51 protein-coding genes (1 of these 51 running past the window's edge) are annotated in these 57,671 nt (G+C 40.2%); 40 read left to right on the top strand and 11 right to left on the bottom strand.

All coding sequences use genetic code 11. The features are described from left to right. Nucleotides 1–482: 482 nt before the first annotated feature. The 27 genes from L1272_RS13595 (at nt 483) to L1272_RS13725 (ending at nt 28,454) form a co-directional block, all read left to right on the top strand. Nucleotides 483–839: a hypothetical protein gene (locus L1272_RS13595; protein WP_235373660.1), complete on the top strand. Its 357-nt coding sequence runs from the start codon at nt 483–485 to the stop codon at nt 837–839. Nucleotides 840–851: 12 nt separating this feature from the next. Next, the gene (tssB, locus tag L1272_RS13600) at nt 852–1,355 is read left to right on the top strand and encodes a type VI secretion system contractile sheath small subunit (RefSeq protein WP_119853120.1); all 504 of its coding nucleotides are present in this window, start codon (nt 852–854) and stop codon (nt 1,353–1,355) included. Then, on the top strand, nt 1,352–2,845 hold the full coding sequence (gene tssC, locus L1272_RS13605; RefSeq protein ID WP_138618882.1) for a type VI secretion system contractile sheath large subunit: 1,494 nt from the start codon (nt 1,352–1,354) through the stop codon (nt 2,843–2,845). Before tssB ends, tssC (L1272_RS13605) begins: the two co-directional genes overlap by 4 nt. A gap of 27 nt (nt 2,846–2,872) precedes the next feature. After that, nucleotides 2,873–4,399 carry a type VI secretion system contractile sheath large subunit gene (gene tssC / locus L1272_RS13610; RefSeq protein ID WP_235373661.1) on the top strand — a complete coding sequence of 509 codons (1,527 nt, stop codon included), beginning with the start codon at nt 2,873–2,875 and terminating at the stop codon, nt 4,397–4,399. A 2-nt stretch (nt 4,400–4,401) separates the two neighbouring features. Next, a complete protein-coding gene (locus L1272_RS13615) occupies nt 4,402–5,169 on the top strand; it encodes a type VI secretion system accessory protein TagJ (protein ID WP_235373662.1) in 768 nt (255 codons plus the stop codon). Between the two features lie 13 nt (nt 5,170–5,182). Continuing rightward, nucleotides 5,183–5,668: a type VI secretion system baseplate subunit TssE gene (gene tssE / locus L1272_RS13620; protein ID WP_166338540.1), complete on the top strand. Its 486-nt coding sequence runs from the start codon at nt 5,183–5,185 to the stop codon at nt 5,666–5,668. After that, nucleotides 5,665–7,491, top strand: coding sequence for a type VI secretion system baseplate subunit TssF (gene tssF / locus L1272_RS13625; RefSeq protein WP_187489395.1), 1,827 nt, complete (start codon nt 5,665–5,667; stop codon nt 7,489–7,491). Before tssE ends, tssF begins: the two co-directional genes overlap by 4 nt. Continuing rightward, entirely contained in the window at nt 7,488–8,468 is a 981-nt protein-coding gene (gene tssG, locus L1272_RS13630) for a type VI secretion system baseplate subunit TssG (RefSeq protein WP_138618892.1), read from the top strand. The genes tssF and tssG overlap by 4 nt, the downstream gene beginning before the upstream one ends. Nucleotides 8,469–8,487: 19 nt before the next feature. Beyond that, entirely contained in the window at nt 8,488–11,091 is a 2,604-nt protein-coding gene (gene tssH / locus L1272_RS13635; RefSeq protein WP_235373663.1) for a type VI secretion system ATPase TssH, read from the top strand. 224 nt (nt 11,092–11,315) lie between these two features. Beyond that, nucleotides 11,316–11,795 (top strand): Hcp family type VI secretion system effector, encoded by a 480-nt coding sequence (locus L1272_RS13640; RefSeq protein ID WP_235373664.1) that lies wholly within the window; start codon nt 11,316–11,318, stop codon nt 11,793–11,795. Nucleotides 11,796–11,867: 72 nt separating this feature from the next. After that, a complete protein-coding gene (locus L1272_RS13645; protein ID WP_235373665.1) occupies nt 11,868–13,721 on the top strand; it encodes a type VI secretion system Vgr family protein in 1,854 nt (617 codons plus the stop codon). Between the two features lies 1 nt (nt 13,722). Further along, a complete protein-coding gene (locus L1272_RS13650) occupies nt 13,723–14,079 on the top strand; it encodes a hypothetical protein (RefSeq protein ID WP_138618898.1) in 357 nt (118 codons plus the stop codon). A gap of 20 nt (nt 14,080–14,099) precedes the next feature. Then, entirely contained in the window at nt 14,100–14,390 is a 291-nt protein-coding gene (locus L1272_RS13655; protein ID WP_135926857.1) for a PAAR domain-containing protein, read from the top strand. A 1-nt stretch (nt 14,391) separates the two neighbouring features. Continuing rightward, nucleotides 14,392–15,381 carry a hypothetical protein gene (locus L1272_RS13660; RefSeq protein ID WP_235373666.1) on the top strand — a complete coding sequence of 330 codons (990 nt, stop codon included), beginning with the start codon at nt 14,392–14,394 and terminating at the stop codon, nt 15,379–15,381. A gap of 2 nt (nt 15,382–15,383) precedes the next feature. Continuing rightward, nucleotides 15,384–16,226 (top strand): hypothetical protein, encoded by an 843-nt coding sequence (locus L1272_RS13665; RefSeq protein ID WP_187489399.1) that lies wholly within the window; start codon nt 15,384–15,386, stop codon nt 16,224–16,226. Continuing rightward, nucleotides 16,226–20,911 carry an RHS repeat-associated core domain-containing protein gene (locus tag L1272_RS13670; RefSeq protein ID WP_235373667.1) on the top strand — a complete coding sequence of 1,562 codons (4,686 nt, stop codon included), beginning with the start codon at nt 16,226–16,228 and terminating at the stop codon, nt 20,909–20,911. The genes L1272_RS13665 and L1272_RS13670 overlap by 1 nt, the downstream gene beginning before the upstream one ends. Before the next feature lie 10 nt (nt 20,912–20,921). Then, on the top strand, nt 20,922–21,674 hold the full coding sequence (locus L1272_RS13675) for a hypothetical protein (RefSeq protein ID WP_235373668.1): 753 nt from the start codon (nt 20,922–20,924) through the stop codon (nt 21,672–21,674). A 26-nt stretch (nt 21,675–21,700) separates the two neighbouring features. Next, nucleotides 21,701–22,198: a hypothetical protein gene (locus L1272_RS13680; RefSeq protein ID WP_235373669.1), complete on the top strand. Its 498-nt coding sequence runs from the start codon at nt 21,701–21,703 to the stop codon at nt 22,196–22,198. A 66-nt stretch (nt 22,199–22,264) separates the two neighbouring features. Further along, nucleotides 22,265–22,753: a hypothetical protein gene (locus L1272_RS13685; protein ID WP_235373670.1), complete on the top strand. Its 489-nt coding sequence runs from the start codon at nt 22,265–22,267 to the stop codon at nt 22,751–22,753. A gap of 111 nt (nt 22,754–22,864) precedes the next feature. After that, nucleotides 22,865–23,683, top strand: a complete 819-nt coding sequence (locus L1272_RS13690; protein WP_235373671.1) for an NlpC/P60 family protein — start codon at nt 22,865–22,867, stop codon at nt 23,681–23,683. Then, entirely contained in the window at nt 23,683–24,126 is a 444-nt protein-coding gene (locus L1272_RS13695) for a hypothetical protein (RefSeq protein ID WP_235373672.1), read from the top strand. The genes L1272_RS13690 and L1272_RS13695 overlap by 1 nt, the downstream gene beginning before the upstream one ends. 48 nt (nt 24,127–24,174) lie before the next feature. Next, nucleotides 24,175–24,933: a hypothetical protein gene (locus L1272_RS13700; RefSeq protein ID WP_235373673.1), complete on the top strand. Its 759-nt coding sequence runs from the start codon at nt 24,175–24,177 to the stop codon at nt 24,931–24,933. A 1-nt stretch (nt 24,934) separates the two neighbouring features. After that, a complete protein-coding gene (locus L1272_RS13705) occupies nt 24,935–25,510 on the top strand; it encodes a hypothetical protein (RefSeq protein WP_209327440.1) in 576 nt (191 codons plus the stop codon). 23 nt (nt 25,511–25,533) lie between these two features. Continuing rightward, a complete protein-coding gene (locus tag L1272_RS13710; RefSeq protein ID WP_235373674.1) occupies nt 25,534–25,800 on the top strand; it encodes a hypothetical protein in 267 nt (88 codons plus the stop codon). 87 nt (nt 25,801–25,887) lie between these two features. Next, on the top strand, nt 25,888–26,601 hold the full coding sequence (locus L1272_RS13715; protein WP_235373675.1) for a hypothetical protein: 714 nt from the start codon (nt 25,888–25,890) through the stop codon (nt 26,599–26,601). Between the two features lie 140 nt (nt 26,602–26,741). Continuing rightward, the gene (locus L1272_RS13720; RefSeq protein ID WP_235373676.1) at nt 26,742–27,257 is read left to right on the top strand and encodes a DUF4198 domain-containing protein; all 516 of its coding nucleotides are present in this window, start codon (nt 26,742–26,744) and stop codon (nt 27,255–27,257) included. A 30-nt stretch (nt 27,258–27,287) separates the two neighbouring features. After that, nucleotides 27,288–28,454, top strand: coding sequence for a lipase family protein (locus L1272_RS13725; RefSeq protein WP_138618920.1), 1,167 nt, complete (start codon nt 27,288–27,290; stop codon nt 28,452–28,454). Nucleotides 28,455–28,490: 36 nt separating this feature from the next. Here L1272_RS13725 and L1272_RS13730 read toward each other — a convergent pair whose 3' ends face one another. Both L1272_RS13730 and soxR read right to left on the bottom strand, forming a co-directional pair. After that, complete coding sequence (locus L1272_RS13730; RefSeq protein WP_235373677.1) at nt 28,491–29,093, bottom strand: hypothetical protein; 603 nt, start codon at nt 29,091–29,093, stop codon at nt 28,491–28,493. A 57-nt stretch (nt 29,094–29,150) separates the two neighbouring features. After that, a complete protein-coding gene (soxR, locus tag L1272_RS13735; RefSeq protein ID WP_054562542.1) occupies nt 29,151–29,606 on the bottom strand; it encodes a redox-sensitive transcriptional activator SoxR in 456 nt (151 codons plus the stop codon). 76 nt (nt 29,607–29,682) lie between these two features. Here soxR and L1272_RS13740 point away from each other — a divergent pair, with 76 nt between their 5' ends. Genes L1272_RS13740 through L1272_RS13750 form a run of 3 tightly spaced genes read left to right on the top strand, consistent with a single transcriptional unit; the run spans nt 29,683 to nt 31,324 of the window. Beyond that, the gene (locus L1272_RS13740) at nt 29,683–30,147 is read left to right on the top strand and encodes a flavodoxin family protein (RefSeq protein ID WP_054554022.1); all 465 of its coding nucleotides are present in this window, start codon (nt 29,683–29,685) and stop codon (nt 30,145–30,147) included. A gap of 47 nt (nt 30,148–30,194) precedes the next feature. After that, nucleotides 30,195–30,719, top strand: coding sequence for a DsrE family protein (locus L1272_RS13745; RefSeq protein WP_054554021.1), 525 nt, complete (start codon nt 30,195–30,197; stop codon nt 30,717–30,719). Beyond that, entirely contained in the window at nt 30,719–31,324 is a 606-nt protein-coding gene (locus tag L1272_RS13750; protein ID WP_054554020.1) for an SGNH/GDSL hydrolase family protein, read from the top strand. Before L1272_RS13745 ends, L1272_RS13750 begins: the two co-directional genes overlap by 1 nt. Before the next feature lie 71 nt (nt 31,325–31,395). Here the strand turns inward: L1272_RS13750 and L1272_RS13755 are convergent, their stop codons facing one another. Beyond that, nucleotides 31,396–33,654: a TonB-dependent receptor gene (locus tag L1272_RS13755; RefSeq protein ID WP_235373678.1), complete on the bottom strand. Its 2,259-nt coding sequence runs from the start codon at nt 33,652–33,654 to the stop codon at nt 31,396–31,398. Between the two features lie 256 nt (nt 33,655–33,910). Here L1272_RS13755 and L1272_RS13760 point away from each other — a divergent pair, with 256 nt between their 5' ends. The 4 genes from L1272_RS13760 to L1272_RS13775 all read left to right on the top strand — a co-directional run bounded on the left by L1272_RS13760 (nt 33,911) and on the right by L1272_RS13775 (nt 38,649). Then, nucleotides 33,911–34,915: a LacI family DNA-binding transcriptional regulator gene (locus L1272_RS13760; RefSeq protein ID WP_054554018.1), complete on the top strand. Its 1,005-nt coding sequence runs from the start codon at nt 33,911–33,913 to the stop codon at nt 34,913–34,915. Nucleotides 34,916–35,019: 104 nt separating this feature from the next. Then, on the top strand, nt 35,020–36,276 hold the full coding sequence (locus L1272_RS13765) for an MFS transporter (RefSeq protein WP_054554017.1): 1,257 nt from the start codon (nt 35,020–35,022) through the stop codon (nt 36,274–36,276). Between the two features lie 2 nt (nt 36,277–36,278). Further along, nucleotides 36,279–37,787, top strand: a complete 1,509-nt coding sequence (locus tag L1272_RS13770) for a trehalase family glycosidase (RefSeq protein WP_235373679.1) — start codon at nt 36,279–36,281, stop codon at nt 37,785–37,787. A 163-nt stretch (nt 37,788–37,950) separates the two neighbouring features. Beyond that, nucleotides 37,951–38,649 carry a helix-turn-helix transcriptional regulator gene (locus tag L1272_RS13775; RefSeq protein ID WP_054554015.1) on the top strand — a complete coding sequence of 233 codons (699 nt, stop codon included), beginning with the start codon at nt 37,951–37,953 and terminating at the stop codon, nt 38,647–38,649. A gap of 149 nt (nt 38,650–38,798) precedes the next feature. On the opposite strand, the gene L1272_RS13780 is transcribed toward L1272_RS13775, so the two are convergent. From L1272_RS13780 to L1272_RS13795, 4 genes are read right to left on the bottom strand one after another with little or no spacing between them, the layout of a single operon-like run. Then, entirely contained in the window at nt 38,799–39,572 is a 774-nt protein-coding gene (locus L1272_RS13780; RefSeq protein WP_054554014.1) for a CsgG/HfaB family protein, read from the bottom strand. Further along, nucleotides 39,572–39,997: a curli assembly protein CsgF gene (locus tag L1272_RS13785; RefSeq protein ID WP_054554013.1), complete on the bottom strand. Its 426-nt coding sequence runs from the start codon at nt 39,995–39,997 to the stop codon at nt 39,572–39,574. The genes L1272_RS13780 and L1272_RS13785 overlap by 1 nt, the downstream gene beginning before the upstream one ends. Continuing rightward, nucleotides 39,987–40,379: a curli production assembly/transport protein CsgE gene (locus tag L1272_RS13790; RefSeq protein ID WP_138599254.1), complete on the bottom strand. Its 393-nt coding sequence runs from the start codon at nt 40,377–40,379 to the stop codon at nt 39,987–39,989. Before L1272_RS13790 ends, L1272_RS13785 begins: the two co-directional genes overlap by 11 nt. Before the next feature lie 36 nt (nt 40,380–40,415). Beyond that, nucleotides 40,416–41,930, bottom strand: coding sequence for a curlin (locus L1272_RS13795; RefSeq protein ID WP_138599242.1), 1,515 nt, complete (start codon nt 41,928–41,930; stop codon nt 40,416–40,418). A 556-nt stretch (nt 41,931–42,486) separates the two neighbouring features. Between L1272_RS13795 and L1272_RS13800 the strand changes: the two genes are divergently transcribed. Beyond that, on the top strand, nt 42,487–44,985 hold the full coding sequence (locus L1272_RS13800; protein ID WP_194441301.1) for a S8 family serine peptidase: 2,499 nt from the start codon (nt 42,487–42,489) through the stop codon (nt 44,983–44,985). A gap of 134 nt (nt 44,986–45,119) precedes the next feature. Then, entirely contained in the window at nt 45,120–46,337 is a 1,218-nt protein-coding gene (locus tag L1272_RS13805) for a sugar efflux transporter (protein WP_235373680.1), read from the top strand. Between the two features lie 48 nt (nt 46,338–46,385). Here L1272_RS13805 and L1272_RS13810 read toward each other — a convergent pair whose 3' ends face one another. Together L1272_RS13810 and L1272_RS13815 are read right to left on the bottom strand one after the other, a co-directional pair. Further along, nucleotides 46,386–48,785 carry a TonB-dependent siderophore receptor gene (locus L1272_RS13810; RefSeq protein ID WP_235373681.1) on the bottom strand — a complete coding sequence of 800 codons (2,400 nt, stop codon included), beginning with the start codon at nt 48,783–48,785 and terminating at the stop codon, nt 46,386–46,388. A 151-nt stretch (nt 48,786–48,936) separates the two neighbouring features. Further along, a complete protein-coding gene (locus L1272_RS13815; protein ID WP_235373682.1) occupies nt 48,937–50,157 on the bottom strand; it encodes an MFS transporter in 1,221 nt (406 codons plus the stop codon). A gap of 138 nt (nt 50,158–50,295) precedes the next feature. Here L1272_RS13815 and gtfA point away from each other — a divergent pair, with 138 nt between their 5' ends. Further along, the gene (gene gtfA, locus L1272_RS13820; RefSeq protein ID WP_235373683.1) at nt 50,296–51,768 is read left to right on the top strand and encodes a sucrose phosphorylase; all 1,473 of its coding nucleotides are present in this window, start codon (nt 50,296–50,298) and stop codon (nt 51,766–51,768) included. On the opposite strand, the gene L1272_RS13825 is transcribed toward gtfA, so the two are convergent. Beyond that, nucleotides 51,765–52,796: a LacI family DNA-binding transcriptional regulator gene (locus tag L1272_RS13825; protein WP_138599246.1), complete on the bottom strand. Its 1,032-nt coding sequence runs from the start codon at nt 52,794–52,796 to the stop codon at nt 51,765–51,767. The two genes, gtfA and L1272_RS13825, sit on opposite strands and share 4 nt — an antisense overlap. 129 nt (nt 52,797–52,925) lie before the next feature. Here L1272_RS13825 and L1272_RS13830 point away from each other — a divergent pair, with 129 nt between their 5' ends. After that, nucleotides 52,926–53,597: a YoaK family protein gene (locus L1272_RS13830; RefSeq protein ID WP_166338594.1), complete on the top strand. Its 672-nt coding sequence runs from the start codon at nt 52,926–52,928 to the stop codon at nt 53,595–53,597. Here the strand turns inward: L1272_RS13830 and L1272_RS13835 are convergent. Next, complete coding sequence (locus L1272_RS13835; RefSeq protein WP_166338596.1) at nt 53,587–54,495, bottom strand: AraC family transcriptional regulator; 909 nt, start codon at nt 54,493–54,495, stop codon at nt 53,587–53,589. The two genes, L1272_RS13830 and L1272_RS13835, sit on opposite strands and share 11 nt — an antisense overlap. Nucleotides 54,496–54,672: 177 nt before the next feature. Here L1272_RS13835 and exaC point away from each other — a divergent pair, with 177 nt between their 5' ends. Then, nucleotides 54,673–56,193: an acetaldehyde dehydrogenase ExaC gene (exaC, locus tag L1272_RS13840; protein ID WP_166338598.1), complete on the top strand. Its 1,521-nt coding sequence runs from the start codon at nt 54,673–54,675 to the stop codon at nt 56,191–56,193. 656 nt (nt 56,194–56,849) lie between these two features. Beyond that, nucleotides 56,850–57,671, top strand: partial view of a S41 family peptidase gene (locus L1272_RS13845; protein ID WP_235373684.1) — the 5' portion only. Its footprint extends 663 nt past the window's final position; the window shows 822 of its 1,485 coding nt (coding positions 1–822); its start codon is at nt 56,850–56,852; its stop codon lies beyond the right edge, outside the window.

Consider the following 57,671-nt stretch of genomic DNA (forward strand, 5'->3'; position numbering starts at 1 on the left):
GATCAACTGCTTGTAACTCATGGTAAATGCTTCTGTTTGTTTGGCGACGATAGAGTACCACCAACAGGCAGTTGATCTCTTCTCACCGTTTAACCATGAGTGGTGCACTTATTATCTGAATTCGGGCTGCATTAGTTGGTTTAAATGGTGTCGCAAGTGAAGGGGCACTGATCATCCCTATTAAAAGTATCGCATTAACAGATAGCCAAAACTACGAAGCTTTTACTTACTGGGAATACCAGCAGGCCTATGACGTCTCTCGACTCAGTGAAGAAAAGAGAGAAAAAAAAATAGCCCAGGGCGCAATTGACTTTGAATTAATAGTAAAAAGTGCACAAGAGACTCCCGCTGAACTTTTCCTAGCATTAAAAAATGATATCGAAGAGGCGCTTACTGAATTTAGTGCATTAAGCAGTGCGCTTGATACTGCTACAGAGCAATCACAGCCTACCTCTTATATTAAACAAGCACTTGAAGAGTGTTTGAATGCAGTTTTGCATTTAGGTGAAGACAAACTTAAATCCCTTGAAGCGAAGTCGATACAAGAATCGCAAGAAAATGAGCAAGTTGAAGGCGAAACACCTGTCGATGAGAATCCCTCTCGAAATGATACCCAAATCAATAGCCGAGAAAATGCGATAAACAAATTGCAAGAAATTGCGCAGTTTTTTAGAAAGACAGAGCCACATTCACCTATGTCTTACACCATTGAACAAGTTATTCGATGGAGCGAATTATCGCTACCAGAATTATTAAATGAATTAATAACCGATAGTGATGCTAGGACCGGATACTTTAAGCTGTCTGGCATCAAAGTTAGCGAAACAGAAACCGAGTAAAAGGAGTTTTGAATGAGTATCCATGACAAATTAAAACGTGTACGTAAACCAAGAGTACACATTACCTATGACGTTGAAACTGAAGGTGCAATTGTAAAAAAAGAGCTGCCTTTTGTGGTTGGGGTAATGGGGGATTTTTCAGGTCATAACCAAGAAGTATTAAAACCTTTAAAAGACCGACGTTTTATCCAAATTGATAGAGAAAACTTTAACGATGTTTTAAAGAAAATGAGCCCTTCCTTGAAGTTAGATGTCGATAATACTTTAACTGATGATGGCACTAAATTTAGCGTTGATCTCAACTTTAAAAGTATTGATGACTTTGAGCCAGCAGCTGTCGTAAATCAAGTTGAACCATTGCGTAACCTAATGGAGACACGTAATAAACTTCGTGACTTAATGACTAAGATTGACCGCTCAGAAGAGCTAGAGAATGTTTTAGAAGAAGTGTTAAGCAACACAGCGAGTCTTGACTCAATTGCTAAAGAGCTAAAGTTAGAGGAGTCTGAAAAATGAGTACCGAAACACTAGCCCAAGAATTAGACACAGCAACAGCGACTGAATCAGCATCGTTATTAACTCAAGCTATAGGCGCAACTAAGCAAACAGATGCAAGTCGAGCTGAAGAGCTGCTACGCACATTAACTGAAGAAGCTTTAAAAGGCACTGTTCAATGGAATAAAAACATGACAGTGACTTTCAATGAAGCGATTCAGATGATCGATCAAAAAATATCGAAACAACTCAGTGTTATTATGCACCATGAAGACTTTCAAAAATTAGAAGGTTCATGGCGTGGCCTAAATCATTTAGTGATGAATTCAGATACTGGCTCAACTCTAAAAATTCGCGTACTTAATATGAAGAAGAAAGAACTTCATAAAGATTTAAGTAAAGCGGTTGAGTTTGATCAAAGCCAAACATTCAAAAAAATCTACGAGTCAGAATTTGGTACACCGGGTGGTGAACCTTACGGCACTATTGTAGGTGATTTTGAATTTACTAATCACCCTGAAGACGTGGAAACTCTTGGCTTAATGTCAAACGTTGCTGCAGCGGGTTTCTGTCCGTTCATTTCAGCATCATCACCTTCACTCTTTGGTTTTGATAGTTGGGAAGAGCTTACTAAACCAAGAGATCTTGAAAAAGTTTTTGAATCTCTTGAATACACTAAATGGCGCTCATTTAGAGATAGCGATGATTCACGCTTTGTTTCACTCACAATGCCAAGATTTTTATCTCGTTTACCTTACGGTGCAGCATCTAAACCGGTTGAAGAATTCAACTATGAAGAGTTTGAAGTTGATGAACTTGCCGGTCGCTCTGTAAGTACCGATAACGCTGATTATTGTTGGAGTAATGCTGCCTACGCAATGGCAACGAATATGACAAAAGCATTCTCTCAATATGGTTTTTGTACAGCTATTCGCGGCGCTGAAGGCGGCGGTAAAGTAGAAGGTTTGCCGACGCATATATTCACTAGTGATGATGGTGATCCTGATCTTAAATGCCCAACAGAGATTGGTATTACTGATCGACGTGAAGCAGAATTAAGTAAACTTGGTTTCTTACCACTGTGCCATTATAAAAATACTGATTACGCTGTGTTCTTTGGTGGTCAAACTTGCCAGAAACCAGAAGTTTATTCAACGCCTGATGCGACTGCAAATGCTGCAATTTCTGCGCGTTTGCCATATATAATGGCTACATCACGTTTTGCTCATTATTTAAAAGTAATGGCGCGCGATAAAATTGGTAGCTACATGGAAGCTGAAGATGTTGAATCATGGTTAAATCGTTGGATACTATCATATGTCAATGCAACAGAGGGCGGTGGTCAAGATATTAGAGCCCGTTACCCTCTAGCCGATGCAAAAGTTTCTGTGAAGGAAATCTCTGGTCAACCGGGAGCCTACAATGCCGTTGCATGGTTAAGACCATGGTTACAAATGGAAGAGCTTACGTCATCGCTTAGATTGGTTGCCAAAATCCCTGAGATTGGCTAACCCTTTCTGCATTAAGGATGATGCAAAATGAACTGTGAAGAGTTTTCATTCATAGGAGAAGACGCTGTAATTTCAAATAATACAGCGTCTGATATCTTCGAAAATAGCGCTTTATTGGAACGCTTTCTTAATGAGAAAGAAACATTTAAAGCGTTGTTATTATGGCTTGAAGGCTCTTCAGATTCCCCCTTACAGTGGGATAAAGAGTCAATTAGTTCATATTTGCAACTGACCATTGTCAAAATAGATTCGATTATTTCTAAGCAATTAGATCAAATATTACATCACCCCAAGTTACAACAATTAGAAGCCAGCTGGCGCAATTTGTGGTGGTTAACTTTACAAACAGAACTTAATGATAAAGAAAAAAAAGTAAAGTTACGGCTGTTAGATTGTGATTGGAATACGTTATCGAGAGATGTTAATAAAGCAATCGACTTTGATCAAAGTAGCTTCTTTCAATTAATTTATCAAAATGAGTTCGATCGTCCAGGCGGTGAGCCTTTTGGTGTATTGATTGGTGATTACGAAATTACCAATGGCAATGCACCGGGTACAATTTACAACGATATAGACACCTTAAAAGAAATTTCGAAAGTAGCCGCAGCCTCTTTTTCGCCATTTATTACTGCTGTGTCTGCAAGCTTATTTGGTGCAAATAGTTTTACTGATTTAGGCTATCAATTTGATTTGTATACTCAGTTTGAACAGGTCGAATATACGAAATGGCGTAGCTTTAGGAACATGGAAGATGCGCGTTTTGTTGGTCTTGTATTGCCGCATGTATTAGTTAGAGCACCCTATAAAAACGACGGCACACGCCACTTAGATTTTTTATATACAGAAAAAATAACCACGCCTGAAACAGAAATGTTATGGGGAAACGCCGCTTACCAATTTGTGTCGACATTAGTGCGTGCTTATGCAGAAAGTGGTTGGTTTGGTCAAATAAGAGGCATTGAGCCTGGCAAAATATCTAAAGGCATCGTTACCGGATTGACGAAAAATTACTTTTCAACCGATGTTTACAGAAAAGAAGCTAAGCCACCAATAGACTTGATTGTGACAAGTAAATTAGAAAAGCAGTTCTCTGAACTTGGGTTTATCCCAGCATCGTCAGTGACAAATACTGAGCATCTCGTTTTTTATAGTAATGCATCAGCTCAGCAAGCCAAACACTACGATAGTGAGGCTTCTACTGTAAACGCTCGTTTATCGTCTATGCTGCAATATATTTTATGTGTTTCACGCTTTGCTCATTATTTAAAGCTGTTAGCGCGTGATCGAGTTGGCTCTTATAGTACAGCCCAAGCCTGTGAACAAGGTTTGCAAGCATGGGTTAATAACTACACAACAGCATCGGATTCTGCCTCAGAGCAAATCAGAAGTAAGTATCCTTTGGCGAATGCAAAAGTAAAAGTGACTGAAAATAAATCGAGGCCAGGCCATTATTTTTCTGTTTTACAATTACAACCCCATTTTCAGCTTGATCAAATGATATCAAGTATCAAATTAGTGACTGAACTAAGTCCTCATCACCAAATAAAGGAATAGAAATGAAGAAGATCCATGAGTGTATTCGCAATGGAAAATTAGCTGATGCATTAGAGTATTGCGCACAGAAACTAAAAGATGATCCACTTAACTTTGATATTCGCAGTGCTTACACGGAACTATTGTGTGTGAACGGTGAGCTTGAAAAAGCTGATAAACAATTAGATTTTATGGTGACAAAGTCGCCTGAGCTAGCGGTGGGCGCTGTTAATTTAAGGCACCTAATTAGAGCTGAGCAAGCAAGACAGGATTTTTACGAAGGTAAAGCGGCCCCTAAGCTATTTCATGAAGCAGATGAACTCGATGAAGTATTTCTTCAGATGCATATCGATTTACGCGAAGATGATTTTAAATTAGCGACTGAAAAGGCAGCTAAAGTTGAGTCTCTCAGGATAAGTACAGTAAATGAGCAACTTACTGCAATAAGAGATATTGATGATTCATTAAACCCATATTTGGAACTTTTGGGTACCAATGGCGAGTTTTATTTAGCTCGTTTCGATGAAATCGAAAAGTTTGAAGTTCAGCCAATAGAATCAATCGTTGAGCAAATTTGGCTACGCGTTGAAGTAACTATCAAAGATGGACCTGTCGGTACTGCTCATATCCCAGTTGTTTACCCACACTCAAAGAGCGAAATTGAAAAATTAGGTCAAGTGACTGAATGGCATGAAATAAGTGAAGAAATGTATTTAGGCCGAGGGATGAAAATGCTGTTCATAAATGATGAAGCGGTTTTATTGTCTGAACTTGGCTCTTTCATTAATTGAGCGTGAAATTTTCATGATTGCAAGCAAACAGCCGCTCAAAGCATCAATTTTAGACCGCTTGATAGATGACGAGCCTGAAGTACAGGATTCGCCACAGCGAACGGATGGTATCAGCTTATCACTTTTAAAAAGTTACGTTAGGCGAGATATCGAAGCACTGTTAAATGCTCGGATCCAGTGGCATACATGGCCAAGTCAATACAGTGAGCTTGCAACATCGTGTTTATCATATGGATTGCCAGACTTTTCAAGCATGGTTGTAAGTTCCCATGAGGGGCGAGCAGCGTTATGTGAAAAAGTTCGAGATGCAATTTTGCGATTTGAGCCTAGGTTTATTGAAGTTGAAGTGCTAGTTGATGAAGAGCTACCCCTTAACCGCATTTTAAACCTAAGAATTAATGCCTTGTTATATGCCGATCCTGAGCCTGAATACATCAGTTTTAACTCTGAAGTTGAGCCAGTTAGTTTAGGTATGAAAATCTATGAGTCTTCACTATGAATGATGAATTATTAAAGTATTACAATCGTGAATTAGCGTATGTGCGCCACCTTGGGAAAGACTTTGCAGAAAAATACCCAAAAGTGGCAGGCAGGTTAAAACTTACAGACGAAGTGATAGAAGATCCTCATGTTTCAAGGTTAGTCGAATCATTTGCATTTTTAACTGCCAACATTAGGCAAAAACTTGATGATAGCTTTCCTGAGTTAACGGATGCGCTATTAGGTCAGCTTTATCCTGACTACCAAGCACCGATCCCTTCATTATCAATTGTAAAGTTAGAGTCAGAAAACCTATCAACGACTGGGGTCATCATTCCGCGTGGGAGTGAGCTTGAAACTAATGTAGAAGGAATGAAACAGTGTAAATTTCAAAGCTGTTTTGATACCAATTTGTGGCCTGTAGAGATAACAGCTGCCCAGTTTGATAACAGTCCTTTTATTGCGCCTAAACCAAAGTTTAATGAACCAGCTAAAGCGATTTTTAAGTTACAACTGACTGGTGAATATGATGGCGTTTCATTGCATGAAACAGAGCTAAATGATCTAAAAATTTATATTCATGGACAATGGCATTATGCGCTCAAAGTTTACGAGCTATTGTTTAAACATTGCATCGGAATAGCAGTAGACAATGGCGATGAGGGAGTGCATTACCTCTCGAAAACTCATTTAAAATCAGTTGGTTTTGAGGAGCATGAGGCTGTAGTACCTTATTCAATGCGTTCATCATCAGCATATAGGCTATTAGTCGAGAACTTTATTTTTCCTGAAAAATTTAAGTTTTTTGAGTTACAAAATATTCGTTCTGTACTACCACGCAATGCAAGCACTACAACGCTTTATTTTTATTTAGATGTTGAGTCGAGCGAGTTGGAGAAGCAAGTAGATAAAGACATGTTCTTGCTGGGCTGCACGCCAATCATAAATTTATATGAACAAGAACTTGAACCGATCCGCCCAGAGCTAAGCGAATATGAGTATAAGCTTGCACCACGTTATATCGACTCTGAAATATCAGAGGTTATTAGTCTTGAAGAAGTAGTTGCATTTGACCACAAGGGGAATAAACAGCTGGTGACGCCTTTTTATGCGCAAACACACCCTAAATATCAAGAGCATAAAGATCTCTATTGGCATACTCGACGAGAAACAGCCCTTTGGGCCGGTGGTTATGCAGAAGCGGGCACCGAAACTTATTTGTCATTAGTAAATGGTGGCTTTGAAAATAGTGCGCAAGCACTCAGTGAGGGAAATACGGTCGTAACAGCAAGGGCGCAGTGTAGTAACCGCAATCTACCAGCTAGTTTACCATTTGGTGATGATGAGCTTGGTTTTACATTACCAAAGCGTGGCGATGTCATCAAAAAAATCAGGTGCCTAGTTGCACCTACTCATGCGGTAAGACCTGTGTTGGGTAGCAATACTCGTTGGCAACTGATTAATCATCTGACTCTTGATTCATTCAGTGGTGAGCACAGCGTAGAGAAATTGAAAGAAACATTGAGACTATATGATTTTAAAGCAACACCCCAATCAAAAGGGATGATTGATAATATCTATAGCGTCAAAATTGAACCCGCAACTGCACGAGTTGTGCAAAATGGGCGGGTTGCATTTGCAACAGGTACCGATATTGAAATTACGTTTGCAAATGATGATTACGCTGGCAGTGGGGTGTTCTTTTTTGCTTCAGTTCTTGATTGTTTCTTCTCGCAATTTGCATCAATTAATAGCTTTACACGCTTAAGTCTAAAGTTAAAAGAACAAGACCGAGTTTATCATCAGTGGCCAGCTAGAGTCGGTTCAGAGGTGCTACTATGATTGCTCAATTGCTCGAGAACGCGACAGAAATAGATTTTTACAAAGCCGTGTTTGTGATCGAGTCGCAGTTATCGAGTACGGCTCAGCACTACCGGAAAGTTGGCTATGATTGTCAGCCAAAACTAGAGCTGATTAAGTTTAGTTCAACACAAAAGTTTGGCTTTGCGGGTAATGCGATAACTAAATTAAAACCTGCTAAAAGCGTTGCAGGGATCACTCAGTTTGATATGGAAATATCATTTATGGGGATGACCGGTTGCTCAGGCGCATTGCCACACTTTTATAGTGAATTGGTGATGCAAAGATTGCGCTACAAAGACAGCACAATGAGAGATTTTTACGATATGTTTAATCATCGTTTGATTTCGTTGTACTACCGAGCTTGGAAAAAGTATAAACCCGCGCTTAATTTTGCTAACAGCAATCAAGATAATCACACGAAAATTTTGGCACTTTTGAGTGGGGGCAATGCCCCTCATCAGCTTTATTTCAGTGGTCTTTTCAGTCGAAAAACGCGAAATATTGCTGATCTGCGAAATATTTTAACTTTCTATTTAGGTTGTGACGTCAGCATAAATCAGTTTGTGGGTCAGTGGCAGCCACTAAAAAAATCAGAGCAAACCCGCATTAACAGCGGGGGCTTTGCAGGACAACATGCAAGGCTTGGTATTGACGCAATAGCAGGTAAGCAAGTTTGGGACATCTCAACAAAGATAGAAGTTACTATTGAGCCCAAAAATGAGCACCAAACAGCCCGTCTTCTACCACAGCAAGAGCTTTGGAATTTAGCCCATCAAATAGTGAATGATTTTGTTGGTAATCAAATTCAGCATGCACTAATAGTAAAAGCAAACTTCTACAAACTTGGTGCAAAGCAACTATTAAAAGAGCGACTTCAATTAGGCTGTAATAGTTTTCTGTTTTCAGAAAAAGCAACTATAGACGGCAAAGTCTCTGAGCTTTCGTTCAAAGGATAAATAAATACAAGGAAATATTATGTCTACAATGACGCTAAATACACTCGTTGAAAAATTAAGCCCTGAGTGCAAAAAGAGTCTTGAACAAGCTGTTGCAATTTGTAATAGCAGAAGTCACTTCACTGTTGAATTAGAGCACTGGTTATTAGCAATGCTTGAACAACAACTTGATGACTTTAGAATTATTTTGAGCGCTTACGATATTGACAGCGACTCGTTAAAAAATGATTTGAATAAGTCTTTAGAAATGCACAAAACGGGTTGTAACTCATCACCGAGCTTATCGATGCATGTTACCAGTTTGCTTAAGCAAACGTGGCTTAGTACGAGCATTGATTTTACAGATACACAAATCCGTAGTGCTTACTTAATTTACACGCTGGTAAAAGATGACACTTTAGCAAGTTTAGTGAGTCGTTGTAGTAAAGAGTTCAATAAGATAGAAGCAGGGCAATTATTGCATGCTTGGCCTGAAATGGTCTCTAAGTCTCAAGAGCAAAGTCCTGTGGCAAATAGTCAGACTGAAACATCGGTATCTACAAGTTCTAAAACGCCGAGTTTAGATCAATTTACAGTTGATCTAACAGCTCAAGCAAAAGCAGGAAAAATAGATCCAATTTTGGGGCGTGATTTTGAAATTAGACAAATGGTCGATATTCTTACTCGACGTAGACAAAATAACCCCATTCTAACTGGTGAAGCTGGAGTTGGTAAAACGGCCGTTGTTGAAGGGTTAGCGCTTAGGATTGCACAAGGCAGTGTTCCAGATGTTCTAAAAAATGTAAAAATTCACACTCTAGACCTTGCTTTGTTACAAGCAGGTGCTGGTATGAAAGGTGAGTTCGAAAATAGACTTAAGTCTTTAATATCGGAAATTAAAAATACCCCAAATCCTGTTATTTTATTTATCGATGAAGCGCACACTATGATCGGTAGTGGTGGTCAAGCTGGTCAAAATGATGCAGCAAATCTATTAAAACCGGCACTAGCGCGCGGTGAACTCAGAACAATTGCAGCCACAACATGGGCTGAATATAAAAAATTCTTTGAAAAAGACGCAGCACTGGCGCGTCGATTCCAAGTCGTTAAAGTGGAAGAGCCTACACCAGAAAAAGCGATTGCGATGTTACGTGGTTTAGTACCTGTTATGGAAAAGCATCATAATGTGTTCATTTCTGAGCAAGCACTAGAAAGTGCAGTGCATTTATCACACCGCTACATTACCGGCAGACAACTTCCTGATAAAGCGGTTGGTTTACTTGATACAGCCTGCGCTCGGGTTGCAATGAGCCAAGCATCAACACCTAATTCAATTGAAACGCTTGAAAATGAACGCTCAGAAATAGAGTCGCAAATCAATATGTTAACCCGTGAGCAACGCACAGGATTAAATCACAGTGAGGTGCTTGATAGTTTAACAAATAAGTGCCAGCAAATTACTGAGCAGCTTGCACCATTAAAGTCGCAGTTCGAAAATGAAATGTTGCTTATTAAAGATGTAAAAGAAGTCATTAGTGGCCTGAATGATGAAATAGAACAGCCAAGTGAAGAAATTGAAAAGCTACAACAATGCAAAGAAAACTTAGCTAAATATGATTCAAACATGGTGCATTGGCAGGTTGATGATGAGTTAATTGCTCAAGTTATTTCTGACTGGACAGGCATTCCAGTTGGCAAGATGCATGAAGATGATGTGAAGAGTGTTCTTAATTTAGCCAGCACAATGAAAGAGCGTGTTGTGGGTCAAGATCATGCGTTGGAGCTAATTGCAAAAGTTGTACAGACATCTAAAGCGCACTTAGCAGACGAAAGCCGCCCGAATGGAATTTTTATGCTAGCGGGTCCAAGTGGTGTGGGTAAAACTGAAACGGCACTTGCGTTAGCGAATGAAGTGTATGGTAGTGAAGAAAACATCACTGTCATCAATATGTCAGAATACAAAGAAGAGCATAAAGTTTCGTTACTCCTTGGCTCACCTCCAGGTTATGTAGGTTATGGTGAAGGTGGCGTATTAACAGAAGCGATCAGACGTAAGCCATACAGTGTTATTTTATTAGATGAAATTGAAAAAGCGCACCCTGGTGTACATGACATTTTTTATCAAGTGTTTGACAAAGGCACCATTAAAGATGGTGAAGGTAGAGATATCGACTTTAAAAACACAATTATTATCATGACCTCAAATGTGGGTACTGATACAACAATGAGTCTTTTTGAAGATGAAGAAACTGCGCCAAGCGTTCAGGGTCTGCAAAAGGCTATTCAAACTGATTTACTTGAAGTATTTAAAGCTGCATTTCTTGGTCGTATCAACGTCATACCCTATTTGCCACTTAATAAAGAAACTCTTGCAGAAATTACAAAACTGCAATTATGTAAAATAAAAAATAGAGTTAACAAAAATTACAAATCTGATTTTTTATATTCAGATCTTGTTGTAGATTATATAGTTAACAATTGTAATGACTCTGGTTCGGGTGCAAGAAATATTCATGCATTATTGCAAAATAATGTCTTGCCTTTATTATCTGAATCTTTACTTGATAGCCTTGTTAGTGGTAGCAAAATCAATGATATATCATTAGATATAAATGATGGTTCTTTTGTTGTTAATATAAATTGATATATTTAAATTAGTTTCTTGTTTCTTTTTTGGAGTCGGATTATAATTTGTCCGTCTTCATTAATTGATGGAACATTGAGACATTGTCTTCGTCTAGGGAAAGGATATTGAAGACCTTTTCGTTGCGCAGTTAGAGATAATGATTTCAAAGGAATTTTGGGAAACCAAAAGTAAATGATCCAATGTAATGGATGTTATTTATAAATTAAAAGGAGCATTATCAAATGCAATCAAATACATATTTAAAATACGGTTCAATTAAAGGCGAAACTACTGCTGAGTCTTTTAAAGATTTAATCACAGTTTTATCATTAGATTGGAACGTAAGCCGTGAAATTTCAGCACACACTGGTATAGCAATGGACCGTGAATCTAGCTCAACTCGCTTAGGTGATGTAACTATCACTAAACTTCAAGATAAAGCGTCTCCAGACCTTTTCAAAGAAGCGACAATTGGTAAAGGCCTTCCGGCTGTTTTCCACATCACTAAGCAAGGTGATAAAGTTGAAGAAATCATGAAAATCGAACTTACAGATGCAATGATCTCTAGCTACTCTGTATCAGTTCAAAACGACCGTCCAGTTGAAACAATCACTATCAGCTACACAGAAATGATGATGACTGTTACTCCTACAGACGACAAAAATAACATCACTGCACCACTTGTTTATGGTTACAGCGGTGTTAAAGGTCAGCAAATGTAATTTTTTGCAGTACCTAATAGCTCTGAGTTTTACTCAGAGCTTTTTTGATCTTTAGGAAATAGGAAGCATGGAATGCAAAAAGCGACACAAGATAATAATGTAATTCAGATTAACACCCCAGCAGGTAAAGATGCACTTTACTTAACTCGACTGGTGGTGCAAGAGTCTATGTCTGATTTGTTTGTGATGTCAGTGAATATGTTCACTATAGGCACACAAATAGCGCATGAAGATCTGGTGGGAAAACCTGTTTCTATTAAAGTAAAGAATGCCGATAGCGCAGGTGAGCGTTATTTTCATGGCATAGTTAGCCAATTAGTATCTAATGGTAGCCGCACCGCTGATATTGATGAGCAAAAAAATTATATAGATTACCACGCTACAATTGTGCCTTTCGCAGCATCAATGCGAAACCGAAAAAACAGTCGGATCTTTCAAAAGAAAAGTATAAAAGACATTTTTGCCGATTTGTTTGGTCAACACAGTGTCGCTTTTAAAGATAATACAACTAAAACGTATCCTAAGTACGAGTATTGTGTTCAATACCAAGAGTCAGATTTTGACTTTATTCAACGCTTGCTTCAGCAAGAAGGTATTTTTTATTTTTTCGAGCATAGTAACAGTGCACATACGTTAGTACTTGCTGATGATATAACAGCTTACGAAGAATGCGCTGAAGCAAAAGTAGAGTTTACCTCTGGTCACCTCAGTGAGTCACACATAAATAAATGGCAAGGTGGTTTAAGTATTGCGCCTGGCAGCTACAAGCGTATTGGCTATGATTTTAAGCAACCACCACGATACCCTGATGGCGATCACAAAAAAGCTGATTTACCAACCCAGTCAGTCGCTGAAATTTTTGAATATACCGCAGAAGCCGAAACCCATCCAAGAGCTGCAGGTTTGGCAGCCGTTCAACTTGAATCATTACAGCGTAATATGAAGTTAAGTAGCGGTAGAAGTGATTGCCGTTCATTCTCCGTAGGTAAATTATTTAGCTTTAAAAAACATGAAGACCCGCGCCTAGAAGGTAAAACGTTTGCTATCACCTCGTTACTAACGTCTATAACGGTGCCAAATCAGTCAGGTACTCAGCAATCTGGCGCGCAAGAAGTATTTACCAACCACTTTGAATGTGTGCCAAAAGATGTGCCATATCGTGCAGCTCACAGCATGCGCAAACCTGTTATTCATGGTGTGCAAACAGCCATAGTGACAGGCGACAGCGCAGATGAAATTATGGTTGATCAATACGGACGTGTGAAAGTGCAGTTCGATTGGGACCGAGAAGGTAAAAAAGACTCGCAAAGTTCATGTTGGATCAGGGTTGCGCAAAACTGGGCCGGTAAAAAATGGGGTGCATTTTTCTTTCCTCGTGTCGGGCAAGAGGTGTTAGTTGACTTTATTAATGGCGATCCTGATCAGCCAATCATTAGCGGTGCAGTATACAACGCTGATTTAATGCCTCCTTATGCATTGCCTGCAGATAAAACACAAAGCGGTATTAAAACACGCTCAACAAAAGAGGGCGGTGCCGATAATTTTAATGAACTGCGTTTTGAAGATAAAAAAGGCAGTGAGCTTGTATACATGCAAGCTGAAAAAGATAAGCAGCTGTATGTAAAAAATGATCAAAAAGAAAAAATTGATAATGATCGATTCCTTGAAGTGGGCAACAATGATGATGCCAAAGTAAAAGTGAATCGCACCGTCGATATCGGTGAAAATGACACATTGAAAGTGGGTAAATCACTCAATATCGAAGCAGGAAAAGAAATCGTTATTAAGACCGGATCGGCAAAAATTACTATGAGCAGTAGCGGGAATATTTCAATTGAAGGCACAAATATTAATATTAAAGGCAGTAACGTAAAGGTTGATGGGAGTGCAATTACCCTTTCTGCTGGCATGATCAAGTTGAACTAGCATGGAATTACTTAATACGTTTCAACCAGGTGTCGTGCATGGCGCAGCAAGTAATGGCTTTACCGTTTATTGCCGTTATGGGCTTCCTCATTTGGTGTGTCTTTGTGTAAATCGCCCAGATGATCCGTTTTTAAACTTGCCAATAGATTATTTTAAGGGCCTAGATGGTTATTTTGCAGAGCAATTTTTTATAAACCTTCACCCTGTACTCAATAGTAGCAATGTGTTGTCGCATATTTACCAATACGCAACACAAACAAGCTCAATAATAAACGATCTCTCGTATGCAGAAATAGCGCAAGAGTTGGCAAAACTCGTGAGCACAAATAAGTTACAAGTTATTCCTTTAAACGAATAGCTAATAACAAGGAAAGGAATATGGGAAAACCCGCTTCAACGTTAGGGCACATGCATGTTTGCCCAAAAGTAACAGGTACAGTACCTCATGTTGGAGGGCCAATTGTAGTGGGTTCAGCCAATGTGTTGATTGGTAATATGCCTGCCGCAAGAAAAGGCGACATGCTTGTATGTGTTGGCCCACCAGATAGCATTAATAGCGGTTCTGGCACAGTTAAAATAAATGGGAAACCTGCGGCTAGAATGGGAGACAGTACTTCTCATGGCGGTAAAATTGTTTTAGGTAACCCAACAGTTTTAATTGGTGGCTAAGGTGTTATCACTCATTCTAAATGAGCATAAAGCAGCTCTTTTAAATTTAAATATGATGCAGCAAAGTGCTTTTTATAGCATTGGGTTTATTGCTCAAGTTCGTCAGCAGTTAATTTTAAAAGTACAAGCATCTCAGAGCGCTAGCAATGTACAGTTTGAAATGGTGCAGTGCATTATTGAAGAGCTCGAGACGTTAAAACAGCAAGAAACGTCATTAGATGACGTTGCAGAAGCATGCTTGGTTGCGCTGCAATTAATGTCTAACTCTCAAAAGCAGAGGTTTTTGGGGTTATTAAACCGACATGAGTTTACGCTTTTAAAACATAAGCTTTTGCAGAAAAGCTTAACAATAAGTGGGCCAGCCAATAGCGATCTTTTGAATTGGGCAAATGTGTACGGTAAATCAGAGACACAGGCGATTATTTATAAAGCGATAAAACGTGCTGTAAAACAGCTGCCAGATATGCCTGAAATGCAAGAAACAGTAAACGCATTTGAAAAGGCTGCGATGATTAATTCACCGTTAATGTCTGTGTACCTATTATTGTTAGACCCACAAAGGATGAATTTTGTTTGCAACTATGTGAGCCAGCAGTTTACTCGAGAGCAAGCTATTGCGGTGCTATTGCAAACTGGGGCAACAAAATATGTCCCTATGGCTGTTGCGCTGTTGACCGAAGTGAGGTCGGCCAAGAATCTTGTTGCTGGTATTAAACGCTGCTTAGGTAGTCAGCTCGATGAATTAGTTGCATTTGATACTCAAATTCAGGCTGGCGATTGTAAGCAAGCCGCTGTTGATTTTCAGCGCCAATTTGCATTGAGTTGGCCAGAGCAAAAGATCAAATTTAATGATCAAACCCTGGTTTATGGCTTTGCGATGAATAAACCTGTTAGTGTAGCAAGCCTGCAAGGTGTTGATTTTTTTAGTTGGCAGGTGATTACAATTTTAAATGCGCTTAAATATGACTGTCGAAATAGTCAAGCGAGTTAGCATTGAGTGCATTTAAAATTTCAATACAGCAGTTTGATACACCTTATGAAGTAGCCCCAGAAGTATTAGTACTAGAGGGGAGCTCGGGTCATGAGCAAGTGCAAAACTGGCATTCATTTGATGCCTTTATTTATGACTGTATTGTAAAAGCAAAGTCAGTATTGAAAGAGTCAGACGTGCAGCAACCGTTAATTTGGTTATTACCGGCACTGCCTTTTCAAACTGATCATAAAACACTATTTATAAACAGCCTTCAGCAGCGTTATGGCATTGCTGTCGAACAGATGATTTTTGAAGGCGCAAACGCTATGCACAGTGCGATCGCATTAGCTAAAGAGCAAAATTTTAGTGCTTTTGATGTGGTAGCAATTGATGGTGTGTTTAAAGCCTCAAAGCATAACGGCTTTGAATATTTGGGTATTGCGGCTTGTAAGGCATGTGTTGAATTTACTCAGGTAGGCTGGGCGCTGCAATCTACGAGCATGTGTTCTTCTGTAGATATAGCAAAGCATCAGCCTATACATGCAGAGCTTGAACGTATTTTATCGCTAAATGAACAAAAAATAGATTTAGTGTTTGCCCCAGGAAATGGCCTAGAAAGTGATGATTGGGTAAGTTATTTACCTGTTTTAAGTAAAAAAATTAATGAACAAACGATGTTCCAACTTCCTAATTATAAATTAGGCAAAATGGGAGCAATAGAAGGGGTTGTAAACCTCGCAAGCCTGACCAATAGCGCCCTTTATGCTGAGCGTTTTGGGCAGGCGTTAATAATTTCGCAAGAGTACAACAAGTACCAAGCCGTCGCGTCATACTTATGGATAAGTAAGGAAATGTGCAACTAATGGATAGTAAAGCAGTTGTGTTACAGGGAACACGTTATCCCATCTGCCTCGTGTTAGCTAAACAGCCAGCCCCCAGTGGTTTTATTGCTGTCGCAACGAATACGCCGGATAGTGCCTACAAATTTGTAGCTGAGGTTGGTGCGGTATTAAGTGGCGATGCTGCTAAACGATTAGATCTTATTCAATTGTTAAATGTTGCTGGTATTAATTGTCCAAGGCAAGCAACAGCGCGCGAAACTGCATCGGCTTTGATAAAAGCCTTAACTTCAGGTGCCATTACGTGCTACCAGCAGCAAGTAAAAAGCACCATTCAAGTCAGTGATAATACTCGCTCATCGCAAAGTAGCAGTTCAGCGTCTTCGGCTGTGCCAAGTAATGCCAAAAAAGCAACACAAGCTCCTGCTAGCAATAAAGGCAGTGCCAGTAACACAACCGCAAGTGAAACGCCTATAACAGAACAAGAATGCCGTTCAGACCCGGTTTCGATGCTAACAGGCGAAGAAATTCTTCCTTTGACTGACTTCTCATTAGCCGCAAATAGGCCTTTAACGTGGCGTCGGTTATATCGTTCGTCTCACTGTAATCAAAAAACAATACTGGGTAATGGCTGGCGTCACGATTATTTAGTGCAATTAACCGAGCATTACCTACCACCGCCGAAAGTGGGCCCAAAGAAAAAGGGCACCTACTGGCTCGAGTATCACGACGAACATGGTGCGACTCATAAGTTTGAAAAAGTGAAGCCGGGGCAATCGAGTTATCAGCTAAGTAGTAACTTGGTGCTTCATTATAAAGAAAATGGCAAGCAAGTATTAGTAACACCAGATGATAAACACCTGACGTTTATGCCGGGTGCATCAGCATGGTTGCTCGAAAAAATCATCAATGAAAAAGGTCAAAGCACCCGTTTTTATTATGATTCGATGGAGCGTTTACAACGTATTGAAGTAAACAAAGTACGCGGCTGTGTACTGAAATATAATAAGCACGGTTTGCTCAAAACGGTGCACGCTTATCGTACTAATGAACAAGGAAAATTAGTTCTTTTAGATCAGCCGTTAGCCAGTTATGAGTATGATGAACAGTCAAACTTAGTTGCGGCAACAAACCAATTTGCTGAACAAGAGCGTTATGAGTATAACGCTGCAAATTTACTAATAAAGCGAACTAGAGCAAGCGGTTTTAGTCATCACTTTGAGTGGGACTCATATGGTTATGATGCCAAATGTATTAAACAGTGGGGTGATGACAATACCTATTGCTATCAGTTCGAGTATCAAGGCAATAAAACAACCAGTATAGATTCACGCGGCAACCAAGAGCACTTTGTTCACAATGAGCAAGGTAAGCTGATTGAGCACACTGATGCCAATGGTAATATCACACGCTATGATTACAATTCGCTTGGACAAAAAGTAGCGCAAACTGATGCTCTAGGCTATCAAACGCTTTGTACCTATACTGAATACGGCCAACTTGAATCAGTCACCCAAGCTGATGGTAACCGTACTCAATTTGGCTATAACCAACTTGGTCAACAAGTCGTTGTTATTTTGCCAAATGGCGAGAAGATTAAACGCCAATACAGTGCCTCAGGGTTACTACAAAGTGAAACCCAAGCAGATGGGCGAATAGCACTTTACAGTTACGACAAACAAGGTAATTTGACCCAGCATGTCACGCCAAACGGTCATGTATTAAAATACACATGGAATGAACAAGGTGAGCTACTCGCAAAGCAGCACAATGATGAGCTCATTCGTTACAGCTACGATAACCTCGGTCGTGTAAACGCTACCATCAACCAAGCCGGTCTGCTTACTCAATATAAATATAATGAGCAAGGGCAACTAGTTGAAACAACCGCGTTTGAGCAAAGTAACCCTGATAACAAACAACAACAGCTTTTTTCTTATGATGATGCTGGTCGATTAGTTAGTTCGAAAAACGGTAATGGTGATACCACAGAGCAGCACTTTGAGGGACTAAGCCAACCTCACTGCGTGATCCAGCCAGATGGCAGTGCACTGCATTTAACGTATGATAAAGAGCGAAATTTAACCGCAATCGAGCGTAGTGACGGCCATATTTATCGCATTAATTACGATGCAAACGAAAACCCAACACAAATCACGGGTTTTGATGGTACTGAACAGCAATTTAAGTACGACGCATGTAATCGTTTAGCGGCTGTCACGCAAAGCGACAAACGCCATGTAAATATTAAGCGTGATAAGCTAGGCCGCGTTATTTCGCAGCACGCAAGTCTAGCCACAAATAAACACATAGTTAATAACGCTAACCACTACAGTTATACGACAGAGGGCAAAATAGCACGTGCTCATAATGAGCAATCAACGATTAAACAGTCGTTTGATAAAGGCGGACGACTACTCAGTGTTGAGCAAATTCACAACCAGTCTCAAACCCATAAACTCGCATATAGCTACGATGACTTCGGCAGACGACAGTCTCTTACCTTGCCAGACTCAACAACCCTTTATTATAACTACAATAGTTTTGGCCAGTTAAGTTCTATACAGGTAAAGCGAGCGGATGGTGAGTTAGCAAAACTCGTCGAGCTTGGCTACGACAGCCAAAATAATATCAAAACTCAGCGTTTCGGTAATAAAGCCATTCTTAATCAGACGTTTGATGTTTTTGGGCGTTTAACGCAGCAGCAACTATCGCATCCAGAGCACACATTATTTGATAGCTGTAATTATCAATACGATGCGGTTAATCAACTCATTGCGTGTGAAGAACATGGCATTAGCTGCCAAAATACAGAGTTTGAATACAATAGCCTTGGCCAATTAGTTCAGCAAAATCTAGCTGATGCAAAGTCGGGTACACAAGCGCCAGAAACCGCCAAGAAATTTCATTGGGACAGTTTTGGTAACCCGATTAGCCAAACTCAAGTGCAGCATGATGAAGCATTCAATAAACAAGAAGCTAATGATGCTGTTACATATAGCCAAGTCGATGCCGACAGGTTAACCCATTTTGGCGATAGCGATTTTGAATACGATGACTGTGGTAACCAAGTTCGTGAAACGGGCAAAGGTATAAAAACGCACCGTGAATACAATGCGTTCAACCAATTAAGCAGCTTTAACAACAACGGCACGCTAACACATTACGACTACGACCCACTGGGTCGTCGTATTGCTAAGCAGACTGAGCATGGCAAGATTGATTATATTTGGGATAACGACCAGCTAATAGGTGAATACCAACACGGCGAGTATACCTGGTATATCAACCTACCCAATCAATTTCACCCGGTCGCACTTATTAAACAAGGTGAGCTGTATTATTATCACCTAGACCAACTAAACACTCCACGTTTTGTTACAAACAACAATGCAGAAGTTGTATGGCAAAACCATGCTGATGTGTACGGCTATGAAGAACCAGAAACCCATGCTGGCTTTAATAAAGAAAACAGTTTCACTCAGCCAATACGTTTCCAAGGCCAATATTTTGATGAAGAAAGCGGCCTACACTACAACCGCTACCGCTATTACAGCCCCAAACAACAACGCTTTATAAATCAAGACCCGATAGGCTTAGTAGGCGGCATAAACCACTACCAATACGCGCCGAATCCGGTTAATTGGGTAGATCCGTTTGGACTTAGTTGTAAGGAAGGGGCTGCCACAGTTTTAAAAATCGGTCATGGTAGTGACATGCATTTTGCGATTCAGGTCAAAACAAAGTTTGATACGACTAAAACTCACCAACATGGTGGTACTGAGGCTGATGGCACTAGAACCAATACACTTATCATCGGTTACGATGAGGAAGATTTTGCAGGTAAATCGATTGAGAAATCGACGATTAAGTTACCAAATGCGATAGCTGCAAGTGACTTACAAAGGCAACTACTTAGAGAAGGCGACATGGCTCTTGATAGAGCTGATTGGAATCCAGATAACTTGGATACACCACTATATGATCCTGTTAACCAAAGTTGTTTAACCCATGTATTTGATGTGTTAAAAGCTGGGGGGGTTGAGAGTGTTCCTAATAATTCCGACATTGAAGATCGGAAAGTTAGGGTGTTTACACGCAAGTTAATGAAAGGGAAGGTTGACTCTCCTAACAAAAAGCCAGAAGAAGATAAGAAAGAACCTAAATCCGAAGATGCGACTCTTGAAAAACATATCAAAGCAGTTGAAGAGTATAAAAAACACTATGAAACGCGGCTAAAAGACTCAATTGCGGCAGGAGATTCAGCTAGGAGGCAAGGTGCTTTTAAAGCAAAGATTACAGAGGCTAAAGGTGAGCTTGGTGCTTCAATGTACATGGAAAAAGAGTTTTCAGACCCACCTCCTCCAGCCACAATGGAAATGGGCTTTGGCCCAGGTCCAGGAGTCGACCAAGTATGGGCAAAACGAGACGAAAATGGCAAAGTGATAGAGTACTTTGTTGTTGAAGCTAAAGGTCCTGGCGCTAAATTAATGACTGGCGCCAAAAAAGGTAACCAGATGACGGATCCTTGGATTAAAAAAAGCTTAGAGTCGATGAAAAAGTCAAAAAAATACAAAGAGAAGAACAAGTTAGGTAAAGATATTTTAAGAGCTATGAAAAATGACGACCCAAAGATAACTAAATTAGTAATTGAAGCTAAAGAGGTCGAAGGTAATATAATTGGTGGGAAGATTCAGCCTCTTCCATAGGAAAAGAAGAATGTTAAAACTTAATAATTATGATTTCGAATTTGGTGAACTATTTGAAGAATCACCTATTACATTAGAAATAAGATTAAAACATATGAATGACCCATCTGTTGGGGTAGACACTAAAAAAAGAGCGTGTTGGGTTCTTTCTGAAGAATACAAAGAATTGGCATGTGCACATTACGTTTTAGAAAACTATAATGAAGCAAAATTTTACCTAAAAGAAGCGGCACCATTTGCATACTTAACAGGTTTTGATTCCGAGCTAAAAGGGCATAACAATGAGTGGACAATCCAAGGTGAGTTAAATATCGCTTTATTGTTTGGTGATGAGTCAATAATAAGTAAATTACGTGAACATGCAGATGACTTTACAATCAGCAGTGTAACTAAGAAAGCGATCTTTTTATATGACCATCTACTAATAAAAATAGGTACAGGGAAGTCGCTTTCTACGAACGAAATTGAAAGCGCACTGACTGAGACTAAATCAACAAAAGATAAAGATGTACAACAATGCATTGTGCCGCTTGTTGAGGCGATTAAAGGTCTCTCTATAGGTGATAATTTATTATGGCAATCAAGTATTGATAAAGTCATTGCATGGCATACTGATGAATGTAAATACGGCGACTTTAAAGAAGATGGAAATGCGGTCATGTCATTAAATGCGCTTAGCATGGCCAAATTGGGTAAAGATATGCATGGCTGGCAGTGTCAAACAGACTCACTTTATTTACCGTTATATTTAATTAACGATTAAGTTTTTAGCACTAATTTAGAGAAGAAATGATGAGTAATGTGATTAATCTTTTTATTGTTGATGAAGCTGTCTATCCCACAACCTCGAAACTAAACGATGAGCAAACGTATCAAGCGTTAATTGATATTACTCAGGATGAAGCGACAAGATGGCAATCAATAGAGCTTAATATGCGAGCATTTATTCCTGCTATAGAGTTACTTGATGCTGTTGTGGGTGGCCAAGGGTTACTGCCGGTATGTACTTTTCATTATTATCCTCATCAATTAATTGGACCAGATGCTAACATCAGTGGTTCATTTGGCTTTTTTTCGAGTGAAATGGTGCAAGACCTATACCCTTTATTAGAAAAGTATTTTGAAGTCGATATTGAGAACAGTGAAAATAAAGCGTTAGTAGATAGTATCGAGCATAGGGCTGGTGAACTTGACCCGCAAGCTTATGAAATAGTCCGCGACCGCTACTTTGTTACGTTTAGAGATGCCTCAATGCAAAATAAATCTATCGTGGTATTGATTGAATAGTAAACCTACGATTGTTTATCGTGCAAAAAATTTTTTATATGTTTGTTAGATGAAAGCGGTGACACAATGCCTACAAAAGAAGAGATAGATAAATTCATTACAGCACAAAAAGTTTGCAGTCATTTAGCAAAAAGTATTGTAAATAAAAGCAGGATAAAGCCGATTCCATATGCAATTGATTTCCTAGATGATAGCTATGATTTAACTTGGTACTGCGATGAATGTGTTAAAAAGTATCACTTACCAGAAAACGGAGTTTTTTTATACCATTACCCAGAAGATGATGAAGAGATAACTAATTTCGTAAAAAGGCTGGGCGATTTAAAAAGCCTCGAATTTCAAGTAAGTAAATTAAAAGGTTTTAAAGTGTCTGAGAACTATGATAACTCACCTTTTGCGGAGTTCAGTAGGGATGAGGCCAAAAAACCATCACTTTTTAGTAAAGAGCAATTTAATTCATTGTCGGGATTAAATGATGAGAAAGTAGAACATATGGTTGAGAAAGCCTTAATGGTGCCATTTGGCACTGAAGTTAACTTAGAGGGGTCAAATTAGCAATTAATCTGCAAGACGCTGTATTTAGTGCAGAACTTAATAACACTCATAAGCTCAGTTATTTCTGATAAGATTTTTAAATAAGACACTACTATAGAAAAGGACTTTCATATGTCAGCAATAAGAATAACCCAATCTGTTGGACTAGGTGGCGTTAATACCCCAGCCGATGTAAAAACAGTACAAATCGCTTTAAATAAATTACTAAAACTTATCTCACCAACTAAAGCGTTGGTTGTGGATGGACGTTTAGGTTCCCGCCCAGAAAGCTCTAATACAGTTGCTGCAATTAAACAGTTTCAAAACAAAGTTGTAGGTATAGTGCGTCCAGATGGAAAAATAGACCCAAATGGCCGAACTCACAAAAAGATCAACGAGAAACTAGCGGGTTTGGCTTTGCTAAGTAAAGTTAAAACGCCTCCAATTATGCCAGTGACAACTGCATTTTGGATGAAAACAGCTTTTGCTGAAATTGGAGAGACAGAAGTTGCTGGCAAAAAAGCAAATCCACGTATCTTAGAGTATTTCAAGGCATCAAAGTTTTGGGGTAATGATGATAGTGGTGGGCAAAATGCTTGGTGCGGCTCGTTTGTTGCTTGGGTTATGCAGCAAAATAATATGGAGCCTGTAAAAAATGCTTTTAGAGCCAAAGAGTGGATCAACTTTGGTAAACCTATTAGTAAACCTGTTTATGGCGCTATAGGTATTAAATCGAGAAAGGGTGGGGGTCATGTTGCGTTTGTAGTAGGTCAAAGTGTTGATGGCAATTATTTATATATGTTGGGTGGCAATCAAAGTAACAGTGTTAATGTAGCAAAGTATAAAAAGGATGTATGGGATAACTTTGTAGTTCCGACTAGTTTTGATTCATTGTCAGCGAGTTTGCCTATTTATACACAAAATGCATCAGTTGCAGGAAGTGAGGCCTAATGAAGAAAATATTTATAATTGTATTCGCTTTTTTGGCTTTAACTAAGCCTGTACTAGCTAAAGTTACTGAAAGCTTAGAGCTAAATGGGTTCAAAGTAGCATCAGAAAATGTTCAGTTTCTTGCGAAAGTTAAAATCACTAAAGTAGAGGTTTTTCAAGAAGATGATAATTCGGAAAAGCATGTTTATTATGCGGATGTACTCTCTACTTACAAAGGCAATCCTATCAAGAGCTTAAAGTATGATATGTATGTTGAGGCTGGTGAAGATGTTACTTTTAATTCAGAGCCTGTCTATATAGCACTTTGTATTGATGAAAGTGGAAATTTATACTGGCCAGGTACAGGGTCTGAATTTAAATCGTCATTAGCTATTGAGTCTTGGTTGACCGAACATAAAAAAGAAGTAGCCACAATAAGCGACAGCATTGGTTGGTGTAAATGATAACAAAGAGCTCACTGAAGAGCTGTAATTAATGGATAGGGAAATACTATGAGTGAAATAAACACGGATGTTAACTATAAAACAATGGCAGGAAATGCCCGTTTGGTGATAATTGCAGAGTCTAGTCACAATCCACTATCGTATAAATATGAGGCAATTAAGGCACTCAAACAACTAAAAACTGCAGGCTTTACTCACTTTGCAATGGAAATGCTGCCTTTATACATTAAAGATAAAATCGAGTTCTATCAGCGTACTGGAAAGGGGTTTGATGCCATAAAGAAACATTTCCAGGAAGACTGGAACTGGAATAATGCTGCGAGTACTGGCTACAGTGAATTAGTGAGAGCGGCCAACTCATTAGGGATGAAAATTGTTCCATTAGATATGTCAGTTGAAATGATGGATGAAATAGATGGACGCTGTAACTGGGAACAAGCTGATAACAATACCTGTATGGATTCTCATATCCAAAGAAATCAAATGTGGGCGAATATTTTTAATGCCGAATTAAAACGAAATCAAAATACTCGGATTGTTGCATTTATGCATCGATATCATGCATTTAATGCAGGTAATAAACATATTGGTATCGATTCAATAATGCTAAGGTTAAATGTTAGTAGCATTAGTCTTATAGAGTATATTGGTGGAGTAGCCTGTTATAATAATGGTGTTTGTGAAGGCCAGTCTAATGCTGATGAATCTCTAAGAAAGGTTTACTTTTCAAGAAAGGGGTCTTTCATACCCTCTCCTTTTCCTTCTTATACGGTACATCTTCCCGAAAAAATGCTGCTTGAGAAATAGTATGTTCAGAATTCTTTTTTTACTGTGTATATTTTCGCCTCTCCTTTATGCTGCTGGCCCAAGGTGGGATAACTCAATAGATATTAATGATCCTAACTTAACGGGAAAAGTAGCCGCAGAGCAGTGCCATAAAAGTTTGATTAATGCTCCCGAAAAACTAGAGCTTTGGTGTGAGAAAGCGATTGAGCTGGGACACTGGGATTCCTTAGTAACATTAAGTATGCATACAGGAAATGGCTCTCGTTTGATTGCTGAAGCCAAAAAAAGAATGGGAGAAAAAGAACCCCGAGCATACTCGATACTTGCATGGTTATACAGGACAGGTACGTTTGTGGAACAAGATATAAATTATGCCATGTCACTTTATAAAGAGCTTATCAAGTTAGATATCGATCGGCCGAACTCTTTAATAACTGCTGCACACTTGGAGTTGGCATATTTATATAAGGCCCAACAGAAGTGGGCTGCAATGAATGAACATGCCCAGTATGTTTATGAAAACACGAAGATTACCTATCACAAAGAACGCGCCGCAGAGTTACTTGCACTTGCTGCACAAAGCGCCATAACAAATTAAATAACAGGGAGCTATAAAACAGTATGGAACAACAACATCAACAAACACTCACTCAACTAGTCAACGATGTTTATAACAAACCGGACTTAATCGAAGAACATCAGGTTTTTATTCAACCTTTATTAAAAGACTTGGTGGCTAGTGCGCCAGCGGGGTTTGAGGGGATGGCTACGATGATCCACAGCCATTTAGTTAATGGCCTTAAATCTACCAACCCAAATATTCAAAAGTTTGAGCTTGAGTCAGGGCTTTTAAAGCTTAAGCCTTATTTTCAACGAATTAATCAGTAAGCTACAAAATCTGAGTTAGATAAATAATTACAAGGATGGTTTATGTCATTAATGAATGCGTGCATTTTAATGCTGCTGTTACAGCCATTGTTTGTTTACATTGCGTTATTTGCAAAAGAAGTTGATCTTAATGAAGACTCGCAAGATTCGACTGTCATGCTATTTAACTTTGGTCTTTTGGGTATCACGCCTAGTGTTGCTTATTTTTACATGGAGCAGTTTTGGTTCGCAGTTGGGATGTTAAGTGGCGTCACGCTATTAGGTTTAACACTTGCTAAAACTTTAGAATCAAAGGGCAAAAGGCCATTGGATCTCATCCTAACTTTGCGTTTTTTGACGTCGTGGCTGCTTATTTTTGGCGTTATATATTGGTTAATTTCATTATTTACAGGCTCACCAGAAGTTCAGCCAACAATTGCTGATGCTGATCAGCAAGTTGAGCCGTTTTATCAGCTATTTTGGCCTTCATTTTACTATTTAGGTTTAATGGTTTTTACATTTTTACTTAAAGTACTCGAGTTTCGCTTTCAATTAAAGCCAGCATTATCTGGTACTCTTTTGATACTTGCGGCAGCGTTAATCGGTATATCACCACTCGTTGATGGCAGTTTTATTCTTGGCTTGTTTATAAATATCGCCATATTTTTTATTTTTTGCTCTATGTATATGGAAATTAATAAAATAAATGACCCCTCTGGCGGAGCGATTGCTTTTTTATATGCATATATATTATCAATGGGAGTTGGGGTGGCTATTATCGTAAAAATTATACGTGTAATATTTTTTACTTCTGAAGTTTGATTTTTAACCTTGCAAGGGAGGTTGTTTTTTAGTTATTATTTGTACCTGTTTTGTTGTTTTTATTCTGCGTAAATGAATAATGTATAAATCAGCATAATAAGGTTTTTGTTGCCATAAATTGCATTGCAAGGAGGCTTGGTGTGTTCTCATCAAGGGTTAGGCAGTTAGCTATATTAATTGCTACATTATTTGTTTTATTCACTACGACACAGGTATTTGCGAATATGTTTGGTTTTTTTAATAAAAGTGATTTTATTTTGTCTGCCCCTATTAAAGGGCAGCTATTTGATGATGGGAAGCCTGTTGCAAATACCAAAGTGATGCGTTCACTTACTTACGGTGATGAATATATCGACGAAACAGTAACTGATGAACAGGGCTATTTTACGTTTTCAGAAAAAACAATTAAAACCAGTAAACCAGCTAACATGTTCGATAATGACTCATTGGTACAGCACATTTATTTAGAAAATGGCACGCCAGAGGGAATTGTATTGTGGTACACACTTGTGTCACTGCATGAAAATAGTCAAACCCTCAAACGATTACTTGCTGATTTAGAATGCGATATTTCTAAAGAGCCAGAAACATACGATATTCCTATCGAAGAAGATACAAGCCATACTTTTGCGATTTATACATCATGTAAACTTTAACCTAAAACATCTCATACAAAGGGAACTTATATGAATACCTTGACGCCTACTCAAGCGGTGCAACTCGCTGAGCTTGCTTATAAAGCAAAAAGTATTAAAACAACTAATTTACTTAATCACTCATTGCACGCTTCTTTGCGAAATAGCTTTAATTTCTCAATTAACCCAAGTGCTGTACAAGGTGTGTCGGGTGGTTTTTTCTCTCATTTATTTGGTTTAAGTACAGGTTTTGGTTTAGTTGCACACGGAAAAAATGAGTTTCAAGGTGATTCTGTTATCACCATTCGTGGAACAGCCTCTTTAAGAGATGGTTTAACAGATGCAAACTTCGGTTTAAGTGGTGGTTCAAACGGTAGTATGGTTCATGCGGGGTTTAATAAAACGTTTTACACCATGAAGCCGGGCCTGCAAGAGTTTGTTACAGCAAATATACGAGACAAAGTAACAGGGTGCGTACATTTAGTTGGTCATAGCTTAGGTGGTGCACTTGCAACGTTAGCGGCAGATTGGATCAAAGCTGAATATTCGTTACCTGTAAAGCTGTATACTTTTGGCTCTCCTCGTGTTGGTCTAGATAACTTTTCAAGAGCCGCAACAGGCAGAATCGATAAGATTTATCGTTGTACTCATGGTGCCGATCCTGTCACTAAAGTGCCGTTATGGCCATTTTCTCATGCTCCTTATCAGGGCCAAGAAATTCGTTTAGACAGCGGGCAAGGTTTAAAAGGTGCTGCCCACAAACTCAGTGGTACACCTGGCTACATCAATACCGCAAATAGTAATGATTGGGGCAATCTGACAATCCGTGCAAATCATTATTTAAATACACCTGTGCGCTTAAACTTTGAAGATCGTAATCAAGCATCTTTCAATTCACACTGGGCTGATAAATTAGGTGCGGCGCTTGTTACCTTATTAAAAGACGCTGGTTATTACAGCGCTGTTGCTGCACAAGCAGCAATTGGAACAGGCCTGACATTTTACGATATGCTTGCTCGAACTTTAGATAAAATTGCGAAAGCATCAGCCTCATTTGCTGCACAAACATTGGGTCTTATTGGTCATATGTTGGTGTTTGCCGGCAAAGTTGTTAGCAAAGCCGTTGAACTAACATACAGTGTTATTAAGTGGGCTTTTGACTCGACTCTTGGTGCTCTTTATCGCGCCGCAAAAGATGGCCTAAATGGTTTAGATTAATAACAAATTGGGCATGCTGATTAGCATGCCCATTTCTTATCGTTGTTCGCTTTCTTTTAATGAGCTTATTTGTATTCCATTCTTACTCAGCTCACTTTGTAGCTTTAATGCACTGCTTTTTAAATTTGGTAACGTCTTGTTATTTATGATATCAACTGCTTCATTTAACTGCTTTGAAGCATGTTTAGCCGACATTTTTCTACTGATTGCTGCATCAATAATAAATTGACTTTTGCTGTAAAAACGACGAATTTCAGTTAAAAACTCACTGGGCGTTTCTAAGGTTGTGGGTGAATACTGCATAGTCTGCCAAATATACTTTTCGATGGTTGGCTTGTTATATTCAAGTTCAGACTTAGGTGGGCTTTTTGCAAGTAAATTAGCAAATTTTTTGAGATGATCAGCATTGTCTTTAACTTCATCATATAGAGAAGTTCTAAGATAATAATTATCTTCCATTTTACTGAATGAGTCGAATTTTAAAGCTTGCTCTAAACCACTTTGGGCTGCAAGATAAACCCCGAAAATAGTTGAAAAAACGAGGAATAATTGGTTTAGCCAAAAACCAGTACTTTTTAGTTCTTTATTATCAACGGTTTTAAATGCAGTAGTGATCTTTGGAATATTTCCTTTATCCATTATTAAATTCCTTTTATTATTTTGACTTAGTATCTCACAGCTGTTTTATTTATAAACTTAATCTCTTTCTAAAAGTACAGCGCCGCTGTGCTCTTCACCTAAATAATCATCTTTGTTGTAGATAGGGCATTTGGCCATTGATAAACAGCCGCAGCCAATGCAACCGTTAACGCGCTCGCGCAATCGTTGCATGTATTGAATTCGTTCATCTAATTGCGTTTGCCAGACTTTAGAAAGGGCAGCCCAATCTTGTTTAGTGGGTGTGCGTTGCTCGGGTAGGGTGCTTAACGTTTGTTTAATGTCTTCAAGGGTTATGCCCATGGTTTGCGCAGCTTTTATTACGGCAATTCGGCGCAATACATCGGGTTTATAGCGGCGCTGATTGCCGTTATTACGCCAGCTGCGAATAAGCCCTTTTGACTCATAAAAATGCAAGGTCGAAACTTTTACACCACTGCGTTTTGCCACAAAGCCAACCGCTAGGTTTGCATCAATAAGTTTTTTATCTGACATAATTTGCTCCAAGGTGTTGACCTAAAGTTAGCTTGAGGTTTTACGCTGCACACATCATAAAAAAGGAGTGATAGTCATGCAACAAAAACCAACAACAAACACGGTAATTATTTATTCAAGTGCACGAAAAACGGGTAACACGAGCTTACAAGTTAATGATTATAAAACCCAATATGGCGGCGATGTAGTATGTCTAGATGACTATGTTATTTCGCCATATTGCTACGATAAGCAATATAAAAATGATGATTTTTATGCGGTATTTGAAGCGCTGTTGAATTATCAACACTGGGTACTGGCATCGCCAGTGTATTGGTATAACACCACACCGCAGTTTAAAGCATTTTTAGACCGGATCACTGACTACATGGATGATGACGCACTCAGGCCAAAACTGAGAACACTGCGTGAAAAGCAGTTTTCATTGCTCTCAAATGCAGGGTCTGCTCACGCACCTAACGCGTTTATCGAGATGTTTAAAAACACCTTTAATTACTTAGGCATGACCTTCAAAGCACATCAACATATTGATGCTAGTTAAACGCGTTTAAACAAGGTAGGCTAGAGTAAAAAGCAACAGGAACTTTTATGAAATCAACACTGTTAGGTTTTTCTTTAGCCTTGTTATCTTCGTTTAGTCATGCAGAGCAAGCTGAGCCCGCGATCAAAGGTTTTGGTTATTATTATGACGTGCCAAACCATGCAGAAATCTCTGAACAAACGGTTTTTAAAGTGGCATTTGATGTAGCTGATGCGGCAGAAAAAGGGGCGCAGAATAACAATATGAACTCATTAGCACGGTTCATTAATATGCACATAGCCCATGGTGTGAAGCCTGAGAACATTCAACTTGCTTTGGTTGTGCATGGTGGCGCAAGTGTTGATGTACTGGAAAACAGTTTTTATAAACAGCGCTTTGCCAGTGACAATAAAAATCAGCAATTGATCTCTCAATTGTTAGCGCATAATACCGTTGTTTATGTGTGTGGGCAGTCTGCAACGCACATGAAGGTAAAACAGCAACAGCTTATTCCTGGTGTGCAAATGGCGTTATCGGCGATGACCGCTCATGCACAGTTGCAGCAACAAGGTTACACACTGAATCCATTCTAATGAATATCTTATGTTTCGGTGATTCAAACACTTATGGCATTTCGCCGGTCGATGGTAAACGCTTTGCAGCCGATGAGCGCTGGCCTAGTTTACTGGGTATTAAATTAGGTGCCGGCTATCAAGTTATTGAAGCCGGCCAGCCCAATCGTACACTGGTGAACGACCCACCTTTTAGTGGTAATAAACTGGGCATTAAATACCTAGAGCCTTACCTAGCGGCTTATCATTTAGATGTGATTGTTATTCAGCTCGGCACGAATGATTTAAAGCGCCGTTTTGCACTGTCGGCTGCTGATATTGCCAACGCACTAGAAGCACTTATTTTAGATATAAAAAACTATTATCGGCACCGTGAATTACCCAAAATAATAATTTTAAGCCCGCCAGCGGTGTATGAGGTTGGCGCGTATAAATCTATTTATGCAGGAGCGAATGCTAAATGTGGTGAGCTAAAGCTAGCTTTTTCTGAAGTGTGTGCGAAGCAGCAGGCTTTGTTTCTAGATTTAACTTCTTTAGCCACTCCTTGCCTGCAAGAGGGAGTGCATTTAACCTTTGAATCGCATAAGTCTATAGCAGATCACGTGTTGCGCTTAATAGTCAAATAAAAAAGCCACAGGTTGTAAAACACTGTGGCTTGGGTATTGATTGACTTACAACCAAGGGATTTTAGGAGAGTTTAAAACTCATAACTTACGCTTAAACGCGTGGTGCGAGGCATAATATAACGGCCATTTGGTGCATCAGCATTACGAGGATCACCTTCGGTAATGCCTTGTTCATCAGTTAAGTTATCAATAGCTAACTGTATTTTAATACCTTCCATAGGCTCAACAATTAAACCTAGGTCAACTTTTTCATAGCCTTCTAATGTAACAGTATTTTCGTTGTCGCCCCAACGATCATCAACTGCTGAAATTGTGCCGTATAGAGTTGCATACATGCCGCTGACTTCAAAGTCATAGCTCGGTGTAACACGTACTTGCCATTTTGGCTGACGTTGGCTTTCGTTGCCTTCGTTGGTCGGGCTTTCTGTGATCTCAGTTTCTTGCAGTGTTGAGTTTAAGTTAACTGAGAAACCAGATTCGTGGTTATAGTTATAATCAAGCTCAATACCGTATGCTTCATTTGTTAAAATTTCAGCAGGGGCGCCTGGACGACGAACAAAAGTGTCACCTTTTACTTCATTCGTGAATAAAGTGGCATAAAAATCAGTACTATCGGTCAAAAGCTTGTAACCGAATTCAGCCTGTGTCACTTCTTTGATTAACTTTTCGCCGCCTTGGTAAGCGCCGTAGTTATCACGAAAATCATCGAAATAAGGCATTTTATAACCACGGTTAACACGTGCAAATACACCCATATCATCATTAATTGAGTAGTTAATACCTGTTGTCCATGATGTTTTGCTTTCATCGTACTGGATAGATTTAGTAATAACACCATCTAGGCCTTCATCTACTGTGTATTCTACTTCGTGATTTTCAAAACGAATACCTGCATCAAGTGTGAATGCATCATTGATTTTATACTGAGCTGTTGAGTAAAACGCATTGGTGCGCGCATCACCTGTCGAGTTAATATCGTAGTTCCATGCACAACCTTCAGTACTTGCATTACACTCAATGTCATTTAACATCTCACCGCCAGCTTCAAGTACATGATAAGCAGCGTTTCCTAAGCTCCACCAGTCGTTTGCAGATGTGCTTGCTGTGTAATAACCGAATGCGGCAGACAGGCCACCAAAGTCCTTAGAAAAGGCAAGATCATTAGTGAATGAACTAATTTCTTTTAATACAACCCAACGGCCAAGTTGTTGTACTGGTGTATCCGCATCATAGACAGTGCCTGTTGCTGCACCTGCTGCGGTTTCACCATTTGTTGCTACTTCACCCAATGTTGTTGCAGAGCCTGCTGGAACAAGGCCGTAGGTATTTGCATCACCTTTAGTAAAGTTAAAGCGATCTACAAACTGCCAGCCATTATCAAATTCAAGCTTGATGCTACCGCCAGATACATGACCTTTCCAACCGCGCCCTTCACCTAAGTCAATTTGATGTTCATCATTGTTAGGGCCAGTATATATAGTTGCTTGACGATTTAGAGTGCCAAGTTGTGTGTAGCCAGCATCAATACCTTCAACATTTAAAGGCGTAGGTAAGTACCACGCACCGTGATCATCGGTATGACGGCTGTATAAGTTGATGGTGCCATTGTCTAGCACCTTTGTAAGGTTAATCGTAAATTGATTGCCTTTTTCTGAGGTAAAACCTGCGTCACGAATACCAGGTGAACTCTTAACGTAACCACCTACCATGTAGTAAAAATCTTCAGAAATTTCACCACTTACCATCGCATCAATACGTTGTAGGTCATAATCAGATGTTGTGTACTTAAAAATAGCTTCGGTATCTTCGCTACCGCGCTTTAAGCGGAAGTTTGTTGTTAAACCGGGCTGACCGTTTGAAACAACTGGGTTAGGGCCACCGCGAAGTGCTTCCATTGTCTCAATTGTTTCATCAAGGCGGAAAATAGAAGAGTTTTCTAAAAATGAGAGCGTCGGAGCAGGGTAGATAGGAGAGCCATCAATGCTAATTGTTAAAAATGGTGCATCACCACCACCCGGAAAGCCACGTACAAATACGTTCGCGCCTGATTCACCACCAGAGCTTTCTACCCAAACACCAGGTACAGCTTTAAACAAGTCCGCGGTGCTTTTAGGTGAAAGTTTAACAATTTGGTCAGCATCAATATTCGTCACGGCATAACCAGCGTCAATTTTGCGAACACCTACACCACCTGGTGTACCAGATACAATAATGCGTTCTACTTTTTCTTCTGCTGCCTGTTGTGTCTGCTCTTCAGCAAAAGCAGTTTGGCCTGACATTGCTAAAAGAATTGCGGATGCAATTGCAGTTCGTGTGTGTTTTGTTGCCATAGTTTTTTCCCACTAATCTGTTGTTAAGTACACTGCATAACAAGATTTTAAAAAATTGTTAATGCTTTGCCTATTTAAACCATAGAAGTTTATGCAAACGTTTGCAAACAATTTTGTAACTGTTTTTCACAATTTTCTTGGTTTCTTCCAGTTAACTTGGTTTTGTTATTGATTTTTAATAAAAAATTTTAAGCAGTTGTTTGTTTAAAAAAATGCTATATTGTTATCCCAGTTTAAGGATTACTGTGTTACTGCCATGAACGATAAAAAATTAAAATTAGTTGATCTTGCTAAATTAGCAGGTGTATCTACCTCGACAGTGTCAAGAGCACTTAATGATAACCCTTTGATTAAACTAGAAACTAGGCAGAAGCTTCAGCGTTTAGCGAAGAAACACAACTTTAGTCTGAATACTGCTGCAAGCCGTCTTCGAACGCAAAAAACCAATGTGATTGCTGTGATGATCAATCTTGATGGTGACACAGAACAATCAATTAATGACCCTTTTTTACTGAAACTTGTTGGCGAAATTAACCTTGCACTGAATAAGCATGGCCTCGAACTGTTACTTTCTAACTCATTTATGGCAAGTGATGATTGGGTCAATTATTTCATCAACAGCCGTCGGGCTGATGGTTTGATTGTTGTCGGACAAGGTAAAAGCCAGGCGAATATTGAGGCAGCTGCAAATGCGGGTGTTCCATTGGTTGTTTGGGGAGATCCAAAAACAGAAAGTAATTACCCTATAGTTGGTAGTGATAATTACTTGGGAGGCCGTTTAGCCACTGAACGCTTACTTGAGCACGGTGCAAAAAATGTGTTGTTTTTGGGCGATCCTGCTCACGCAGAAATTGGTGAGCGCTACAGAGGCTACTTAGATGCAGTTTCAAAGGCAAAAGCCACGCCAAATGTACTGTCTATCGATATCACGAGTAAAGCTGCCTATCAGGGTATAAATCAGTTACTGGTAGATAAGGGGCTTTGTTTCGATGGGATTATGGCATGTAGTGATATGGTTGCTCTTGGCGCTATGAAGGCCCTTAAAGAACGCTACATCAGCATACCAAATGATGTTGGTCTTATCGGATTTGATGACATTTCTATGGCTGATATTAGTCATCCATCACTTTCAACTATTAAGCAAAATACCCAGCGCGCCTCTATTATTTTGGTTGAAAAACTACTTGCACAACTCGCAGGCCAAAAAGTTAACTCCCAAGTTGTTGAAATTGAAATGATAAATCGACAATCTAGCAAATAGAGTTCGGTTTTTTGTGAATAAATTGTATATTTTGTTATTGCAAACGTTTGCAAAAGAAATTCCACTCAACTAGACTGAGTAAAAATTACTTTCGGTATAGTTAAATGGCTTCATTAAGAATTACCATAGCGTTAGCAAGCAGCTATTTTGTATTTGCAATTATGCTCAATAGTGTAGGCACTGTTATTTTACAAGCAATTAATAGCCTGGATGTTAGCAAGACGGATGCCTCTGTTTTAGAGGGATTTAAGGATTTGAGCATTGCCATTATGTCTTTTTTAGTCGCTTCATTCATTCCAAGAATAGGCTACAAAATCGCGATGCTCTGTGCATTATTGTTAGTGTCGGCTCTTTGTTTATTGGTGCCAAGCATTGCTGAATTTTGGGTGCTAAAAGCATTATTTGCTGCAATTGGTTGTAGCTTCGCTGTAGTGAAAATCTCTGTTTACTCAATTATTGGTCAACTTTCTGATAACGCGAACAAACATTCGTCTTTGCTAAACACTATTGAAGGAGTGTTTATGCTTGGGGTGTTATCGGGTTACTGGATCTTTGCATTATTCATCGATGCTAATAACCCCCAAAGTAACGAATGGTTGAATGTATATTACATGCTAGCAGCGATCGTCTTAGTGACTACCTTTACTGTTTTAACAGCGCCAATTAAATCTCCTGAGTTACATAACCAGAAACAGTCACAAGTAGACGCTTTCTTAGATATGCTGAAATTAACTTACCAACCCTTAGTGCTTATTTTTGTAGTTAGTGCTTTTTTATACGTTTTAATTGAACAAGGAGTGGGTACCTGGCTGCCTACCTTTAACAATCAAGTTTTAAAACTCCCCGTTGATGTCAGTATTCAGCTCGCTAGTTTATTTGCTGCAGCGTTAGCGCTTGGCCGTTTGGTTGCTGGGCAAGTACTTAGGTTTATTAGTTGGTTCAAGATGTTATTGACTTGCCTGATTACAATGGGGCTGTTGATTTTACTTGTTTTACCTCTTACTCATGATGTTGATGGCAGCCAAGTAAAAAATATTTTTGATGTGCCTTTTGCGGCATATATGTTGCCTCTAGTCGGTTTTTTTATGGCACCTATTTACCCTTTACTCAACTCAGTCATGCTGAGTTCTTTAGAAAAGCATAAACATGCTGCGATGACTGGCTTAATCGTTGTTTTCTCGGCTTTAGGGGGCACCACGGGTTCAATAATTACGGGCTTTGTGTTCGATAAGTTTAGTGGCCAGCACGCCTTTTATTTAACTTTGCTGCCAATAGTCCTGTTGTTAGTAAGTGTTTCGGCGTTTAAAAAAGCGACGCTTGTTTTAGAAAATGGTCTGACACGTCAGGCAATTAAGGAATGATTATGAACTTTGTTAATAGCCAGCTATTTAAAGATGTGCAAATGGCAGAAATTTTTGCTGATTCTAAAACATTTGCAGATGCAGTCCCCAATTTATCTTGGCAGAGTGCGAGTGAGTTATACCAATTAGTAGGTCCTCTGCAAGGTGAAAAGCTTCGTGAGTTTGTTATGTCACACTTTTCATTCGCCAACCAAGCTATACCAATGGCGAAACTCAATACGACATCGGTAAACCAGTATATACTCGATCTATGGCCGCACCTGCATCGCAGTGCCGATAGTGATTTATCAAGCTCTTTGATGCCTCTACAGTTTGACTACATTGTTCCTGGTGGACGTTTTCAAGAAATTTACTACTGGGATAGTTACTTTACAGCATTAGGCCTTGAGGACATAGGCGACCTGGCAACCATTGAAGCCATGGTTAATAATTTTATTGACTTGCAAAAGCGCAATGGCTGCATTCCAAATGGAAATAGAGTTTATTACAGTTCTCGGTCTCAGCCGCCCGTTTTAGCTTTGATGGTTACGCTATTATGGGAGACTAAATATGAGCAACGCAAAGACTTTTCTTGGCTAGAAAATGCGATAGCGGCATTAGAAGCTGAATATCAGTTTTGGATGAAAGGGTGTGAAGAGTTAGTTGACGATAAACAAGCTACTAAGCGTGTCGTTAAAATGTCTGATGGGGCTATTTTAAATCGATATTGGGATAGCGCCCGCTCGCCACGACCAGAGTCGTTGAAAGAAGATTTGCATGATGCGCAAAATCTTTCAGCTGATCAGCAGTTGAGTTACTTTCAGAATATTCGTGCTGCCTGTGAATCAGGGTGGGATTTCAGCAGTCGCTGGCTCAGTGAGCCAAGTGATTTGAAGAGTATTGAAACAACAAATATAGTACCTATTGATTTAAATTGTTTAGTTTATAACCTCGAAAAGACCTTAGAAAGGTTTTACAGCTTAATTAACAAAGAGCATAAAAGTCGAGCAATTGCTGAATTGGCATTATTTAGACTAGAAGCAATTAATCAATATTGTTGGGACAATGATAAAGGCGTTTATAGAGACTTTAATATTCGTTTAAATAAGCAAAGTCCCATTGATTCTATGGCAATGGCTGTACCTTTATTTGTCGGTGCTGCATCTGAGCAGCAAGCTCAGCAAGTAAAAACTAAACTAATGAGTGACTTTTTAAAACCTGGAGGGTTAGTTACAACATTATCTAATACTCCTCAGCAGTGGGATAGCCCTAATGGCTGGGCACCTCTGCAATGGTTTGCTGTTAAGGGTTTGCTTGACTATGGCTTTATCAGCGAAGCCGAAGCTGTCATGAAAAATTGGTTGAGTATGATCGAAATGCGTTTTGCTGAGGATAAGTGTCTTCTTGAAAAATACAATGTATGTGAATTGGTAAGTCGTGCTGGTGGCGGTGAATACACAGTACAACAAGGGTTTGGTTGGACGAACGGCGTAACATCACGTTTTTACAAACTACTCAATGACTCACTTTAAAAGGGGAGATGCGAGTATGGTTATTTACAATTTGTTAACTCATGCGTCTGGCCATCCAAATGGATTGGTGATGTTGTAAATTACTAAAATAAAGGATTGTAAATGGTTGAATCATGTATCCAAATTGGGTATTGTGAATAAAATGTTTCAAGGAAGAAATGAGATGATTCAACCAACTTCTGTTTTTCTAAAAGCACAACCAAAACTGCAAAACCGTAGTCAAAGCTATCAATATTTAATCAAGATGCTTGATGCATTCTTTGTCCGCGTCAAAGTAGATACAAGCTTACCCCAAGATGCGATGCGCGACGAATTTGATCTTTATCTGATAGATAGCACTAACACCGATTGGAAAGACCTATTACCAGCAGAATTAGTACAACTTGCTAAGCAAAACTCAGTGGTTATTTTTAATGCAGATGCTGACGCCATCTGTGAAAAGAACCTACTTTTAAATGGCATTAAAGGCGTGTTTTTTGCCGAGCAATCACCTGAAGATATTTTTTCAGGGCTTGTGAGAGTGATCAATGGTGAGTTATTTTTTAGTCGTAAAAGTATTTCTACAACCTTTAATCACATGCTTTATGCTATGTCTCGTAGTCAATTTAGTGCCAGTAATGATTCGGTAAATAACGATATTGATCTCAGCTTACTAACTAAACGCGAGAAATCAGTGATTCATCTACTTGCACAAGGCGCGAGTAATCGAGATATCGCAGAGCGTTTAAACATCAGCGATCATACGGTTAAAACCCATCTTTACAGCGCATTTAAGAAAACATCATCACGTAATCGCGTAGAACTAGCTAACTGGGCACAAAGCTACATGGCAGTGAGTTTGTCTTTACAAAATACACAGTGATTATAATCCAAAGGTGTAAGTATTGCGTTTAAAGGAGAGTGATTTTACCCAGTGCTTAGCTCTAGCATGGTTAGTAGCAGTTCTTGGTGACGAAAGTCGGCAGTTCATTTTAAGTGTGTGACGCTGTGATGTTCAGCGCCACAATTCAATTAGACCGCTTTTGCAGCCCAAATACCTTTGTTAATACCTTTTAGTACAAGATCACTTAATGCTTTTTCTATTGCTTGAGTTACGCAGATGCTCATAGGCTCGTTGTCGGTAAAACCGGCTTCTGCTTCAGCTAAACGCTTGTAACTGACATAGCGAAAGAACCCAGCGCGCATTTCTTGACTGAGCACTTTTTTGCTTGTCGCAACGGATAGCAAAACTTGGCCTGTGCGAACATCGACAGCGCGTAAATAAATTGAGATTGCATCCTCACGGTATAACTCTGATGCGCCAATCCCGAAGTATTCCATCCCAATACCGCCCGTTTTAATATTAGTATCGTAGCTGATGATACCGCCTTCTAAGATTATTTTTGCAGTCGTAAGCGGTGGCAGTTCAGGCAGTTTGTCGTTTTCGGCTTGCGCGGCACGAATAATTTTGCGCTCAGTCAAAATGTTTTGTAGACCTTCACGTTCTACCGGAATAAACCAATCTGATTCATGTAATGCTTGCACTAAAATAGAGTTTGCGCCTTGGGTCACTGCGGTAGAAAACGAACTGACATTAGCTTGAGGTTTGTATTGCCCAGTTTGGTCGCGAAATGAATACACAGAAACAGGAATGCTGCCCACTGGTTGTGGAAGTGCTTGTAATGCCTTAAAGGTTTCTGTTGGCTCTAGTGTACTTGCGAGTTGCTTTGTCGGTGGAATTAAATTGCCCATTGATGAACAACCCGACAAAATTACGATTAGTGTGGTTAATATTAAACTTCTCATTATCCAAACCTCGGTACTTCAATAACTGTAATTGTTCCATCAGAAGTATTTGTTATTCTTACAGTAATAGAATCGCTAGTACTGGTAATGATCTGAATTTCATAATCACCTGTCATGAAGATAGAGTCACCGTTAAAAATACTGTCGTCGATTTCATCACCAAACGCCATATCGGTGATCTCACGAACCATGCGATTTAAATAGGTACGCTCTAATGAGTCTTGAAATTTTTCACCATAAGTTTGTTCGATTGTTGGCGCTTTATGTTTATTCTGGGATTGCGCTTTATTAAGCAGCATGCTGCCATTGAGTGGACTGCCACCAAAACTTGGATTTATAGGGGTATAGACGAGTTCAGTTGCCCAACTGTAGAGGGGGCAGAGTATTATTATTAGTGTTGTTAAGTATTTCATTTTACCATCCATTTTTTGCCATATCAGGTGATGATTGCTGCATTTTGTTACGCGCCATTGCATCCATTACGCTATACATGGCTTGTTTAACACGCTCATCTAATGGCTCTAAACGACGCCCTAGGTAGGTAACGTACACAATTTGGTTGTTCATTCTTAAAACAAGGCGAGTACCCGCTCGAGGTAATACCGTTTCTTTTATTTCGATATTAAAGCCAGCTGTTGAAGGTAAGTCACGCCAAAGATTGGCAAACTCAAAATAAAATTGATGGCCAAATCGGCTAATGCTTCTATCGAGTACTAAACCATCAATTTCGAGATCTTCGCCATAACTAGCAGCACTATGAGCTGCAAGCAAGATACAACATATGCGGAGAAAGTTATTTAATTTCATAGCGAAATGAGGGAGCAATGCTCCCCCTAAATATGATTATTCTTGGGTTACAGTCGCGATATTGCCATCACCTAGCTGAGTGATAACGACCGTGCTGTTAGAGCCAATCATTGAGCCTTCTACAAGGTTAGCATTACCTTCTTGGACAACGACCAGTGAATTACCTTCACCACCTAACAAGAATGCGCCTTCACCAATGCCTGCAACAAAGTTTTCAGAACCAGTTTGGCTAATATCAACTGAATTGCTACTTCCTTCCATGATAAGGTCAATCGCATTTAGTTCACCAACTTGTGTGAAAGCAACCTGGTTATTGTTGCTATCAAGCACACTTGCAAACGTTAGTGCGGCTTCATTTAGATTACCTTCTTGGTTAATCGCAATATCATTATCATTTGAAGATAGCGATGTATCTGGATAAGAAGACTGAACCAGTACCGTGTTTTCATCACCTGCTTGTGCAATATCAACGTTATTATCGTTGCCATTGAAGTTAGCAATATGTGCACTGTTTGCATCACCAATTTGGTTTGCAACAAATTCATTATCATTGCCAATTGCACCAAGGTATACATCATTGCCGTTACCATTTTGGAATGCCGTTAGCTCGTTATCATTGCCAATTGCATCTAAGCCAGCAGTATTCCCATCTTGCTTTTGATTAACAAGTAACGTATTGCCGTCACCAATTAATACCGCTGATTCAAAGCTATTGCTGTTGCCTTCTTGGTCTGATTTAACTTCGTTATCATTACCTGTAACTTCAGCAATTAACGCAGTGTTTGAGTCGCCATCTTGCTCAAGTTCAACTTCGTTGTAATCACCACGAACAGAAGTTAATGTTGCACTGTTAAACGCACCGGTCTGGTCAATTGTAATGTCGTTGCCATTACCGACAATTTCATCTGACGTAAAGGCGTTGAATAAGCCTTCTTGAGCTACTTCAATCGTGTTGTCATCACCAATGACAGTATTAAATGTAGCTTCATTTAATAAACCAACTTGCTCAGAGCTTACTGTGTTGCTATTACCTTCTAAATCGAAGTTGTAGAACCAGTGGCCCCCATCACCTTGGGTTACAGTAATTGTATTTTCATCACCTGTAACTGTGTTAATAGCTTCATTATTAATACCAAAGAAGCCAGCACCTTGTTGTTCAACACGAATAGCGTTGTCGTTACCTACTGTTTCAGACAGTGCGCCATTCATTGTGCCATTCTGAGTATGAGCAACATCATTGAAATCACCTGTATTATAAATAAGTGATAAGTTAGATGTTTGTGCTTGGTTAACTTGAACCATATTGCCGTCACCAATACTGACGGTTTCTGCACGTTGTCCAGTGCCTTGCTGGGTAATAACTGCTTCATTACCCACACCTGTTACAGATACTTGATCTAGAATAATTGAGTTGCTAACACCTAAAGTTGTTACCTGAGTAGCAAGCTCAGAGCTAGACTGCGCTTTGTCATCAGTATTTGCGTTAGCAGCAAAGCTTGAACCGAGTGCAAAGGTGATTGCACAGGTAAGAAGAGACTTTCTTAACTTCATGATTATTTCCTTTAAATTATTATTAATCAAAGCCCTAAAATATTATTTTTGCTTTTAGGGCCATGTACCGGCATGCCTTGCCGGATTAAATTGCGTGATATTCAAGTGTTCGCTAACAATCAGAAGTGAATGAAGCAAAATTGTTAAATGCACTGAAAAGATAAAGCAATTAACAGAAAATCACTTTAGACAGATATGGAATAATATAAAATCAGCAGTTTTTGTGGTTTTAATTAATTCTTTATTTTCATGATCTTATAATTATCTAATCAGGTTTTGATATGAGGAATTATTACAAAGCAGTAAAAAAGTTTGATAAATAACCTCGGCTAATTGACGCTCCATTTGTCACGAAAAAGGCTGATTTTTATCTGAATTTAGAATCTAAATTGGTAAAAAAGCATGGATTTGCTGCCTGTTTAATTTTTTTCCTTGCCTGTTCTCTGCAATTCGCCATTTATGGGGTATGCCGCGTGATAATCATTTTCAGAAGTAATGAGCTTTGGTGGTCGAATCATGTTGATTCGGTCAGTATTACTAATTATGGATAGTAAATATGAAAACTAAATTATCTGTATTAAGCCTCGCCTTATTACCTTGTATAGGTGCTGCGCAAATCAGCACACCAGCAAAAACAACTCTCGTCGGTGCAAGTGAAGATTCTGTACTCGTTATGTATAAAAAGGGCACTTCTGCAGCAATGCGTGCTCATGCTCGTAGCTTAGTCAGAGCCACAATCAGCGATATGAATAAAGATGGTGTTGATGATAATTACTCAGCGATTTTATCTGGCCGTTTAGCTAAGTTTAAAATTGCAGGAATGAGTACAAAAGAAGCTATCAAGCGTCTACAAACTCATGCCGCCATAGAATATGTAGAACCAGATTATCGAGTCTCAATTGCAAGTGCGCCTAATGATCCAGATTTTTCATCATTGTGGGGGTTACACAATGAAGGTCAGACAGGTGGTGTAGATGATGCTGACATCGATGCGCTTGAAGCATGGTCTATCTCAACAGGTAGTCGCGATGTTGTTGTTGGTGTGATTGACACGGGTGTTGATTACAGCCATGAAGACTTAGCTGATAATGCATGGATCAACCCAGGCGAAATTCCAGGAGATGGCATCGATAACGACGGTAATGGTTATGTTGATGACGTTCACGGTATTAATGCTATCACTGACTCTGGTGATCCAATGGATGACCAAGGCCATGGTACTCACGTATCGGGTACAATTGGCGCGTCAGGTAATAACAGCACGGGTATTGTAGGTGTTAACCACGAAGTATCGATTGTAGGTTGTAAATTTTTAAGTGCAGATGGTACCGGTTCCACTTCTGACGCTATTAAATGTATCGATTACATGGTTGATCTTAAGAATCAAGGCGTAAATTTACGTGTTCTAAATAACAGTTGGGGCGGTGGTGGCTTTAGCCAAGCTCTAGCGGATGCTATCACAGCGAGTGAACAAGCTGATATCTTATTCGTTGCTGCTGCGGGTAACGATGCGGTTGATAATGACCAAAACCCTCACTATCCGTCAAACTACGAGCACGACAGCGTATTATCTGTTGCCAGCACTGATAGCAGAGATAACATGTCTAGCTTTTCACAATGGGGTTTAACCAGTGTTGATTTAGGTGCACCGGGTAGTGCTATTTTATCAACGGTACCGGGCAATGGTTATGCTAGTTATTCGGGTACTTCAATGGCAACACCACATGTTGCGGGTGCCGCAGCATTAGTACTATCGATTAATCCTGATTTAACAGCGCTTGAACTTAAAGAGTTGCTAATGAATAGCGGTGACCAGAATGAAGCACTGCAAGGTAAAACAGTGTCTGGCAATCGTTTAAATGTGAATCAGGCACTAGAACAAGCTGATCCGACTCCAAGCTTCAAAATCTCGGTTTCGCCAAGTTCACAGCAGATTACTGCTGGTGAAACGGCAACTTATACCTTTGAAATTGGCTCAATCGCCCAGTGGGAAGGTGTTGTTAGCCTAGCACTTCAAGCTGACTTAGCGGGCGCAACGCTATCGCAAACTGAGGCGGTACCGGGTGATGTAGTTACTTTAACTGTACCAACAGAAGAGGCAACAGCGTGGGGTAGCTATAGTTTTGTTGTTGATGCAACATCGGGCGAGCTAGCTAAACAAAGCAGTGCGTCATTGTTTGTTAATCCTGTTGGCTTAAATGACTTTACTTACTCAAATGAAACACCAGTGTCTATTCCAGATAACAATGACACGGGTGTTGATTCAATCATTACAGTTGCAGATGAACTGACGGTTTTCTCAACGGATGCAAGTATTGATATTGCTCATACTTACATTGGTGATTTAATCGTTACATTAACGTCGCCGCAAGGTACAACAGCTACACTACACAGCCAATCAGGTGGTGGTGCCGACGACCTAGTACAAAGCTATTCGCTAGCAAACTTTAATGGTGAAGTTGCGACAGGTGATTGGGTACTTAATGTGAAAGACGTACTGTCAGCTGATACGGGTACTTTAAACAGCTGGTCACTGACGTTTAGCGCTATTGGTGAAGTAAGCCCGCAGCCACCACAAGCTGGCTTTGCATTTGAAACATCAGGCTTAAATGTCACTTTCACTAACACCAGCACTGATAGTAACGATGATATTGTTGCTTGGGCGTGGGACTTTGGTGACGGTGCTTCTTCAACAGATGCTGACCCTATGCATAGTTACGCACAAGCGGGTAGCTATGAAGTAACGCTAACTGCGACCGATAGCGAAGGTCAAACAGATACGTTTACACAAACGGTTGTGGTATCTGATGTCGAAATTGAGCTATCTGTTAAACGTGCAAGTAAAACACGATTAGGTACGATGCGTGTTGATTTAGGTTGGCAAACAGTGGCCGATCAAGTAAGCATTTATCGTAACGGTGAACTAATTGAAACAGTCGCTGATCGTGGTTTCTACCGCGATGTACAGCGTAAGGCTGAGTTGCCAAGCTATGAGTATCAAGTATGTGTAACTGAAACGACTTGTTCTAACCCAGTAACAGTGTCCTTCGACTAACATTGTTCCACACGACAAAGCCCAGTTTCCCCGCTGGGCTTTTTTATTTGTATTACAAAATGAGTTTTCTACTACAACAATGTATAATATGCGCCCTTTAAATGTTGACTTGTCGTATTGATGTGGGGTTGTGAGTGAAAGCATTGCTGAAACAGCATGGTGTAATTTTTATTCTTCTAAGTATGCTAACCGGGTTAATGGGGGCATTCGTTAACCCATTGATGAGCTTATTTATTGTAGAAGGGCTGCGAGCACCCCCTATGTACTTAGGTGTTTATGTGGTGGCGGTCACCATTATGGGGTTAGTTATCAGTCAGTGGCTAGGTAGCATGGCTGATAAAGGCACCAGTGCGCGAAAGTTATTTATGGTGGCTGTATCGGGTATGGTGTGTGCGTTAGTGGCCTTTGCGAATGCTACTGCATTTTGGCAAGTCTTGCTCGCAGGCGTGTTGTTTCTTGCAATGGGTAATGCGGCAATTCCGCAAATGATGACCGTGGCAAGACAATGGGCTGGGCGTCAACAGAACATCGACATCACCAGTTTTAATTCCCGTTTACGTGCTGCTATTTCCTTTGCGTGGGTGGGCGGTCCGCCACTTGGTTATTTGTTAGCCGCTGGAGGCGAGTTTAGCCGCTCGTTTTACTTTGCTGCGGTGTGTGCCTTGGTTGCTCTTATTTTTGCATTTAAGTTTATTCCTGACTACAGCGCTAAGAAATCACAAAATGGCTCAGAGCCTGCAGCCGCAGCGAGTTTATCATTTTGGTTGTTGGGCTTAGCTATTATGCTTGGTTCAACGGGCAATATTATGTATTCATCGGCACTGCCGCTCTATAGCATTACTGAACTAGGATTCGCTGAACATACGCCTGGGCTGTTTATGGGTGTAGTGGCGCTGTTAGAAATTCCTATCATGCTGTATGGGGCAAAGCTTGCTAAAAAATACAGTAAAGTCGCGATGCTTGCGGTGGCATTTTGTTGTGCCATTGTATTTTATTTAGGGGTATTTTTTGCCACTCAAGTTTGGCATTTGATCGCGTTGCAAGTATTTAATGGGTTGTTTTACGGTATTTTTGCGGGCATTGGCTTAACCGTATTACAAGATCAGCTCCCCGAACGAATAGGGTTTACCTCAGCGTTTTACACGAACGCCATTAAACTGGGTGTTATGTGCGGGGCAGGGGCAACTGGGGTTGTTGCACAGTTTTATAGTTTTAGGTTTGCAACACTTGGCTCAATGCTAGCAGCAAGTTTAGCCCTTGGGTGCTTAATACTATTTAGTTATGTAAAACGAAATGAGCAGCAACCTAGTCAAATACAGCACCCTTTTGTTACTGTTGGTAAGAACACATAAACGCAAAAAGCCCAGTAAACACTGGGCTAAAACGAGGGAGGAGAGTAATTAATAGAAAGAGTATTTTAAAGTAAGCGACGTTGTACGGCCGTTGATAGTACGGGCACGAATAATGTCGTTATCTGGTACTGAGCCTTCTTCTGCTTCTGTGATACCTACGGTGTCGAACAGGTTGTTCACGTTAAGCGATAGACTTAAGTTTTCAGACAGATTGTAACTTACAAAGCCATTCACTTGTGTGTAACCATCGAATTCAAGGTCGTTACTGTCTTGTGCGTAAGCATCTGTTGTACCAATAAAGCTTAGACCAGCAGCACCTTTATCAAAGTTGTAAGTTGCCATTAGAGAGTAAATAAGGTCAGCTTGACGACGTGGTGTATTACCGACTAACTCTGGCGATAACGCATCTTTAGCAATTTCTGCGTCTGTCCAAGTAAAGTTACCACGGAAATCCCAATCACCTACGTAGTAGGTTGATTCAACCTCAATACCTTTTGCTTCGTACTCGCGGTCAAAGAACTTTTGTGATGTTGCTTCGAAGTTTTGCTCTTCTGTTTCTGCGTAGAATGCAGTTGCAAATACTGATAGCGAATCAAAACGTTTTTTCACACCGATTTCGTATTGATTTACTTCATCAATTGCATCGGCTTCGGCAACCGAACCATCTGCTTCTACTTTACCAAATAATAAGCGGTCTGCATTTGCGCGGCCGCCTTTACTTAAACGGGCAAAAGTCGCAAAGCTTGGATCAATTTGGTAGTTCGCACCAATTGAGTATGAGCTGTAGTGCCAGTCGTAGTTAACAATGCTAGGATTTGCATTATCAATACCAGCAACACTTTGCTCAGGAATTGAGATGGTACCGTCGCCATTCATATCAATTGTTGATGTTACGGCTCCTGCGTAGTTACCGCGTGCTTCACCTGAATCATAGCGAGCACTTGCATCAATACTTAAATCGCCAAACTTAGTGGCTAAGTTAATGTAAGGTGCGCGTGTTTCGTATTCTGTGTCGTAGTTACGTTGACAGCAGTTACCCCAGTAAGGTGTGCCATAAGCGTACAAGCCATTATCTGAGTAGCTGTCGCCATTTGCAGCGTAAACGTCAAGTAATGCAGCGTTGTCGCCTTTTAGCTCCATAACATATGAGTTCCAAAGCCACGACATATCAATCGATTGGCTTGATGCAAAGTAACCAAACGTAACACTGGTGTCATCAGAGAACGACTTAGTTAACTTAAGGTCATTAACAATTGAGCCCATGTCGTTTAGCGTTACATCGAATGTGTGAATACGCATTGCTAAATCGTCATCGCCATAGGCTTCGCCTGCTGAACCACCATTTGCATAAACAAGCGATGCACCATCACCAGCAATACTAGAAGCAATAGAGCTTGCACTTGCAACTTCAGCTGGAATAAGAGAAATAAAGTTACCGCTTACTGATGACGTTCTAAAGCGGTTTTCGATGCGCCAGTCGTTTTCTAAATCAAATGCTGCTTCAAAACCTACTGAGGTAACAACTGGGTTCATACCGTCGGTCATATCGCCCGTGCTGATTTGGTTATCACCATTTAAACGCAGCGTTTGTGTGAAAAGTGCTGAATGCGGCGTATCTGATTGCGCATCGAAACCTGAGATTGAATCGCCATCTGAGTACATAGGCATAGGTAGGTAACCTACGCTTTTATCATCGAGGTGTTTAAAGTACACACGTACATAACCGGCATCAAATTCTTTCGTTAGGTTTGCCTTAATTTGGCCACCTTTATTAGATGTATAACCAGTTTCACGCGGGCCTTCGCCTTGGCGAACAAAGCCACCAATGTGATAGCGCACACTGTCGTTTAGGTAAGTACCATACTCAAAGTCCGTACGAATAGAGTCATAATCAAGGCCAACAGTGGTTGATACACTGCCTGATTCGTTCTCACCTGTTTTTGAAATAAAGTTGATGATACCACCTGGGGCATCACTTGCTGCAGTTGATGCTGAGCCACCACGGATTGATTCAACACTTTGCACTGTTGAATCTAAGCGCATGAAGATATCTGCGTTACCAAAGGCAATATCGCCAAACTGCATAACAGGTAAGCCATCTTCTTGTAGTTGCAAGAATTTAGCACCGCCCGATGCAACCGGTAAACCACGTACCGCGATATTTGCGTTACCTTCACCGCCCGTCGATTCTGAACGTACACCCGGAATTGTTCTGAAGGCTTCTGCAGTAGAGCGTGGTGTTGATACTTCAATTTCAGCTAATGTAACACTGCTAACCGATGAGCTTGATGCCATGATGGTTGTACGGCGTGGTACACCGGTTACAACGATAGTTTCAAGGCCGCTTTTTTTAGCCTCAGGTTGTGCTTGCTCTTCGGCGTGTAAGTTTTGGCTTACTGCTAATGCAAGCGCGCTTAATGTATAAAGGGCATGTTTGTGTGTTGTCATAATGTGCCTCGTCTCAATCCCAGATGGTTTGTTGTCTAAATTGTTATCTTAATCGATTAAGTTAAGATAACAATAATTTTACACAGTGCAAGTCTTTTTAGTGAAAAACTTGCACGATTTATGTTCGATAATTGATTTTAACGATTTTTATTTAGTGGCTTAATGCACTGTGCTGCGCTAACGCTTGCTCAGCAGGGTTACGTAAGTAGTTATATAGCATGGCTAAAAACAGTAAACATGCGAAGCCTGTTGCGAGATAAAAGCCGTAACGAATGTGGCCAAAGTAGTCACTGATCACACCCATTAATAATGGGCCTGCTGCCGCAGAAAGGGCGGTAAAAAACAAAATAACTCCAGCTACCGCACCGTGTTGCTGCACCGCAAAGCAAGAAATACCTTTTGAGTTTAAAGTTGGGTAGATCATCGACATGAACAGCCCAGATAAAGGGAGTAAGAACACTGCCCAATCAACGCCACCGAAGATTAAGCCTAAATAACACAGTGCAATTCCTAAGCTTAAATACAGCATCGCCGCTTGCCAGCTTAAGTGATTTAATAGCCATACCGCTAAAAACCGCCCCGCAGCGCGTAAAATGAAAAATAAGGTCAGTGCATAGGTTGCCAGTAATTGCCACGGGCCGTCGTAATCGCCAAGTAGAGTAGGCATCCAAACGTATATTGCTACTTCGGTTGCAACATAAAGGGCAATTGCTAATGAAAAGCCCAGTGCATAAGGGTTTTTCATCATGCTCATGGTGGTTGCAAGAGAGGCCGGTTTTGCGTGTTCTTCTAGCTTTTTAGGTTTAGGGTAATCTGCACGCCAAGCAATTATGGTTAAAATCAAACATAAAACCCCAGCGATAACATAAAGGTAGGTCCAGCTAACCTGTTGGGTGATTAAAAAGCTGACAAGGGCAGGGCCTACAATGGCGCCAACACCAAAGAAACCTTCGACCAAATTCATGGTTTTTGTGTGCTCTAAATTGTTTGTAGAAATATCACCTAACAGTGCCAAAGCACCGGTTTTAAATAGGCCAATAGCAAGACCAATACAGCTAAGCAGCACTACAAATACGCTAAAACTACTGCTAACAGCAAATAGAAAACAACAAATGGTGAAGATGGCGAGTCCTAGCATGATGGTTTGTTTGCGGCCAAAGCTGTCGGCCAAAAAGCCTAAAAACAGGCCACTAAAAGCAATAAGTGCCATCGGTGCATAATGGAAAGCACTGGCTTGGGTCATGCTTAAATTAAATTCTTCGATAAGCTCAGGTATGATCATACCAACCGCATCAGAGGTCATCGCAAACATAAAAAACATCATGTATGTCAGCCATCTAATGGTTTGCAAAGGATCGTGTGTTCTATTCATTGTTGTATCCCCACCGAAAGGTCTGCGCCTTTACTATGTATATTAGTGTATAAAAACTATAAAAACTGCTTGAATAATTTGCTGTCGTGGTTAAAGATATATCTTAATCGATTAAGTTTCAACTTGGTATTAACAATTATGATCAACAATAAAGTGCAATTAATCACCTACGCAGACCGTATTACTGGTCAAGGTATTGATGAATTAAGTAATTTATTAAATGGCCCACTTAACAATGTGTTTGCAGGTGTACATTTGTTGCCATTTTATAATCCGATTGATGGCAGTGATGCTGGCTTTGATCCTATTGATCATAGTGAAGTAGACTCGCGCCTTGGTAGCTGGGACGATATAAAAGTCCTTGGTGCAAACTATGACTTAATGGCTGACTTAATTGTTAACCATGTTTCAGCACAATCTTTCCAATTTAAAGATGTACTCGCTAAAGGCAAGCAATCTGAATTTTGGGATTTATTTCTAACCAAAGATGATGTATTCCCAAATGGCATGTCTGAGGCTGAACAACAAGCGATTTATCGTCCGCGCCCAGGTAGTTGTTTTACACCTATTGCGTGTGGGGATGGCCAAACCTATGATTTTTGGACCACTTTTACCGATAACCAAATTGATATCAATGTGAAATCAACGGCGGGTATCGAGTATTTAGATACGGTGCTTGGCAAATTTTCTGATAATAATGTCAATATTATTCGTTTAGATGCGGCAGGCTATGCGATTAAAGAAGCTGGCACAAACTGCTTTATGTTGGATGAAACCTTTGAATATTTAAATAAGCTTTCGGCGCAAGCTAATGAAGCGGGTATGGAAACCATTGCCGAGATCCATAGCCATTTCCAAACTCAGGTTGAAGTCGCAAAGCGTGTAAATATGGTTTACGACTTTGCTTTACCACCCCTTATTTTACACAGCTTGTTTAGCAATGATGCGCAAGCATTACTGAATTGGCTAACTATTTCGCCGCGTAACTGTTTAACGGTACTTGATACTCATGATGGCATTGGCATCATTGACGCAGGCCCGATGGGTGATAAACCGGGTTTATTAGACGCTGCGCAAATTGATAACTTGGTTGAAACCATTCATGAAAAGAGCGAAGGGCAAAGCCGCCTAGCGACTGGTGCAGCAGCAAGTAATGTCGATTTATATCAAGTAAACTGCACATATTACAATGCCTTGGGTGCAGATGACTTTGATTACTTATTAGCGCGTGCGATTCAGTTCTTCGCACCAGGTATTCCACAAGTTTATTATGGTGGCCTGTTCGCTTGTGAGAACGATATGGAATTATTGGCTCGTACCAATGTAGGTCGTGATATCAATCGCCCTTATTTAAATGCGCAAGACATTGATGCTGCGCTTGCTAAACCTGTGGTGAAAGGTTTAATCAAGCTGATTCAATTACGTAATGAGCACCCAGCTTTTAACGGTGAGTTTATTGCTAAAGGTGAAGGCAGTGTGTGCCGTTTAAGCTGGCATGATGATACCAGCTCAATCGAGTTAAAAGTTGACTTTGCTAGCCGTGAAGTGATCATTGTTGATCACCGTGAAGGCGAACAAAGTATTGTTGATTTGGCTGACTTTTTAGCTTAACTACTTTGACCCAATTGCAGTTGATAGTCGATTTCGGCTGTTTGCTGCTCTTTCGATAGAAACAAGGTCGCAGCAATACGGCCTTTTTCTTCGCTATTTTGATGAACAGTGGTGAGTTTTGGCACAAATCGTTGGCCTTCATCGATGCCATCAAAGCCAACAATTCTGACATCTTCAGGAACCGATAAGCCCATTTTTAATGCTTCGCGCATGGCGGCAAGGGCGATCAAATCACTCATACATAACAATACGTTTGGCCTTGGTGTACTGCTAAGTGCTTCTTTGGCGGCAATGCTGGCAAAGCGCTCGCTGCTTTCAGGAATATTCCATGTTCTATCATCACCCAGAGTGATGCCAGCATCGCTGATTGCTTGGTGATAACCGCGCAGTCGTTGATGAGCAATCGACTGACCTGCTTCAAACTCATGATGTTCGTATACTCGGCATAATACGTCGTTATCGAGTAAACGCAGGCCTAAAATAGCAACCCGATCATCATTTTTGTGAAGTGCGTGTTTTGCAATATCAAAGCTGGCTTGTTGGTTGTTTACGTTTACTGAGGCATCGCGACCGATATTAAAATCAACCGTTACCACATGTTTGGCAACCTGTTTTAATTGCTCAACAAGTTGCTTATTACGTGGGCGGCCGTAGCAAATAAAACCATCTACAAAGTCGACAACGCTATTTAGGTTATCGCTGTTGCCTGAAAATAATAAAAGGTTAATACCATTTTTTTCGAGCACCGCTGACACACCGCGCATAAAGCTGCTAGCAACCGGGTCAGATATCATATATTCAACGCTGTCTGGTAATACTAACGCAACAATATTAAAGGTGCCTCGGCGCAATGATTGTGCCGCCTTGTTAGGGCCAAAATAGCCAAGCTTTTTACAGGCAGCTAAAATCTCTTCGCGGCGTGCTTTCGATAATTGATCAGGGCGGTTAAACGCATTTGATACAGTGGCATTTGAAACACCTAACTCTTGGGCAATACTTTTCAGCGTCCAACTTTTTGGCTTTGTCATTGTAGGTTCTTAATCGATTTACTTAATTGTAAATTACCATATAAAGAGTCGAAAAAAAGTGTTTTTAGTCATAAAAATAGGCGTACCATAAAAGAATGAGTACGAGGGTGAGAAAAAGGCGAGTAGCGAGTGATTTCTAAGTTACCAAAATGGGTTGAGGTTGGTGCATTTATTTTGGCGCTGGTGGCTGGGTGTGTGAATGCAGTTGGTTTACTTAGCTTTGAGCATCAAGCGGTATCGCATTTATCGGGAACCGCAACCTTGCTTGGCGCAGATCTCATGCATGGCAATAGCCTTGATGCTTTACATTTATTAGGTGTATTACTGTCATTTTTAGTTGGGTCTGGTATTGCCGGGTTCTTGCTGCATAGTTCAGCACTTAAACTAGGTCGTCATTACGACACGGCATTGTTGATTGAAGCAGGGCTTTTACTGGGCGCACTTTGGTTATTATTTAATGGCTCGGGCTACGGGCACTTTTTAGCGTCTGCGGCATGTGGCTTACAAAACGCCTTGGCAACAACTTACAGTGGTGCAATTGTGCGTACAACCCATGTAACGGGTATTTTTACTGATTTAGGTATTATGTTTGGTCGGGTTTTACGTGGCGAGGCGCTTGATAAACGTAAGGCTAAACTGTTCGGCCTAATCATTATTGGCTTTATATTTGGTGGCTTAGCAGGGGCGTGGTTATTTGCAAAAATGACCTTTGCGGCGCTTTATGTACCAAGTGCCATTTGTATTTTACTCGCCTTAACCTATCGCGTTTATTCTCATCGCAATCCAGAACTTAATGATTAGCGATACTTTTTGGGGTTGCGCCAAAGGCCTGTTTAAATACACGGCTAAAATGGCTTGGGTTATTAAAACCTAATTGGTAACAAACTTGGCTAATCGCCTCGCCTTTCTCAAGCAATTTATACGCTTTTTGTAAGCGTAATTGTTGTTGCCAAAGAGCGGGCGTAACACCAAAGGCTAGTTTAAATTGCTGATAAAATTTACTGCGGCTCATACAGGCTATTTTACATAACACATCAATATCAATATTCTCAGCAAGGTGCTGTTCTATATAACTAATTACATGACTTAACGGGGTTGCGAGCTTGCCTTGCTTACAACTTGCAATCATTAAATCTCGGCTTTGCTGCTGTAACAGGCGGGTTATGAGTTCATTAAGTGATAAATCAATTAAGTAATCGCGGTGTTGTTCATTTTCACTAAACAGGGTGATCATGCGCTCCAGCAGTTGTTGAGTTTGCGGATTATGCTGGGCGTGCACTAACTTGGCTTGATATTGAAAAAAGTCATCCTGGGTAATTTGCTGGTTAAAATTAAGAGCATCAACTACTTGGCTTATTTTATCGGTACTGATTTCAATCGCTAAACAGGTTGTTGGCTGATTGAGAGATGCATTGGGAAAGTCTATTAGCACCCCTTGCTCTGGGGCAAGTACAAATGATTGGTTTGGTAAAAACTCTTCATGATAATCACTGTCGGCAACATGCATGATTTTTTTACCGCTGATCATGCCACAAAATAATAGTTCAGTGGAATGTAACGCCACTTTTTGGGCATCTAAATAGGTGTCGTAAATACTTAATTCGGCATGTTCGCCCGCAAAACTGACTTTATTTTCAATAAGCACATCAATGCGTTGTCGTTTTTTATCTAAACTTCTGCTACTAACTGATGTGTTCATTGTTGCCTCGCTGTCGTCCTAAATTCTGGACAAATAGTCAAAAAGTCTGGACTAGGAATCAAGTGTGTTTTCAGTAACTGAGCTAACTTCAATTGTTAGCGGTTCATTAAACAATAACCTACCGCATAATTTAGTCAATGCTAAATAAAACACAACAATTTGAAGAGAGAACACATTATGATTTATGCAAATCCAGGCAGTGAAGGCGCAAAAGTTAACTTTAAAGCGCAGTATGAGAATTATATTGGTGGCCAGTGGGTTGCCCCTGTAAAAGGAGAATACTTTGAAAACATTAGCCCAGTAAACGGTAAAGTGTTTTGTAAAGTACCTCGTTCATCAAAAGAAGATATCGAGCTGGCACTTGATAAAGCCCACGATGCAAAAGGGGCATGGGGAACAACGTCGGTCACCGAGCGTAGCAATATCTTATTAAAAATTGCCGATCGTATTGAACAAAACCTAGAAATGCTGGCAGTGGCCGAAACCTGGGATAACGGTAAAGCAATCCGTGAAACACTTGCGGCAGACGTGCCACTCGCGGCTGATCACTTTCGCTATTTCGCAGGTTGTGTGCGTGCGCAAGAAGGTTCAATCGGTGAGATAGATGAAACCACGGTTGCCTATCATTTTCATGAGCCACTGGGTGTAGTCGGGCAAATTATTCCTTGGAACTTCCCATTGTTAATGGCGGCGTGGAAACTTGCACCAGCCCTTGCTGCGGGTAACTGTATTGTTTTAAAACCAGCTGAACAAACGCCTACATCTATATTAGTGCTGCTTGAAGTGATTGGTGATTTATTGCCTGCAGGTGTTCTAAATGTGGTAAACGGCTATGGTAAAGAAGCAGGCGAAGCGCTGGCAACCAGTACTCGAATCGCGAAGATTGCCTTTACAGGTTCAACGCCAGTGGGTTCACATATTTTAAAATGCGCTGCTGATAATATTATTCCTTCGACGGTTGAGCTAGGTGGTAAATCGCCAAATATCTTCTTTAACGATGTCATGGAAAAAGACGATGAGTTTTTGAGTAAGGCGATTGAAGGGGCTGTACTTGCGTACTTTAACCAAGGTGAAGTGTGTACGTGTCCATCGCGTTTATTTATTCAAGAAGATATTTACGAGCAATTTATTGAGCGTGTTCTTGCCCGAACTCTACAAATTAAACGGGGTAATCCACTTGATACCGAGACTATGGTGGGTGCTCAAGCATCACAAGCTCAGTTTGATAAGATCCTAAGCTACATCGAAATTGGTAAACAAGAAGGGGCCGAAGTCCTCGCTGGCGGCGAAGTCGAGCAACTGTCTGATGAGTTTAATGGCGGTTACTACATTCAACCAACGCTATTAAAAGGCACTAACGACATGCGCGTGTTCCAAGAAGAGATTTTTGGCCCGGTTATTTCAATGTCGACTTTTAAAGATGAAGAAGAAGCGTTAGCCCTTGCTAATAGCTCTGAGTTTGGCTTAGGTGCTGGTGTATGGAGTCGAAACATGAACCGTGCTTATCACTTTGGTCGTAAGATTGAAGCGGGCCGTGTTTGGACCAACTGCTATCACATGTACCCAGCACACGCTGCGTTTGGTGGTTATAAAAAGTCAGGCATAGGCCGCGAAACACATAAACTTGCCCTTGATCATTACCAACAAACTAAAAACCTATTAGTCAGTTACAGTGAGAATCCACTGGGTTTCTTTTAAAAGCAATTTCTTATTGTTGTCGAAACTACCCAAACGCCACATCTAGTGGCGTTTTTATTTTATAACGGGCATAAAAAAGCCCGGCGAACACACAAGCCAGGCTTTTCGACAACAATTTGGTGGAGTCACCGCGTGTGCAGTGACTCGGAATAAAAAAGCTTAGAGAACACACAAACTAAGCTTTTGACAACAATTTGGTGAGTCACCGCGTGTGCAATGACTCGGAATAAAAAAGCTTAGAGAACACACAAACTAAGCTTTTGACAACAATTTGGTTGAGTCACCGCGTGTGCAATGACTCGGAATAAAAAAGCTTAGAGAACACACAAACTAAGCTTTTGACAACAATTTGGTTGAGTCACCACGTATGCAGTGACTCGGTATATAAAAAAGCCCAGAGAACACACAAGCTAGACTTTTTGTGACAACAATTCGGTTAGCGCAAACACGCTCAATGGTGTGAAGCTGTTTAGCTTAAAAGCGCTGATGAGTTAACTTTAGAGTAATCCTTCTAATTCGACAAACGATTAAAATAAACCTGATAGATGAATTTTTTTAATCTATTAGCATGTGAAGTACTTTTTATTGCCACAACAATGCCTTAGTGATTAAATAGAGGGGGGGTTAAACATAATAATTATTTAAAATGGATTTTTATGAAACGCTTGACGCTTTACTTATCACTCATCTTTACAGCTCTAAACTTTAGCCCTTTTGGTGTTAATCTATGTCGCGCCGATGAGGGGCGTACAGTCACTCACTCTGAAATTAATTGGTCTGAACTTGCTATAAAAGATGTTGAAGCGGCTTACCAATTATCGGTTATCAATCACCCAGGGATGCATGATGTACGAAATCCAGGCTTTGCTAAACAGCTTGAAAAAGCAAAGCAAGAAGGCTTAAAGCTGGCTGTAAAAGCGCATAGTTCACAAGGTTTTGCTGCGGCTATTGCACGTTTTAGAACTGTACTACAAGATGGTCATGCGGGAGCGATTGATACCTTACCAAGTGAATTAAAACCACAAAGAAGTTGGCCGGGCTTTTCAACTGTATGGCGCGGTGATGCGTTAAAAGTGTATTACAGCGAATTAGATACAGTTGCCAAGGGCGATAAGCTCGTAAGCTGTGATAATACAGCAATTAATACTTTGCTCGTTGAACGTGTTTTTCGCTATTACGGCGAAGTTGAGCAACCTGGTAGTTGGTGGAATCATGGCTGGCGACTAACTATTGATGACGGAAACCCGTTTTTATCGCCACTTGAAAGCTGCACATTTGAAAAAGCCGACGGCTCTGTTTACAGCTTAAAGTTAAATTGGCGTATTAGGCCTGATGATGTCAGTGGTAAACTTAAACATGCTTACAACGGCGACAAGTTACCAATTGAGCTTAATTGGCCTTTAAAGGATATTGCGTGGATCAGTATGCCAACGTATGCACCCAATGAGCAGCAGCAAGCAGATTACCAAACGATGCTG

It is taken from the genome of Pseudoalteromonas sp. PAST1 (genome assembly GCF_021532515.1).
GTDB classification, from domain to species: Bacteria; Pseudomonadota; Gammaproteobacteria; order Enterobacterales; family Alteromonadaceae; genus Pseudoalteromonas; species Pseudoalteromonas simplex.

Bases quoted from the DNA above. Each gene is read 5' to 3' on its own strand.
- L1272_RS13645 (WP_235373665.1), top strand. From the start codon at position 11,868: ATGCAAAAAGCGACACAAGATAATAATGTAATTCAGATTAACACCCCA.
- L1272_RS13785 (WP_054554013.1), bottom strand. From the start codon at position 39,997: ATGGATGGTAAAATGAAATACTTAACAACACTAATAATAATACTCTGC.
- soxR (WP_054562542.1), bottom strand. From the start codon at position 29,606: ATGTCAGATAAAAAACTTATTGATGCAAACCTAGCGGTTGGCTTTGTG.
- L1272_RS13770 (WP_235373679.1), top strand. From the start codon at position 36,279: ATGAACTTTGTTAATAGCCAGCTATTTAAAGATGTGCAAATGGCAGAA.
- L1272_RS13680 (WP_235373669.1), top strand. From the start codon at position 21,701: ATGATGAGTAATGTGATTAATCTTTTTATTGTTGATGAAGCTGTCTAT.
- L1272_RS13710 (WP_235373674.1), top strand. From the start codon at position 25,534: ATGGAACAACAACATCAACAAACACTCACTCAACTAGTCAACGATGTT.
- L1272_RS13775 (WP_054554015.1), top strand. From the start codon at position 37,951: ATGATTCAACCAACTTCTGTTTTTCTAAAAGCACAACCAAAACTGCAA.
- L1272_RS13615 (WP_235373662.1), top strand. From the start codon at position 4,402: ATGAAGAAGATCCATGAGTGTATTCGCAATGGAAAATTAGCTGATGCA.
- L1272_RS13650 (WP_138618898.1), top strand. From the start codon at position 13,723: ATGGAATTACTTAATACGTTTCAACCAGGTGTCGTGCATGGCGCAGCA.
- L1272_RS13640 (WP_235373664.1), top strand. From the start codon at position 11,316: ATGCAATCAAATACATATTTAAAATACGGTTCAATTAAAGGCGAAACT.
- L1272_RS13800 (WP_194441301.1), top strand. From the start codon at position 42,487: ATGAAAACTAAATTATCTGTATTAAGCCTCGCCTTATTACCTTGTATA.
- L1272_RS13725 (WP_138618920.1), top strand. From the start codon at position 27,288: ATGAATACCTTGACGCCTACTCAAGCGGTGCAACTCGCTGAGCTTGCT.
- L1272_RS13810 (WP_235373681.1), bottom strand. From the start codon at position 48,785: ATGACAACACACAAACATGCCCTTTATACATTAAGCGCGCTTGCATTA.
- L1272_RS13795 (WP_138599242.1), bottom strand. From the start codon at position 41,930: ATGAAGTTAAGAAAGTCTCTTCTTACCTGTGCAATCACCTTTGCACTC.
- gtfA (WP_235373683.1), top strand. From the start codon at position 50,296: ATGATCAACAATAAAGTGCAATTAATCACCTACGCAGACCGTATTACT.
- L1272_RS13790 (WP_138599254.1), bottom strand. From the start codon at position 40,379: ATGAAATTAAATAACTTTCTCCGCATATGTTGTATCTTGCTTGCAGCT.
- L1272_RS13760 (WP_054554018.1), top strand. From the start codon at position 33,911: ATGAACGATAAAAAATTAAAATTAGTTGATCTTGCTAAATTAGCAGGT.
- L1272_RS13700 (WP_235373673.1), top strand. From the start codon at position 24,175: ATGAGTGAAATAAACACGGATGTTAACTATAAAACAATGGCAGGAAAT.
- tssC (WP_138618882.1), top strand. From the start codon at position 1,352: ATGAGTACCGAAACACTAGCCCAAGAATTAGACACAGCAACAGCGACT.
- tssE (WP_166338540.1), top strand. From the start codon at position 5,183: ATGATTGCAAGCAAACAGCCGCTCAAAGCATCAATTTTAGACCGCTTG.
- tssB (WP_119853120.1), top strand. From the start codon at position 852: ATGAGTATCCATGACAAATTAAAACGTGTACGTAAACCAAGAGTACAC.
- L1272_RS13835 (WP_166338596.1), bottom strand. From the start codon at position 54,495: ATGAACACATCAGTTAGTAGCAGAAGTTTAGATAAAAAACGACAACGC.
- tssH (WP_235373663.1), top strand. From the start codon at position 8,488: ATGTCTACAATGACGCTAAATACACTCGTTGAAAAATTAAGCCCTGAG.
- L1272_RS13690 (WP_235373671.1), top strand. From the start codon at position 22,865: ATGTCAGCAATAAGAATAACCCAATCTGTTGGACTAGGTGGCGTTAAT.
- L1272_RS13755 (WP_235373678.1), bottom strand. From the start codon at position 33,654: ATGGCAACAAAACACACACGAACTGCAATTGCATCCGCAATTCTTTTA.
- L1272_RS13815 (WP_235373682.1), bottom strand. From the start codon at position 50,157: ATGAATAGAACACACGATCCTTTGCAAACCATTAGATGGCTGACATAC.
- L1272_RS13695 (WP_235373672.1), top strand. From the start codon at position 23,683: ATGAAGAAAATATTTATAATTGTATTCGCTTTTTTGGCTTTAACTAAG.
- L1272_RS13705 (WP_209327440.1), top strand. From the start codon at position 24,935: ATGTTCAGAATTCTTTTTTTACTGTGTATATTTTCGCCTCTCCTTTAT.
- L1272_RS13685 (WP_235373670.1), top strand. From the start codon at position 22,265: ATGCCTACAAAAGAAGAGATAGATAAATTCATTACAGCACAAAAAGTT.
- L1272_RS13740 (WP_054554022.1), top strand. From the start codon at position 29,683: ATGCAACAAAAACCAACAACAAACACGGTAATTATTTATTCAAGTGCA.
- tssF (WP_187489395.1), top strand. From the start codon at position 5,665: ATGAATGATGAATTATTAAAGTATTACAATCGTGAATTAGCGTATGTG.
- L1272_RS13675 (WP_235373668.1), top strand. From the start codon at position 20,922: ATGTTAAAACTTAATAATTATGATTTCGAATTTGGTGAACTATTTGAA.
- L1272_RS13750 (WP_054554020.1), top strand. From the start codon at position 30,719: ATGAATATCTTATGTTTCGGTGATTCAAACACTTATGGCATTTCGCCG.
- L1272_RS13825 (WP_138599246.1), bottom strand. From the start codon at position 52,796: ATGACAAAGCCAAAAAGTTGGACGCTGAAAAGTATTGCCCAAGAGTTA.
- L1272_RS13745 (WP_054554021.1), top strand. From the start codon at position 30,195: ATGAAATCAACACTGTTAGGTTTTTCTTTAGCCTTGTTATCTTCGTTT.
- L1272_RS13655 (WP_135926857.1), top strand. From the start codon at position 14,100: ATGGGAAAACCCGCTTCAACGTTAGGGCACATGCATGTTTGCCCAAAA.
- L1272_RS13780 (WP_054554014.1), bottom strand. From the start codon at position 39,572: ATGAGAAGTTTAATATTAACCACACTAATCGTAATTTTGTCGGGTTGT.
- L1272_RS13730 (WP_235373677.1), bottom strand. From the start codon at position 29,093: ATGGATAAAGGAAATATTCCAAAGATCACTACTGCATTTAAAACCGTT.
- L1272_RS13765 (WP_054554017.1), top strand. From the start codon at position 35,020: ATGGCTTCATTAAGAATTACCATAGCGTTAGCAAGCAGCTATTTTGTA.
- L1272_RS13670 (WP_235373667.1), top strand. From the start codon at position 16,226: ATGGATAGTAAAGCAGTTGTGTTACAGGGAACACGTTATCCCATCTGC.
- exaC (WP_166338598.1), top strand. From the start codon at position 54,673: ATGATTTATGCAAATCCAGGCAGTGAAGGCGCAAAAGTTAACTTTAAA.
- tssG (WP_138618892.1), top strand. From the start codon at position 7,488: ATGATTGCTCAATTGCTCGAGAACGCGACAGAAATAGATTTTTACAAA.
- tssC (WP_235373661.1), top strand. From the start codon at position 2,873: ATGAACTGTGAAGAGTTTTCATTCATAGGAGAAGACGCTGTAATTTCA.